Origin of the sequence: Sphingomonas immobilis (assembly GCF_030580995.1) — a bacterium.
GTDB classification, from domain to species: Bacteria; Pseudomonadota; Alphaproteobacteria; order Sphingomonadales; family Sphingomonadaceae; genus Sphingomonas; species Sphingomonas immobilis.
In genome coordinates, this window is the sequence record NZ_JAUQSZ010000005.1 from 223,375 (window position 1) to 274,340 (window position 50,966).

Annotated in this window: 54 protein-coding genes (1 of these 54 running past the window's edge); 19 read left to right on the top strand and 35 right to left on the bottom strand. The window is 66.8% G+C overall.

Translation table 11 applies throughout. The features are described 5' to 3' along the window. Positions 1-586: the 3' portion of an alkaline phosphatase family protein gene (locus tag Q5H94_RS09480; protein WP_304561015.1), read on the top strand. The gene continues 653 nt to the left of window position 1, outside the view; the window shows 586 of its 1,239 coding nt (coding positions 654-1,239); its start codon lies beyond the left edge, outside the window; it ends in the stop codon at positions 584-586. A gap of 3 nt (positions 587-589) precedes the next feature. Here Q5H94_RS09480 and Q5H94_RS09485 read toward each other — a convergent pair whose 3' ends face one another. From Q5H94_RS09485 to petA, 6 genes are all read right to left on the bottom strand, one after another. Beyond that, the gene (locus Q5H94_RS09485; RefSeq protein ID WP_304561016.1) at positions 590-964 is read right to left on the bottom strand and encodes a hypothetical protein; all 375 of its coding nucleotides are present in this window, start codon (positions 962-964) and stop codon (positions 590-592) included. Positions 965-1,409: 445 nt separating this feature from the next. Next, positions 1,410-1,934, bottom strand: a complete 525-nt coding sequence (locus Q5H94_RS09490; protein ID WP_304561017.1) for a hypothetical protein — start codon at positions 1,932-1,934, stop codon at positions 1,410-1,412. Between the two features lie 196 nt (positions 1,935-2,130). Next, positions 2,131-2,667, bottom strand: coding sequence for an adenine phosphoribosyltransferase (locus Q5H94_RS09495; protein WP_304561018.1), 537 nt, complete (start codon positions 2,665-2,667; stop codon positions 2,131-2,133). A gap of 104 nt (positions 2,668-2,771) precedes the next feature. Further along, positions 2,772-3,623 (bottom strand): cytochrome c1, encoded by an 852-nt coding sequence (locus Q5H94_RS09500; RefSeq protein WP_304561019.1) that lies wholly within the window; start codon positions 3,621-3,623, stop codon positions 2,772-2,774. A 14-nt stretch (positions 3,624-3,637) separates the two neighbouring features. Then, positions 3,638-4,912: a cytochrome b gene (locus tag Q5H94_RS09505; RefSeq protein WP_304561020.1), complete on the bottom strand. Its 1,275-nt coding sequence runs from the start codon at positions 4,910-4,912 to the stop codon at positions 3,638-3,640. A gap of 11 nt (positions 4,913-4,923) precedes the next feature. Continuing rightward, entirely contained in the window at positions 4,924-5,508 is a 585-nt protein-coding gene (petA, locus tag Q5H94_RS09510; protein ID WP_304561021.1) for a ubiquinol-cytochrome c reductase iron-sulfur subunit, read from the bottom strand. Between the two features lie 186 nt (positions 5,509-5,694). Here petA and Q5H94_RS09515 point away from each other — a divergent pair, with 186 nt between their 5' ends. The 3 genes from Q5H94_RS09515 to Q5H94_RS09525 all read left to right on the top strand — a co-directional run bounded on the left by Q5H94_RS09515 (position 5,695) and on the right by Q5H94_RS09525 (position 7,635). Beyond that, positions 5,695-6,144, top strand: a complete 450-nt coding sequence (locus tag Q5H94_RS09515) for a tRNA (cytidine(34)-2'-O)-methyltransferase (protein WP_304561022.1) — start codon at positions 5,695-5,697, stop codon at positions 6,142-6,144. Between the two features lie 50 nt (positions 6,145-6,194). Then, positions 6,195-7,037, top strand: a complete 843-nt coding sequence (gene hemF, locus Q5H94_RS09520; protein WP_304561023.1) for an oxygen-dependent coproporphyrinogen oxidase — start codon at positions 6,195-6,197, stop codon at positions 7,035-7,037. 61 nt (positions 7,038-7,098) lie between these two features. Continuing rightward, on the top strand, positions 7,099-7,635 hold the full coding sequence (locus Q5H94_RS09525; RefSeq protein WP_304561072.1) for a GNAT family N-acetyltransferase: 537 nt from the start codon (positions 7,099-7,101) through the stop codon (positions 7,633-7,635). Here Q5H94_RS09525 and Q5H94_RS09530 read toward each other — a convergent pair. Together Q5H94_RS09530 and Q5H94_RS09535 are read right to left on the bottom strand one after the other, a co-directional pair. After that, positions 7,605-8,357: a hypothetical protein gene (locus Q5H94_RS09530; RefSeq protein ID WP_304561024.1), complete on the bottom strand. Its 753-nt coding sequence runs from the start codon at positions 8,355-8,357 to the stop codon at positions 7,605-7,607. The genes Q5H94_RS09525 and Q5H94_RS09530 overlap by 31 nt on opposite strands. Next, complete coding sequence (locus Q5H94_RS09535; protein WP_304561025.1) at positions 8,354-9,112, bottom strand: hypothetical protein; 759 nt, start codon at positions 9,110-9,112, stop codon at positions 8,354-8,356. Before Q5H94_RS09535 ends, Q5H94_RS09530 begins: the two co-directional genes overlap by 4 nt. A gap of 94 nt (positions 9,113-9,206) precedes the next feature. On the opposite strand from Q5H94_RS09535, the gene lipB reads away from it, so the two are divergent. The 3 genes from lipB to Q5H94_RS09550 all read left to right on the top strand — a co-directional run bounded on the left by lipB (position 9,207) and on the right by Q5H94_RS09550 (position 11,045). Further along, complete coding sequence (gene lipB, locus Q5H94_RS09540; protein ID WP_431312152.1) at positions 9,207-9,863, top strand: lipoyl(octanoyl) transferase LipB; 657 nt, start codon at positions 9,207-9,209, stop codon at positions 9,861-9,863. A 107-nt stretch (positions 9,864-9,970) separates the two neighbouring features. Next, positions 9,971-10,195: a hypothetical protein gene (locus Q5H94_RS09545; protein ID WP_304561027.1), complete on the top strand. Its 225-nt coding sequence runs from the start codon at positions 9,971-9,973 to the stop codon at positions 10,193-10,195. 205 nt (positions 10,196-10,400) lie between these two features. Then, positions 10,401-11,045, top strand: coding sequence for a hypothetical protein (locus Q5H94_RS09550; protein ID WP_304561073.1), 645 nt, complete (start codon positions 10,401-10,403; stop codon positions 11,043-11,045). Positions 11,046-11,051: 6 nt separating this feature from the next. Here Q5H94_RS09550 and queE read toward each other — a convergent pair whose 3' ends face one another. Both queE and queC read right to left on the bottom strand, forming a co-directional pair. Continuing rightward, a complete protein-coding gene (gene queE, locus Q5H94_RS09555) occupies positions 11,052-11,684 on the bottom strand; it encodes a 7-carboxy-7-deazaguanine synthase (protein ID WP_304561028.1) in 633 nt (210 codons plus the stop codon). Beyond that, the gene (gene queC / locus Q5H94_RS09560; protein WP_304561029.1) at positions 11,684-12,367 is read right to left on the bottom strand and encodes a 7-cyano-7-deazaguanine synthase QueC; all 684 of its coding nucleotides are present in this window, start codon (positions 12,365-12,367) and stop codon (positions 11,684-11,686) included. Before queC ends, queE begins: the two co-directional genes overlap by 1 nt. 132 nt (positions 12,368-12,499) lie before the next feature. Here queC and Q5H94_RS09565 point away from each other — a divergent pair, with 132 nt between their 5' ends. Then, positions 12,500-13,357: a dienelactone hydrolase family protein gene (locus Q5H94_RS09565; protein ID WP_304561030.1), complete on the top strand. Its 858-nt coding sequence runs from the start codon at positions 12,500-12,502 to the stop codon at positions 13,355-13,357. Positions 13,358-13,495: 138 nt separating this feature from the next. Here the strand turns inward: Q5H94_RS09565 and Q5H94_RS09570 are convergent, their stop codons facing one another. The 6 genes from Q5H94_RS09570 to Q5H94_RS09595 form a co-directional block, all read right to left on the bottom strand. Then, positions 13,496-13,924 carry a DUF3617 domain-containing protein gene (locus tag Q5H94_RS09570; RefSeq protein WP_304561031.1) on the bottom strand — a complete coding sequence of 143 codons (429 nt, stop codon included), beginning with the start codon at positions 13,922-13,924 and terminating at the stop codon, positions 13,496-13,498. Between the two features lie 85 nt (positions 13,925-14,009). Beyond that, positions 14,010-14,933, bottom strand: a complete 924-nt coding sequence (hslO, locus tag Q5H94_RS09575; RefSeq protein ID WP_304561032.1) for an Hsp33 family molecular chaperone HslO — start codon at positions 14,931-14,933, stop codon at positions 14,010-14,012. A gap of 134 nt (positions 14,934-15,067) precedes the next feature. Next, positions 15,068-15,985, bottom strand: a complete 918-nt coding sequence (argF, locus tag Q5H94_RS09580) for an ornithine carbamoyltransferase (protein ID WP_304561033.1) — start codon at positions 15,983-15,985, stop codon at positions 15,068-15,070. A 162-nt stretch (positions 15,986-16,147) separates the two neighbouring features. Beyond that, positions 16,148-17,338 (bottom strand): aspartate aminotransferase family protein, encoded by a 1,191-nt coding sequence (locus Q5H94_RS09585; RefSeq protein ID WP_304561034.1) that lies wholly within the window; start codon positions 17,336-17,338, stop codon positions 16,148-16,150. Between the two features lie 119 nt (positions 17,339-17,457). Then, positions 17,458-17,763, bottom strand: coding sequence for a hypothetical protein (locus Q5H94_RS09590; protein WP_304561035.1), 306 nt, complete (start codon positions 17,761-17,763; stop codon positions 17,458-17,460). Between the two features lie 3 nt (positions 17,764-17,766). Next, entirely contained in the window at positions 17,767-18,621 is an 855-nt protein-coding gene (locus Q5H94_RS09595) for an ABC transporter permease (RefSeq protein ID WP_304561036.1), read from the bottom strand. A 64-nt stretch (positions 18,622-18,685) separates the two neighbouring features. Here Q5H94_RS09595 and Q5H94_RS09600 point away from each other — a divergent pair, with 64 nt between their 5' ends. Beyond that, a complete protein-coding gene (locus Q5H94_RS09600) occupies positions 18,686-19,408 on the top strand; it encodes a GcrA family cell cycle regulator (protein ID WP_304561037.1) in 723 nt (240 codons plus the stop codon). Between the two features lie 44 nt (positions 19,409-19,452). Here the strand turns inward: Q5H94_RS09600 and Q5H94_RS09605 are convergent, their stop codons facing one another. After that, a complete protein-coding gene (locus Q5H94_RS09605) occupies positions 19,453-20,307 on the bottom strand; it encodes an outer membrane protein (RefSeq protein WP_304561038.1) in 855 nt (284 codons plus the stop codon). 206 nt (positions 20,308-20,513) lie between these two features. Between Q5H94_RS09605 and parE the strand changes: the two genes are divergently transcribed. From parE to Q5H94_RS09625, 4 genes are all read left to right on the top strand, one after another. Continuing rightward, positions 20,514-22,499, top strand: coding sequence for a DNA topoisomerase IV subunit B (gene parE, locus Q5H94_RS09610; RefSeq protein ID WP_304561039.1), 1,986 nt, complete (start codon positions 20,514-20,516; stop codon positions 22,497-22,499). A gap of 32 nt (positions 22,500-22,531) precedes the next feature. Further along, positions 22,532-24,088, top strand: a complete 1,557-nt coding sequence (locus Q5H94_RS09615) for a winged helix-turn-helix domain-containing protein (RefSeq protein ID WP_304561040.1) — start codon at positions 22,532-22,534, stop codon at positions 24,086-24,088. Between the two features lie 141 nt (positions 24,089-24,229). Next, positions 24,230-24,814: a division/cell wall cluster transcriptional repressor MraZ gene (locus Q5H94_RS09620; protein WP_304561041.1), complete on the top strand. Its 585-nt coding sequence runs from the start codon at positions 24,230-24,232 to the stop codon at positions 24,812-24,814. 7 nt (positions 24,815-24,821) lie between these two features. Continuing rightward, positions 24,822-25,187 (top strand): hypothetical protein, encoded by a 366-nt coding sequence (locus Q5H94_RS09625; protein WP_304561042.1) that lies wholly within the window; start codon positions 24,822-24,824, stop codon positions 25,185-25,187. Positions 25,188-25,282: 95 nt separating this feature from the next. On the opposite strand, the gene Q5H94_RS09630 is transcribed toward Q5H94_RS09625, so the two are convergent. From Q5H94_RS09630 to Q5H94_RS09690, 13 genes are all read right to left on the bottom strand, one after another. Further along, entirely contained in the window at positions 25,283-26,125 is an 843-nt protein-coding gene (locus Q5H94_RS09630; protein WP_304561043.1) for a TIGR00266 family protein, read from the bottom strand. A gap of 79 nt (positions 26,126-26,204) precedes the next feature. Further along, positions 26,205-27,254, bottom strand: a complete 1,050-nt coding sequence (leuB, locus tag Q5H94_RS09635; RefSeq protein ID WP_304561044.1) for a 3-isopropylmalate dehydrogenase — start codon at positions 27,252-27,254, stop codon at positions 26,205-26,207. Between the two features lie 138 nt (positions 27,255-27,392). Then, the gene (recO, locus tag Q5H94_RS09640; RefSeq protein WP_304561045.1) at positions 27,393-28,124 is read right to left on the bottom strand and encodes a DNA repair protein RecO; all 732 of its coding nucleotides are present in this window, start codon (positions 28,122-28,124) and stop codon (positions 27,393-27,395) included. Positions 28,125-28,131: 7 nt separating this feature from the next. Further along, positions 28,132-30,939 carry a DUF3857 domain-containing protein gene (locus Q5H94_RS09645; RefSeq protein WP_304561046.1) on the bottom strand — a complete coding sequence of 936 codons (2,808 nt, stop codon included), beginning with the start codon at positions 30,937-30,939 and terminating at the stop codon, positions 28,132-28,134. Between the two features lie 74 nt (positions 30,940-31,013). Continuing rightward, positions 31,014-32,930: an excinuclease ABC subunit UvrC gene (gene uvrC / locus Q5H94_RS09650; protein WP_304561047.1), complete on the bottom strand. Its 1,917-nt coding sequence runs from the start codon at positions 32,928-32,930 to the stop codon at positions 31,014-31,016. A 129-nt stretch (positions 32,931-33,059) separates the two neighbouring features. Then, a complete protein-coding gene (locus Q5H94_RS09655; protein ID WP_304561048.1) occupies positions 33,060-33,617 on the bottom strand; it encodes a F0F1 ATP synthase subunit B family protein in 558 nt (185 codons plus the stop codon). Next, entirely contained in the window at positions 33,610-34,104 is a 495-nt protein-coding gene (locus Q5H94_RS09660) for a F0F1 ATP synthase subunit B family protein (protein WP_304561049.1), read from the bottom strand. Before Q5H94_RS09660 ends, Q5H94_RS09655 begins: the two co-directional genes overlap by 8 nt. A gap of 8 nt (positions 34,105-34,112) precedes the next feature. After that, complete coding sequence (locus Q5H94_RS09665) at positions 34,113-34,328, bottom strand: F0F1 ATP synthase subunit C (protein WP_304561074.1); 216 nt, start codon at positions 34,326-34,328, stop codon at positions 34,113-34,115. Positions 34,329-34,391: 63 nt separating this feature from the next. Continuing rightward, positions 34,392-35,168 carry a F0F1 ATP synthase subunit A gene (locus Q5H94_RS09670; protein ID WP_304561050.1) on the bottom strand — a complete coding sequence of 259 codons (777 nt, stop codon included), beginning with the start codon at positions 35,166-35,168 and terminating at the stop codon, positions 34,392-34,394. Further along, positions 35,165-35,458 (bottom strand): AtpZ/AtpI family protein, encoded by a 294-nt coding sequence (locus Q5H94_RS09675; protein ID WP_341850102.1) that lies wholly within the window; start codon positions 35,456-35,458, stop codon positions 35,165-35,167. Before Q5H94_RS09675 ends, Q5H94_RS09670 begins: the two co-directional genes overlap by 4 nt. A 161-nt stretch (positions 35,459-35,619) precedes the next feature. After that, a complete protein-coding gene (locus Q5H94_RS09680) occupies positions 35,620-35,988 on the bottom strand; it encodes a YdbL family probable chaperone protein (RefSeq protein WP_304561051.1) in 369 nt (122 codons plus the stop codon). Between the two features lies 1 nt (position 35,989). Next, positions 35,990-36,172 (bottom strand): YnbE family lipoprotein, encoded by a 183-nt coding sequence (locus Q5H94_RS09685; RefSeq protein WP_304561052.1) that lies wholly within the window; start codon positions 36,170-36,172, stop codon positions 35,990-35,992. A gap of 47 nt (positions 36,173-36,219) precedes the next feature. Continuing rightward, positions 36,220-39,378, bottom strand: coding sequence for a YdbH domain-containing protein (locus Q5H94_RS09690; RefSeq protein WP_304561053.1), 3,159 nt, complete (start codon positions 39,376-39,378; stop codon positions 36,220-36,222). Positions 39,379-39,468: 90 nt separating this feature from the next. Here Q5H94_RS09690 and radC point away from each other — a divergent pair, with 90 nt between their 5' ends. Beyond that, a complete protein-coding gene (gene radC, locus Q5H94_RS09695; protein WP_304561054.1) occupies positions 39,469-40,167 on the top strand; it encodes a RadC family protein in 699 nt (232 codons plus the stop codon). On the opposite strand, the gene Q5H94_RS09700 is transcribed toward radC, so the two are convergent. Beyond that, positions 40,164-40,463: a DUF1905 domain-containing protein gene (locus Q5H94_RS09700; protein WP_304561055.1), complete on the bottom strand. Its 300-nt coding sequence runs from the start codon at positions 40,461-40,463 to the stop codon at positions 40,164-40,166. The two genes, radC and Q5H94_RS09700, sit on opposite strands and share 4 nt — an antisense overlap. Before the next feature lie 92 nt (positions 40,464-40,555). Further along, on the bottom strand, positions 40,556-41,074 hold the full coding sequence (locus Q5H94_RS09705; protein ID WP_304561056.1) for an EF-hand domain-containing protein: 519 nt from the start codon (positions 41,072-41,074) through the stop codon (positions 40,556-40,558). A 196-nt stretch (positions 41,075-41,270) separates the two neighbouring features. Between Q5H94_RS09705 and purB the strand changes: the two genes are divergently transcribed. Continuing rightward, a complete protein-coding gene (purB, locus tag Q5H94_RS09710) occupies positions 41,271-42,581 on the top strand; it encodes an adenylosuccinate lyase (RefSeq protein WP_304561057.1) in 1,311 nt (436 codons plus the stop codon). A gap of 696 nt (positions 42,582-43,277) precedes the next feature. Here purB and dnaJ read toward each other — a convergent pair. Further along, complete coding sequence (gene dnaJ / locus Q5H94_RS09715) at positions 43,278-44,402, bottom strand: molecular chaperone DnaJ (protein WP_304561058.1); 1,125 nt, start codon at positions 44,400-44,402, stop codon at positions 43,278-43,280. Positions 44,403-44,544: 142 nt separating this feature from the next. Next, positions 44,545-46,440: a molecular chaperone DnaK gene (gene dnaK / locus Q5H94_RS09720; RefSeq protein ID WP_304561059.1), complete on the bottom strand. Its 1,896-nt coding sequence runs from the start codon at positions 46,438-46,440 to the stop codon at positions 44,545-44,547. 164 nt (positions 46,441-46,604) lie between these two features. Between dnaK and Q5H94_RS09725 the strand changes: the two genes are divergently transcribed. The 4 genes from Q5H94_RS09725 to Q5H94_RS09740 all read left to right on the top strand — a co-directional run bounded on the left by Q5H94_RS09725 (position 46,605) and on the right by Q5H94_RS09740 (position 50,438). Next, positions 46,605-47,045, top strand: coding sequence for a copper chaperone PCu(A)C (locus Q5H94_RS09725; protein ID WP_304561060.1), 441 nt, complete (start codon positions 46,605-46,607; stop codon positions 47,043-47,045). Beyond that, a complete protein-coding gene (locus Q5H94_RS09730) occupies positions 47,045-47,521 on the top strand; it encodes a vgr related protein (protein ID WP_304561061.1) in 477 nt (158 codons plus the stop codon). Before Q5H94_RS09725 ends, Q5H94_RS09730 begins: the two co-directional genes overlap by 1 nt. A 188-nt stretch (positions 47,522-47,709) precedes the next feature. Then, positions 47,710-49,872, top strand: a complete 2,163-nt coding sequence (locus Q5H94_RS09735; protein ID WP_304561062.1) for a TonB-dependent receptor — start codon at positions 47,710-47,712, stop codon at positions 49,870-49,872. A gap of 14 nt (positions 49,873-49,886) precedes the next feature. Further along, positions 49,887-50,438 carry a DNA-3-methyladenine glycosylase I gene (locus Q5H94_RS09740; protein ID WP_304561063.1) on the top strand — a complete coding sequence of 184 codons (552 nt, stop codon included), beginning with the start codon at positions 49,887-49,889 and terminating at the stop codon, positions 50,436-50,438. Between the two features lie 21 nt (positions 50,439-50,459). Here the strand turns inward: Q5H94_RS09740 and Q5H94_RS09745 are convergent. Further along, on the bottom strand, positions 50,460-50,966 hold a 507-nt coding region (locus Q5H94_RS09745; protein WP_304561064.1), incomplete at its 5' end, for an AAA family ATPase.

Sequence of the window (50,966 nt, forward strand, 5' to 3'; positions counted from 1 at the left end):
CGCGGCGGTGCGGCATATCGACGCGCTGATCGGGGGCTTGCGCGATACGCTTTCCGGGCTTGGTCAGCCGGTCAATTTCGTCATCGTCTCCGATCACGGCATGCGCGATGTCGAGCCCGACAAGGCGGTGCTGCTGCAGAAGATCCTGCCGAGCGAGAGCTACGATCTCGTCTTCTACGGCCCGCTTGCCGCGATCGCGCCGAAGCCGGGGCATGAGGAGGCGGTCGCGCGGGCGCTGACCGCGCCCAATCCGCTGATGACGTGCTGGCGCAAGGCCGACGTGCCCGCCGCCTTCGCCTATGGCAGGAGCCCGCGCGTCGCGCCGATCATCTGCCAGGGCATTCGCGGCGGCGACGTGCTGCCGGGCGCGCCGACCAACAAGGGCGAGCACGGATACGACATCGACGACCCGGAGATGACGGCGCTATTCCTCGTCAACGGCCCGGCGTTTCGTCGCGACGCGCGCATCCCGGTAAAGTTCGACAATGTCGATCTGTACCCGATGCTCGCGCGGCTGGTGGGCGTCGCGCCGCTGCCGAATGACGGCAACGCCGCAACGCTCGCGCCGCTGCTGGCCGCGCGCTAGACCCTAGCGACGGCGGCCGCCGCCACGGCCCTGCCAGCGCTGGCCGCCCTGCACGCCGTAATCCTTCCACATCGGGCGGATCTCGCGGTGAGCGTTGTTCCAGTTCTGCGAGCGGCCCTGCCAGTAGCGCTGCTGATCGCCGTTCCAGCGGCGGCGGCTGTTGTCGCGGCCGTAGACGTAATAGCCGCTGCCCGGATAATAATAATCGCCCTGCCAGCCCCAGTACGGATCGGCGCTGAAGCCGCCGTAATAGGGATCCCAATTGTCGCTGGCATAACCGACGCCGTAGCCGCCGCCATAGCCGTCATCGACACAGGCAGTGAGGCCGAGGCCCGCCGACGCGACGAGGCCGGCGATGAGGATTTTCTTGGCGAACATGGTGCGACTCCAACTGAAGGCGCGTCGCCGGGGGAGGATTCGCGTGACGGCGCGTCGTGCAGGGAGAACGATGAAGCGAGGCTGGGGTTCCGGGCGAAGGTAACACCTGGTTGTCACGATTGACACCTGAATGGAAACTGTCCGGGTCGATCGTTTCCGATTTTGGACAGATCCGGTGCGGAAAGTCACACTAAGGTCACACTGATCGGGGGGTGTTCGGCGCCCCCGTGTTGGACGGGTGTGCGCGGAAGTTTACAAAGTTTACGCTACGTCTGCGCCTGTTGCCCCTTTCCGACGGCCGCGCGGCGCGGGCGCGAGAAGGGTTTTCGCGAGAATGGCGAGCGGCGGGTCCGACAGTTCAAAGAGCGATGGTGCGATATCGCAGATCGGTTGGGTGTAGGACAGCGGGAATGTCCGGGTTGGGTGGAAAGCGGCCATTATGAAGCTACCGAAAGACTAAGTAGAGAACCGGCCCTAGAATCACCGCAAATCCGACGCACCCCCAAAGCGATATGCGCGTGCCGAAGCGATCGCCGTAAGGGTCATGCTCTTGCCAGAACTCGCGTTCGATGGCCCACACCGTTGCCACCAAATCCCTGAATGTCGTAGTCGCATCTGGAGTGCTGCCAGTCGCTTTCAGATACCGGAGTAGCAAACCGCTCAACTCGTCTGGCCTATCAGACTCGCCGGTCGGTTCGATTACAACGTGATCGCCGTCAGCTTTGATCCGGTAGGATTCGCCGTTCGGGCCATACGCTGCTGGGTAGACGCCATTCCGCACATCTATTGCTTCAAGGTGGCTTTCTGCTGCCGCGACTGACGGATATACCAATAGCGGTTCGTCTGCCGCTACGAAAAGAGCGCCGGGCGGAACCGCTGCCGAAGCGTAGTCGAAGTCTGTCGTGTCGGTCGCCATTGCGCCCTTGTTCCAGCCGAACGTAATATCCGCAACTGGGGCGGCAGCAGCCATCAGCATACCCCCCGCTGAATGTCCGCTATGGGTCGCTTAGCAGACATTCGGTACACAAGGAGTTTGGGCGGTAGCGAACACGCCGCGGCGAAGCCGCGTCGTCGGACGGGTTCGGGGCTTCGCCCCGACCCGCCGGCCGTGCCGGGCGCTGCGCGGCTTGCCGCGCACCGGCTCGCGGGGCGCTCGCCTGCGCCCGTCAGTGCCCCTCGAAACTCAGCAACGCATCCACCGCGATCCCCTCGCCGCGCAGCGCGTCCGCGCCGCCGAGGTCGGGGAGGTCGACGAGGAACTGCGCCTGTTCCAGCACCGCGCCGGCCTTGCGCAGCAGGCGGACCGCCGCGCGGGCGGTGCCGCCGGTGGCGATGAGGTCGTCGACCAGCAGCACGCGCTGGCCGGGGACGAGGGCGTCTTCATGCATGGTAATGCGGTCGGTGCCGTATTCGAGCGCATAATCCTCGGCGATCGTCACGCCGGGCAGCTTGCCGTCCTTGCGGATCAGCAGCACGCCGGCGTTCAGCGGCGCGGCGAGCGCTGCGGCGAAGAGGAAGCCGCGTGCCTCGATGCCCGCAACCAGATCGACCGGCCCGCGCGTCGCCACCGCCATCCGCGCGATCGTGGTCTGGAAACCCGCCGCGTCGAGCAGCAGCGTGGTGATGTCGCGGAACTGGATGCCGGGCTTGGGAAAGTCCGGGATCGTGCGGATGAGGGCCTTGAGGTCGTCGTTATCGGCCATTGCCAACTCCGTCGCCCCGGCGGAGGCCGGGGCCGCTGGGCGCGGGGCAACCGGCCAGTCCCATATCATAGCGGCCCCGGCCTCCGCCGGGGCGACGGTACATCTCAGTGCTTCAGGTCGCGCCAGACGTTCTGATACGCGCCCCAGGCGAGGAAGCAGAAGATCAGCAGGAAGCCGAGCACCGCGAGGCCCGCGCCGTGGCGTGCATCGAGATTGGGTTCGGCGGTCCACGTCAGGAACGCGGCCACGTCCTTCGCCATCTGGTCGACCGTCGGCTTGGTGCCGTCGAGATATTCGACCTGACCGGCCGACGTCAGCGGCGGCGGCATGGCGATGTTGAGGTTCGCGAAATACTGGTTGTAGTGCAGGCCCTTGGGCGTCGCCGCATCCGGGAACTTGGCGAGCAGTTCCTTGGGCTGCGGCACGTAGCCGTGGCCGACCAGCGAATAGATGTAGTCGGGGCCGTCGTGACGCGCCTTGGTCATCAGCGAGAGATCGGGCGGCACGGCGTTGTTGTTGGCGGCGCGCGCGGCAACATCGTTGGCATAGACCAGCGGGAAGTGATCCGCAGGCGTGTTCTTGCGCGTCGCGGGCTCGCCCGTTTCCGGGTTGACGCTGGGCTGTTCGACGACCCAGGCGGCGGCGATCGCCTTTACCTGACCCTCGTCATAGCCGATTTCCTTCAGATCGCGGAAGGCGACGTGGCGCAGCGAGTGGCAGGCCGCGCAGACTTCCTTGTAGACCTGGAAGCCGCGCTGCACCTGGCGCAGATCGAACTTGCCGAGCAGGCCCGACGACGGAAGGCCGGCATCGAGCAGCGGATGCTCCTCATGCACGAAATGCTCGGCGGTCGGCGGGGCGGGATCGGTGATGACGCCCACGATGCTGCTGAACAGCCCGAGCGACACGACGAACACGAAAGCGAGGCCGACAAGAGCGGAAATCCAGCGAATCATTCTCGTATTGCCCCTTATTCGGCCGGAACCGGATGAGCGCCATGCTTGGCCAGCACCGCTTCGGTGATCGAATTCGGCAGCGGGCGCGGGCGCTCCATGCGCGACACCATCGGCACGATGATCAGGAAGTGTGCGAAGTAATAGGCCGCCGCGATCTGCCCGATGATGACGTTGCGCGCGATCGGCTCTGCGCCGCCGACATACCCGAGTGCGAACACGTCGAGGATCAGGATCCAGAAGAAGATCCGGTAGGTCGGACGGTATTTGGCGCTGCGCACCGGCGAGCTGTCGAGCCACGGCAGGAAGAACATCAGCAGGATCGAGCCGAACATCGCCAGCACGCCCCACAGCTTCGCCGGCAGGATGAAGTCGACGGTGAAGGACTTCAGGATCGCGTAGAAGGGCAGGAAATACCATTCGGGCACGATGTGCGCGGGCGTCGAGAGCGGGTTGGCCGGAATGTAGTTATCCGGGTGGCCGAGATAGTTCGGCGCGAAGAAGATCAGCGCCGCGAACACCAGGAAGAACACGGCGACGCCGAGGCCGTCCTTGGCGGTGTAATACGGGTGGAACGGCACCGTATCCTGCTCGCCCTTCACTTCCACGCCGGTCGGGTTCGACGAGCCGGGGATGTGCAATGCCCAGATGTGCAGCACGATGACGGCCGCGATCACGAACGGCAGCAGATAGTGGAGCGAGAAGAAGCGGTTGAGCGCCGCATCGTCCGGCGCGAAGCCGCCGAGCAGCCACACGCGGATCGTCTCGCCGACGATCGGGATCGCCGAGAAGAAGCCGGTGATGACCTGCGCGCCCCAGAAGCTCATCTGGCCCCACGGAAGCACGTAGCCCATGAACGCGGTCGCCATCATCAGCAGGAAGATGACGACGCCGAGCAGCCACACCATCTCGCGCGGGGCCTTGTACGATCCGTAATAGAGACCGCGGGCGATGTGGGTGTAGACGACGATGAAGAACATCGATGCGCCGTTCGCATGGGCGTAGCGCAGGAACCAGCCGGCGTTGACGTCGCGCATGATGTGCTCGACCGAATCGAACGCGATCGCGCCGTTCGCCGCGAAGTGCATGGCGAGCACGATGCCGGTGACGATCTGGCAGGCGAGCGCCGCGCCGGCGAGGACGCCAAAGTTCCAGAAGTAATTCAGGTTGCGCGGCACCGGATAGCCGCCGCCGACGGCGCTATAGACGAAGCGCGGGAGCGGCAGGCGCTCGTCCACCCACTTCGTCAGTGCGTATTTCGGCTCGTAATGCTTGGCCCAGGGAAAGCTCATTTAATCGATCCTCAGCCGACGGTGACCGTCGTGTCCGACGTGAAGTTGTAAGGCGGCACTTCCAGGTTCTTGGGCGCCGGGCCTTTGCGGATGCGGGCTGCGGTATCGTACTGCGAGCCGTGGCACGGGCAGAAATAGCCGCCGTACTGGCCGCGATTCTCACCCTCGGCGGCGCCGAGCGGGATACAGCCGAGATGCGTGCAGACGCCGAGCGTGATCAGCCAGTTCTTGTGGCCCGCCTTGGTCCGCTGCTCCAGCGTCTGCGGGTCACGCAGCGTGCCGACGTCGACCAGGTCGGCCTCGTCCATTTCCTTCTGCGTCAGGTTGCGCACGAACAGCGGCTGCTTGCGGAAGGTCGTCTTGATCGCCTGGCCCGGCGCGATCTTCGACAGATCGAGCTCGGTCGTCGACTGCGCGAGCACGTCGGCCGACGGGCTCATCTGGTTGACGAGCGGCAGCACGATGACGGCGCCACCGACGCCGGCCCATGCGACCGCGGCGATATTGATGAAATCGCGGCGGCGGGGATCGGACACCGCCTCATGAAACGGTGCCGGGTCTTCCCCGGGTGGCACGGCGGTATCAACGTTTGCCATTCACAAGCCCTTGCAGTTCGCCCCTTGCCCAAAGGGGGAGCGACACCATGTTCTTCACTGAGGATGACGTTCGCGAGATCGCCCCGCCAGCCCCGGCCCCTTTCCGTCCCCACGGAGGGTTGCGGGCCTGATAGACGTGCAACCGCGCCTTTGCCAACTGCATTTTAGCCCTGTTATTGCACTGCGGTGCGTATCGCCCTTCATCAGCCCGAAATCGCAGGCAACGTCGGCACCATCCTGCGGCTGGCGGCGTGCGTCGGCGTGGCCGTCGATCTGATCGAACCGATGGGTTTTCCGTGGAGCGACAAGGCGCTGGCGCGCTCCGCGATGGACTATGGCGAGGCGGCGGAGGTGCGCCGCCATGCCGACTGGCATGCGTTCCGCGCCGACGTGCCGGGGCGGCTGGTGCTGCTGACGACGCGCGGCGGCGTGCGGCTCGATGCGGCGACGTTCGAGAGCGGCGACGTGCTGCTGTTCGGATCGGAGGGCAGCGGCGTACCGCAGGCCGTACACGACGCGGCCGATCTGCGGGTGCGGATTCCGCTGCGCACCGGAATGCGATCGCTCAATCTCGCGGTGGCGGCGGGAATCGCGCTGGGCGAGGCGCTGCGCCAGACGGGCGGGTGGCCGGAGTAGGACAATCCGTCCCACTCGACTCCGCGCGCCGGCATGGGCAAAGCGCAGCCATGCAACCGCTCGACGATCAACAAGCCGCCGCCCGCGCCTGGTTCGAACAGCTTCGCGACCTGATCTGCGCCGAGTTCGAGGCGATCGAGGCCGAAGCAGGATCGGACGCGCGTTTCGAATACACGCCCTGGGACCGCGCCGATCCGTCCGGCGAGCATGGCGGCGGGGGGTTACGCGGCACGATGAAGGGCAAGGTGTTCGAGAAGGTCGGCGTCAACGTCTCGACCGTGGGCGGCGTGCTCGACAGCGAGTTCGGCAAGACCATCAACGGCGCGGCCGAGGATCCGCATTTCTGCGCGACCGGCATCAGCCTCGTCGCGCACATGGCCAATCCGCACGTGCCCGCCGTTCACATGAACACGCGCTTCCTGACGACGACGAAGCGCTGGTTCGGCGGCGGCGCCGATCTCAATCCGCCGTTGCCGGTCGCGGCGGATACGGAGGATTTCCATGCGGAGATGCGGGCGGCGTGCGACGCGCACGATTCGGCGCACTACCCGCGCTTCAAGGCGTGGGCGGACGATTATTTCTACATCCCGCACCGGAAAGTGCATCGCGGCGTCGGCGGGATTTTCTACGATCACCTGGAGGGCGATTTCGCACAGAATTTCGCGTTCACGCAGGATGTTGGGCGGGCGTTCCTAAGTGTCTATCCGAAGATCGTGCGGCGGCGGATGCACGACGCCTTCGCGCCCGAGGACGTGGCCGTGCAGCGCGAATGGCGCGGTCGCTATGCCGAGTTCAACCTCGTCTACGATCGCGGCACGGCGTTCGGGCTCAAGACCGGCGGCAATATCGACGCGATCCTGATGAGCCTGCCGCCCGTGGCGACGTGGGCTTGATGTGGGGGGCCTGACGTTGGTCGCCCCCGGCGAGGTCGCGGCGATCGTGACCACGCTGGAGATGCGGGAGCGCCCTGCCCTGCCGCCGATCCCCGATTCGCCGCTGCGGCTGGTGCGCCGCGAGCGGCCCGACGCGGAGGCGTACCGCGCGCTGTTCCGGCGCGTCGGCGAGCCGTGGCTGTGGTTCTCCCGGCTGGTGCTCGACGAGGCCACATTGCTGGCGATCGTCCACGATCCGCAGGTACAGGTGTTCGCGGTGATCGATGCGGCGGGCGAGGATGCCGGGATGCTCGAACTCGATTTCCGCCATTCGGGCGCGTGCGAGCTGAGCTATTTCGGGCTCGCCCCCGGTTTCGAGGGCAAGGGCAACGGGCGCTGGCTGATGGCGGAGGCGCTCACCCGCGCCTGGGCGGCGGGCATTACGCGGGTGTGGGTTCACACCTGCTCGCTCGATCACCCTTCCGCGCTCGGCTTCTACCGGCGGCACGGCTTCACGCCCATCGGCCGCGCGGTCGAGACATTCGCCGATCCGCGCCTGCACGGCGTGCTGCCGCGCGAGGCCGCGCCTCAGGTGCCCCTCTTGATCCCGCGCAACTGATAGTAGAGCGCGATCCGCACGAGGATCGCCGCCAGCAGCGCCGCCGTCGCCGAGGCCGCCGCCAGCGCATCGAGCACAGCCTTCACCACCGGGTTTGCATCGGGCGCGCCGCCGAGGATCGTGCCGAGCGCGAGGAACGGCGCGCTGGCGAATTGCCCGGCGAGGATCATGATGCCGGTGATCGCCATCATCAGCAGGCCGTTGCCGCGCGTCATTTCGAACGAGCGCCGGATCGCCTCGATCGCGCCGACCGGCCGCTCCGCCACCAGCTCCGGCGTGGCGAGCAGCCAGCGGCCGAACAGGTAGAGCGCGGGCAGCACCATCGCGAGCCCGATCACCGGGATGGCGATCGCCATCGCCGGTGCCGACACCAGAATCGCGACGAGGAAGAAGCGCGGCAGGAGCCGGAGCGAATCCGCCAGCGCCTTGCCGAGCGTCGGTCGGTCGCCGCTGAGATAGGCCATCTGCAGCACCAGAGTGCCGTAGAGCGCGATCACCTGTACCGCCGCCAGCCAGGGCCCGTTCGCAGAGAACCATGTGACGAAGGCATCACGCGCCGCCGCTTCGTCCGAGCTCGCGTCGATCTGCATCGCCGGCACCAGCAGCAGCGCCGCGAATTGCGGGAGAAAGATCAGCGGGCCGACGATGCGCAGCAGCAGATCGCGATCGGCGCTCCACATCGACCAGGCATCGGCGAGTGCGGTGTTGATGTTGATTTTCATGACAATTCGACAATCATCTCGCGCATATCGCGCACCGCAAGGAACAACCGCGCGGTGAAGGCGGTCGCGAACACGCTGAAGCCCGTCTGCACCAGCGCGACAAGGATCGTCGCAAGCGCGGTGATGCCGAGCGGGACGATCACCGCGCGCACCAGCATCGCCGCCACCTGCGTGACGATCAGGTAGAGCAGGAGGAGCCCAACCAGCTTCCACGTCATGCCCTGCGTCAACCGCAGCGAGCGGAGGAGCGCGCCGAAACCGGCCCGCTCAGCGACCAGCGCAGGGGTGAACAGCAGCAGCCGCGCCGCAATCAGCAGCGCGAGCGGGCATACGAGCAGGCAATAGCCGACCACCGCCGTCGCTGCCGCGCCGTTGTCATCGCGCATCGTGTTCAGGAACGCCCAGGCGAGCAGGACCAGCGGGCCGAACAGCGCAACGAACCCCAACGCCGCGACCGCGAGCGCCACCGGCAGGCGCGCGGCGGTGGTGCGGATCGCGCCGCCCGCCCCCGCCGCCGGATCGATCGCCAGCGCCGTGACCGCGAGATTGCCGCCGACCGTGACCAATGCGAGCGCGAGCGCGCCCAGCCCCATCATCCAGTCGCCCGGCGTGTCCTGTCCGCTCATCGACGTCAGCAATATACCGAGCGCCGCCAGCGGCACGAAGATGCCGCCCGCCGCGATCGGCAGGACGTTCGCATAGTCGGTTTTCAGAAAGCCGGTCGTACGATCCCAGACCGATCCCAGATTCACCATCGCCTGCTTCGGTCTCCAGTCCCGGCCGCGTTAGCGCAAGCACGCCGGCGTTGCCAGTGACGCGCAGCTTGATTTGCCGAACGCCCGCGCCCAATTGCCGCGGGTGAGCGAGACGATCGAATGGCGCGTGACGCCGGGCCTTACCGACTATGAAAGCGCCATCGCCGAGATGGAGGCGCGCGCCGCCGCCGTGACAGCGGGCGATGCGGGGGAACTTGTCTGGCTGCTCGAACACCCGCCCGTCTATACCGGCGGCACCAGCGCCGATCCGGCCGAACTGCTCGATCCGCGCTTTCCGGTGGTCAAGACCGGGCGCGGCGGGCGCTTCACCTATCACGGGCCGGGACAGCGGATCGGCTATCTCGTGCTCGATCTCGATGCGCGCGGGCATGACATCCGTCACTTCATCTGCAGCCTGGAGGGGTGGCTGATCGCGGCGCTCGGCGAGATCGGCATCGCGGCGTTCCGCGCGCCGGGCCGGGTCGGGATCTGGACGCGGCTCGCCGATGGGCAGGAGGCCAAGATCGGCGCGATCGGCGTGCGCGTGCGGCGCTGGGTGACGATGCACGGCTTCGCGATCAATCTCTCCCCGGACCTTGCGCATTTCGGCGGGATCGTGCCGTGCGGCCTGCCCGACTTCGCGGTGACGAGCGCTGCCGCACTCGGCAAGCCAAGCGAGTTCGCCACGTTCGACGCGGCGCTTTCGGCCACGTTCCCGGCTTTTCTGGAGCGATTGACGGCCGCCGCCTGAGGCAAAACCCGCTTGAGAGAACAAGCGGTTCCGTCTAATGCCTACCTTGGTTTGGGTATTAAAGGCCGGAACGGCCAGCCCGGATCGACTATCTAGGGAGCTATTCAATGCGTGCATTCATTACCAAGGTCGCAGCCGGTTCGCTGATCGCCGTCGCCGCCGTTTCGCTTTCGGCTTGCGGTGGCAAGACCGAGACCGTCGACAACACCACGGTCACCGATCTGAACTCGACCGAGAGCACCGACACGATGTCGGACAACATGACCGCCGTCGACAGCACGATGAGCAACGACGGCGCGATGATGTCGAACGAGACGTCGAACGCGATGTAATCATCCGCAAGGATGACAGAGAGGGCCGTCCGGTGCGCCGGGCGGCCCTTTTGATTCCGGCCTTTTGATTCTGGCCCGAACCCGAGCCGGACTCGCTTCGGCGAAAAAGCCTTGGGCTGCGCGCAAAAACGCCGTAATCAGCGCCAAGGAGTTGGGGACGAGACAAATAATGAGTATCTTGCGTATCTTAGCCGCGTCGCCTTTGATGACGCTCCTCGCGCTGGCGCAGCCCGCCTCCGCGCAGTTCTTTTTCAAGTCGCACGACATGACGGGCCCGGCGGTGACGGGGACCGAGGGCGAATTCAGCACCGCGTTCCCCAAGGCGACCGCCGACGAGGTGCGTGCGGCGCTGGTGTGGCGCGTGCGGTCGGCGCTCAACGTGGCGGCTCTGCAATGCCAGTTCGAACCGACGCTGATGTCGGTGCAGAATTACAATGCCGTGCTGTTCAACCACGAGGCCGAGTTCAAGAAGAACTATGCCGTGCTCGGCAAATATTTCGTCCGCGTCAGCAAGACGCCCAGGATCGGGCAGGACGCGCTCGACCGCTTCGGGACGCGGACCTACTCCAGCTATACCGCTGTCAACGCGCAGCGCGGTTTCTGCCAGACGGCGAGCAAGATCGCCGAGCGGGCGGCTTATGCGCCGCGCGGCACCTTCGTCGACATCGCGCTCGACCAGTTCCGCACGCTCAACAACAGCCTCGTCTACTGGAGCGAGGAGCGTTTTCCGGGGCGCCCGCGCATGGCCTCCGTCGCGTACGTGCCGAACCTCGATCCGCGTTGCTGGGACCGGCGCGGCTGGCTCGCCAAGAAATGCGGCGCTTTCTACGGCCCACTCGCCAGCAACTGAGCCTGCTCAGCGCATCCCCAGATATTTGTGAGTCTGGAGGCTGAGGCGCCATTTCGGGCGGGTCATCGCGACGTCGATGGCGGCGGCCTGATTGGCGTCCGCCGTGGCGCTGTCCATCGGCTGGATCAGGAAATGGGCGAAGTCCCACGCCTCCAGCGTGTCGAGATCGCTCCCCGCCTGCGGCCAGACCAGCTTGAGCTCGTCGCCGGTGCGCTGGACGACGTCGCTTCCCGCCTTGGGGCTGACGCAGACCCAGTCGATGCCGGGATGGACGGGCAAGGTGCCGTTGGTCTCGATGGCGATGCGGAAACCGCTCGCGTGGAGGGCGTCGACCAGCGCGTCGTCGACCTGCAGCATCGGTTCCCCGCCGGTCAGCACGACGAAGCGCGCCTCCGCCCCCTCACCCCAGAAGCCGGACACCGCCGCGACCAGCGCGTCCGCGTCGGCGAACTTACCGCCGCCCGCGCCGTCCGTGCCGACGAAATCGGTGTCGCAGAAGCGGCAGATCGCGGCCTCGCGGTCCTGCTCGCGGCCCGACCACAGGTTGCAGCCGGCGAAGCGCACGAACACCGCGCGACGACCGGCGTTGACCCCCTCGCCCTGTAGCGTGAGGAACATCTCTTTCACGGCGTAAGACATCAGACGGCGTAGGCGGTCGGATCGGGCAGCGCCGCTTCCTCGAAGCCCTTCTTGCGCAGGCGGCAGCTGTCGCACAGCCCGCAATGCAGGCCGCCCGGCGCGGGATCGTAGCACGACCAGCTCAGCCCGGCGTCGAGCCCGAGCCGGTCCGCCTCGCGGACGATGTCGGCCTTGGTCATGAACTGCAGCGGTGCCTGGACGCGGAACCCCTCGCCCTCGACGCCCGCCTTGGTGGCGAGCTCGGCGAGCTTCACGAAGCCTTCGATGAATTCCGGGCGGCAATCGGGATAGCCTGAATAATCGAGCGCGTTGACGCCGATATAGAGGTCACGCGCGCCCGCGGCTTCCGCCCAGCCGAGCGCGAGGCTGAGGAAGATCGTATTGCGCGCGGGCACGTAGGTGACGGGGATGCCCTCCCCCACGCCGCCCTTCGGCACGTCGATATCGGCGGTCAGCGCGGAGCCGCCGAAACCCGAGAGATCGAGCGGCAGGACGATGTGCCGCTCCGCCTTCAACATGCTGGCGATGCGGCGCGCGGCGGCGAGTTCGAGCTGGTGGCGCTGGTTATAGTCGACCGAGAGCGCGAGCAGCTTGTGCCCGTCCTCCCGCGCGCGTGCCGCCGCGACCATGGAATCGAGGCCGCCCGAAAGAAGGGCGACCGCATACGTGCTGCCGTCTGTCATGATGCGAGCGAGTGTAGGGTGCCGGTGCGGGCGGCGCAATGGAGGCGACGGAAACGCCGCAGCGGCTTTTTGCGGTTGGCAAGCGTCATGGCTGCGGCGACACTGCGGCGAACGATCGAATGGAGAAGCCTGATGTGCGACGAATTCACCGGCACCGCTGACGAGACCACCGGCAGCCTGACGCGGCGCCAGTTCGCGACCGCCGGCACCGCCGCCGCGATCGCCGCCTATGCGACGCCCGCGCTCGCCGCCGGTTCGCTGAGCGAGAACATGGTCGACGTGACGACGCCTGACGGAAAATGCGACGCCTTCTTCGTCCATCCCGCCAAGGGCAAGCACCCCGGTGTCATCATGTGGCCCGATGCGCTCGGCCTGCGCGATGCCAACAAGGCGATGGCGCGGCGGCTGGCCGGCGACGGCTATTCGGTGCTGATCGTGAACCCCTATTACCGGCTGCTGCGCGGGGCGGTCGGGCTCGATTTCTCGGCCTTCAGGACGCCGGAGGGCCGCCAGAAGATCACGCCGTTGATGGGCTCGCTCACGCCTGCGGATATCGCCAAGGATGCCGCCGCCTTCGTCGCCTTTCTCGACGCGCAGCCCTCCGTCGATACCAAGCGCGGGATCGGCGCGCAGGGCTATTGCTTCAGCGGCGCCTTCGCGATCCGCGCGGCGGCGACCGTGCCGGAGCGGATCAAGGCGGTGGCGACCTTCCACGGCGGCGGCCTCGTCAACGACAAGCCCGAGAGTCCGCATCTGTCGATCGCCAAGACCAAGGCCAGCTTCCTGATCGCGATCGCAAAGGACGACGATGCCAAGCAGCCCGACGCGAAGGATGTGCTGAAGGCGACGGCAGCGGCGGCGGGGCGTCCCGCCGAGATCGAGGTCTACAAGGGCGACCATAGCTGGACCGTCCCCGACGCGCCCGTCTACGACAAGGCCGAGGGCGACCGCGCGTGGGCGCGGCTGTTGGCGCTGTACGCGAAGCTCTGAACAAAAAAAGGCCGCCCGTTTCTGGGCGGCCATGAAAGTCGTGCCCATACGGGCCTAGGGAAAAAGCATGCTCGAAAGCATACTTCGCATCCCTAAACGCAGCGGACTGACGAAAGACTTAACGGCAGGCCGAAATATTCAGCGCAGCGCCGCCTTGCGCGGGTCGCAGTCGCCGACGCGGCGGCCCTGCATGTCGATGTCGAAGGGCGCGCGGTTGACGATGCCCTGCGTTTCCAGATCGAACGAGCGCGGCGTCGCGATTTTCACGACGGTGCGGCCGTGGCCGCTGCCGGGGCACGTGTAATGCACCGTGGCGCTGTCGGGCGTATCGTCGATGACGAAGCGCGAGCAGTTGGCGTCGGGATGTTCGAGCTGGATCAGCACCGCCGCATTGGCGATGCACAAGGATTTCGGCGGGGCCGACGAACCGACCTCCTTGAGCTGATACAGGCCGGGCTCGATCCGCGACAGCGCGACCAGCGGCGCCGAGGCCGGAGCCGCCGCCGTGAGCGCGCCAATCAGCACCGACGCGCCGAGGCACGTTCTGACAACCGGAAACCTACGCATTCCGCTCAATCCCCAAACTCGCGGGCAAACCCCGCGAATCCCCCACCGACAATGTGGAAGGTCGATGAGGGAGTTTCAACAGGATTCACGAAAGCGAACGTTCTCCGATTGGTACAGGAAACTTCTGCGCACAAAAGGCGCAATCGACCGTAATCATGCCCGAGTCGTCGGCCATTTCACGCTGGTCCTCGATCGGGAATTTGGCGAGGACCGAGGCGATATAGTCGGGGGAGCAGCGGCAGCCGCGCACGATCGACTGTGCCGGCAGGATGCGGACTTCGGATTCTTCGTTGAACAGCCGCCACACCAGGGTCTCCAACGGCAGGCTCTCATCGGCGAGCTCGTCCGCGCCCATCGTCCCGCCCAGCACGGCGACATGCTCCCACTCGGCATGATCGTCGCGGACGTGCAGGCGCTCGCGCCCCTCCTCGCCCTCGGGCAGATGCTGGAGGAAGAGGCCGCCGGTGATGCGCGGGTTGTGCGGGTTCGCGCCGAGGCGGATCAGCGTCGGGATCTGTTCCGACTGCACGAAATATTGCGCAGCGACCTCGGCCAGCGAATCGCCGTCGAGCGGGACGATGCCCTGATAGCGCTCGCCCGTCGCCGCCTGATCGAAGGTGATGGCGAGATAGCCGGTGCCGAACAGCGCGAACAGGCTGGGGTCGCTCGGCGCATCGGCGAGGCGGTCGGCGTCGAACTGCACATAGCCGCGCAGCTCGCCGCCGCGATAGTCGCACACCAGCAGGCTGACGATGCCGCTTTCGGTCTGCGCCTGCAGCGTGAGCTGGCCGCCGGTGTCTTTGGTGCCGTCCTTGAGCGTGGAGCCGATCAGCGCGGTCAGCGTCAGCGCCTCCGCCAGCAGCGCCTCGATCGGCGGCGGATAATCGTGCGCGGTCAGAATACGGTCGAGCACCGGCCCGAGCCGCACCATGCGCCCGCGCGCATGGCGCTCCGGGATGGTGAAGCCGAGGGCGAGATCGAGGTCGGGGGTGCGGATGGGGTCGTTCATCGAAGTCTTTCGTCACCCCAGCGAAAGCTGGGGCCTCTTGCGGCGAGGGCGCGCCATTCACCGCGAGATCCCAGCTTTCGCTGGGATGACGGATTTTGGCTTGGCACCTTATTTGGGAGCCGAAGCCTCCCCGATCAACCGATCTGCCCGAAGCACCAGCGCAGCACCGATTTCTGCGCGTGCAGGCGGTTCTCCGCCTCGGGCCAGATCAGCGACTGGGGCCCGTCGATCACCGCCGCCTCGACCTCCTCGCCGCGGTGGGCGGGGAGGCAGTGGAGGAACTTGGCATCGGCCTTGGCGCGCGCCATCAGCGCCTCCGTCACCTGGAAGGGCATCATCGCGGCGAGCTTGGTCTCGGCATGGGCCTGGCCCATCGAGATCCAGGTATCGGTGACGACGACGTCGGCGCCATCCACCGCCTCCTGCGGGGTGCCGACGATGCGCGCGCGACCCTGGCCCCGCATGACGTCGCTCTCGGACGGCATGAACCCCTGCGGGCAGGCGGCGACGACATCGAACTGCATCAGCCCGGCCGCCTCGATGATTGAGGCGAGGACGTTGTTGCCGTCGCCGAGCCACGCGACCTTGAGGCCGGGCAGCGCCTTCCCGCTTTCGAGGATGGTCAGCAGATCGGCCATGATCTGGCACGGATGCGAATTGTCGGTGAGGCCGTTGATGACGGGCACGGTCGCGTAATGCGCCATCTCCTCCAGCTTCGCGTGATCGTCGGTGCGCAGCATGATCGCGTCGCAATAGCCCGAGATGATGCGCGCCGTGTCGGCGACGGTCTCACCGCGGCCGAGCTGGGTGGTGCCGCCGTCGAGCACGATCGAGGTGCCGCCGAGCTGGCGGATCGCCATGTCGAAGCTGACGCGCGTGCGGGTCGAGTTCTTCTCGAACACCATCGCGAGGGTGTGGCCGGCGAGCGGGGCGTCGGCATCGGCCTTGCCCTTCGGCCAGCCCTGGCGGGCGGCCTTGCGGTCTAGAGCGTCGGCCAGCATCGCGGCGATACCGTCCGGGCCTGCGTCGGAAAGGTCGAGGAAGTGGCGCATCCTAATTCCTCCCCCGCAGGGGGAGGGGGACCATTTGCCTCTTCCGGCAAATGGTGGAGGGGGGAGCCACGGACGGGATCGCTTGTGGCGTCCCCGTCCACCACCCGCTGAAGAAGCGGGCGGTCCCCCTCCCCGTACCGGGGAGGAATGAAGAAGCCGCCATCACGCCGGCACAGGCGCGAAGCTCCGCGCGCCTTCGCTCATCTTCTGGACGAATTCGGTGATGTGGCTTTCCTCGATCACCAGTGGCGGCAGGATGCGCACGACGTTCTCGCCCGCCGAGACCGTCAGCAGGCCGTGATTGTCGCGCAGATGCCCGACGAACGCGCGCGCATCGGCGCTGTCCGCCAGCTTGATACCGAGCATCAGGCCCTTGCCCCGCGTTTCCACGAACATGTCGTGATTGGGGATCATCTGCTCGAGCGCGCCGCGCAGGCGCTCGCCGGTCTTGGTGACGCCTTCGAGGAAGCCGTCGCCGAGGATCACGTCGAGCACCGCCTCGCCCGCCGCCATCGCCAGCGGGTTGCCGCCATAGGTCGAGCCGTGCGTGCCGATCACCATGCCCTTGGCGGCTTCCTCGGTCGCGAGGCACGCGCCGAGCGGGAAGCCGCCGCCGATGCCCTTCGCCACCGCCATGATGTCCGGCTCGATGCCGTAATGCTCGTAGGCCCACATCTTGCCGGTGCGGCCGTAGCCGCATTGCACTTCGTCTAGCACCAGCAGCAGGCCGTGTTCGTCGCACGCCTTGCGCAGGCCCTGGATGAAGGCCTCGCTGCCCGCCGTCACGCCGCCCTCGCCCTGCACCGTCTCCAGCAGGAAGCCGGCGGTGTGATCGTCGATCAGCGCGAGCGCCGCGTCGAGATCGTTGTAGGGCGCGTATTTGAAGCCCGGCAGCAAAGGCTCGAACCCGTCGCGCATCTTGGCCTGATTGGTCGCCGAGATCGTGCCGAGCGAGCGGCCGTGGAACGCCTGGTTGAAGGTGATGAGATCATGCCGCTGCGGATTGCCGCTGGCATAGTGATAGCGGCGTGCGGTCTTGATCGCGCATTCCACCGCCTCGACGCCCGAATTGGTGAAGAACACCGTGTCGGCGAAGCTCGCGTCGACCAGCCGCTGCGCGAAATGCTCGCCCTGCGGGCTGCCGTAGAGGTTGGAGACGTGCATCAGCGTCGCCGCCTGATCGGCGATCGCCTTGACCAGCTTCGGGTGGCCGTGGCCGAGCGCGTTGACCGCGATGCCCGCCGCGAAATCGAGATAGCGCTCGCCGCGCTCGCCGATCAGGTAGCAGCCCTCCCCTCGCACCGGGCGCACGCCGCAGCGCGGGTACACGGGCATGAGCGGGGTGATCGGCATCGCGGAGGACTCCTGAAACGAAAAAAGCGGCCCGTGCTGGGCCGCCGGAGGAGGCATTTACTTGGGATGCGGGGGTGGGGTCAACACCGTGTGCGAGGCCGAGCGCGCGACGCGATCTGCTAGCCGTCTAGCGGCAACTCATCCGCATAGACCACTATCGCATGTCCCTCCCGTACCGCATCTTCAGCGGCTGTTCGCAGGGTGGGATCGGCAATCGCAGACGGACCGGAATCCAGTACCTTCTCCCTGCTCACCTCGACAAAGCGCCATCCCTTGCCTTCTGCGCCCGAAATCGCGGCGGAGCGAGCAGCAACGGTATTCGAACCGCTTCCGAAAAGCATGAGAGCATGTCTCGCCCCTTCACGAAATTTTGCGTTATTGGTCGCGACTCCTTTCGCAAGGAACATGAACAGCGAAGCCGTCATGATCTAACTCTTCAGCCGCCACCCGCGCGCCAGCAAGACGTAGCACGCCACGAACAGCACCACATCGACCGCCAGCACGACGATGCTGCCGATCAGCACCGGCGAGTCGGCGGTGCCGAGGAAGCCGTAGCGGAAGCCCGAGATCAGGTAGAAGAACGGGTTCGCGTGGCTGAATGCGCGGAAGGCGGGGGCGAGCTTGTCGACCGAATAGAAGGTGCCCGACAGCAGCGACAGCGGCACGACGACGAAGTTCGTCACCGCCGCCGCCTGATCGAACTTGTTCGCCCAAATGGACGTCAGCACGCCGAGCAGCGACAGGAACAGCGTGCCGAGCAGCCCGAACCACAGCACCGCCCAGGGGTGCGACGGGATCACGCCGGTGCCGAGATAGACCAGCATCGCCAGCCAGCAGACCAGCCCGACGATGAACGCCCGCGTCATCGCGCCGCCGAGCAGGCCGATCAGCAATTCCATCGTCGACAGCGGTGGCATCAGATAATCGACGATCGTGCCCTGCAGCTTGCCCGCGAGCAGCGAGAAGCTGGCATTGGCGAAGGCCGGGCCCATCATGCCCTGGCTGATGATCAGCCCCGGCGCGATGAACAGCGCGAACGGCACCTCGACCCCGCCGACCAGAACCGGGCGCTTCGCCCCGGTCGCGACCGTAAAGACCACCAGGAAAAGCAGCGTCGTGATGGCGGGTGCCCAGATCGTCTGCAGGTGGACCTTGAAGAAACGCCGCACCTCCTTGATATAGAGCGTCTGCAATCCGCCCCAGTTGACGTCCTTGATGACGGGAACGCCCGGGGCGCTGCGCACCGCCGACTGGATTTCACCGGATGGGGGCTGGCTGCTCATGGCGCGATCGGTTAAGCGCTGCGGCCGTCGCCCGCAACCCGGCACGCTGAGAAAGAACGATTGAATGGCCTGGACGGACGAACGGATCGAAACGCTTCGGAAAATGTGGGAAGACGGCCAGACCGCCAGCCAGATCGCGGAAGCGCTGGGGCAGGTCAGCCGCAACGCCGTGATCGGCAAGGCGCATCGCCTCGGCCTGCAGTCGCGCCCGTCGCCGGTGAAGCCCAACGATGCCGAGGCCAAGGCGAAGCCGGTCCCGGTGGCCGTCGAGCCCAAGCCCGCCGCCGCGGCTCCCCCGCCCCCGCCCGCCCCGAAAGTCGAGGCGGCTCCGCCCGCGCCGCCCAAGGTCGCGGCACCCGTGGTCGAGGACGAGCCCGAGGATATCGAGGACGAGATCGAAGAGGATGACGGCGCAGATGAAGGTGGGGTCGTTCCGGCGCCGAAGCCGCAGCCGATCCTGCGCTCGATCGGGCCCGGCGGCTTCCTGCGTCAGGCGCCCGGCGAGCAGCAAGCGCCCAGCACGCCTGCCCCGCCGCGCCGCCTCGTCCCCGCCAAGCCGAGCGCCGACATGGCGGGCAAGACGACGCTGCTCGATCTCAGCGACAAGATCTGCAAATGGCCGCTCGGCCATCCCGGTGAGCCCGACTTCCATTTCTGCGGCAGGCCGGTGAATCCGGGCTTCCCCTATTGCGTCGATCATTGCGGCCACGCCTATCAGGCGCAGCTTCCCCGCCGTGACCGCCGCCCACCGCCGCCGCTGCCGTTCGGCGGCCCGCGCGTCCGTTAACACGATAGGGCCCGGCACGATGTGCCGGGCCCTTTCTCGTTGCGTCAGAAGCGGAACTGCGCGGTCGCGCGCACGCTGTGCCAGCGAAACTTGTCGTCGCTGCGGCGGAAATCCGTCCCCGTCGTGTTGGGCGGGAGGATGAAGGGGTTGGTCGCAGGCGCCGTCCCCGCGCCGACGCGCACGCGGTAGTCGCCGTCCTGATACTGGTTATAGAGATATTCGAGCCCGATCGAGAAGTGCTTCGAAATCTTCTGCTCGATGCCGCCACCGCCGACGAGACCCCACGCGCCGTTGTCACCGCGCGCGGTGAAGGAATTGGCGGCGTTGGTGGTGGTGAAGCTGGAATTGATACGGGCATAGGCACCGCCGCCGGTCGCGTAGAACAGCGTCTTGTCGAACGCATAGCCCGCGCGCAGGCGGAGGTTCGCGTTGAAATCGACCTTGCGGCTCATCACGTAATTGGCAGGCGTCGTGCTGAACGCGGAGACGCTGTCGCGGACCTGACTCTTGCCGAACTCGCCGAGCGCGCCGATCACGAAATGGCCGTACTGCTTGTCGAAGCCGACGCGCGCCGAATAGCTGATATTGTCCTTATCGTTGGTACATCCGGTCAGCCGGCCGGTGCTGGTCGCGGCACCGTTGCAGAAACCCGCGCCCGGCTGCGCGGCACTCGGCGCGAAAGCATTGGCGCCAGTCGCGGTCGCAACCGTGTCGCCGAAGGTGCCGTCAAGGTTGCGATCGAACAAAATAGTCGATCCGACATCATTGGGCTGCGCATCAAAGCCGATCGTGCCGCCGGCATAGAAACCGTCGAAATGTTTCTCGATTGTTTCTTGCGCCATCGCAGGGGTCGCAAAGACAAAGGCGGCGGTGGCTAAAAACAAAGATTGGATACGCATAAAAACTCCCTGGCTGCTTCTTCAGCAGACCAGAGACGTTTGAACCGGATGTTTTGACGCACGGACGTGAAAATTTTGTCATGTTCGTGATGTTCTTGCCACGGAATACCCATTTTTGGGCACCGCGAAATCCGCTGCGCGCGCGGCCGCCAGGGCAAAACAAGATTGCGCTTGGCCGGGGGATTCCGCTGCTTCTATACCGGGCCATGTCCGACGACGATCTCTTCGCTTCGAGCCCCAAGACCACCAGCGACTACGACGCCTCCTCGATCGAGGTGTTGGAGGGGCTGGAGCCGGTCCGCCGCCGACCGGGCATGTACATCGGCGGGACGGACGAGCGCGCGCTGCATCACCTCGCCGCCGAAGTGCTCGACAATTCGATGGATGAGGCGGTGGCGGGCCATGCCAACCGCATCGAGGTGACGCTGGAGGCGGGCAACCGGCTGACCATCGTCGACAACGGGCGCGGCATGCCGGTCGATCCGCACCCGAAGTTTCCGGGCAAGTCGGCGCTCGAGGTGATCCTGTCGATGCTCCATTCGGGCGGCAAGTTCGAGGGCAAGGCCTATGCGACCTCGGGCGGGCTGCACGGCGTCGGCATCAGCGTCGTCAACGCGCTGTCGAAAGACACGGTGATCGAGGTCGTGCGCAACAAGACGCTGTACCGCCAGTCGTTCTCGCGCGGGCAGACGCTCGGGCCGCTGGAAGCGTTGGGGCCGATGCCGAACCGGCGCGGCACGTCGGTCACCTTCACGCCCGACGACGAGATCTTCGGGCCGGAGATGCACTTCAAGCCCGCGCGGCTCTACAAGCTGGCGCGTTCCAAGGCGTATCTGTTCGCGGGCGTCGAGATCCGCTGGAAATGCGATCCCGGCATCATCACCGACGATACGCCGGCGGAAGCGGTGTTCCAGTTCCCCGGCGGCCTCGCCGATCACCTGCGCGACCAGCTCGGCGGGCGCGAGTGTGCGACGGCGGATTTCTTTTCCGGGCGGCAGGATTTTCCCGGCGAGAACCAGGGCCGTGTCGAATGGGCGGTGGCCTGGCCGTTGTGGAGCGACGGCAGCTACAGCTGGTATTGCAACACCATTCCGACCCCCGACGGCGGCACGCATGAGGCCGGCCTGCGAACCGCATTGGTGAAGGGCGTGCGCGCCTTCGGCGAGCTGGTCGGGCAGAAAAAAGCCAAGGACATCACGTCCGAGGACGTGATGACGGGCAGCGAGCTGATGCTGTCGGTCTTCATCCGCGAGCCGCAGTTCCAGAGCCAGACCAAGGACCGCCTCACCTCGCCCGAGGCGGCGACCCTGGTCGAACGCGCCGTGCGCGATCATGTCGACCATTTCCTTTCGGACAATATGGAGCGCGGCAAGGCGCTGCTCGGCTATATCCTCGAGCGGATGGACGAACGCCTGCGCCGCAAGGCCGAGCGCGAGGTCAAGCGCAAGACCGCGACCAGCGCGCGGAAGCTGCGCCTGCCCGGCAAGCTGACTGATTGCGCGGCGGACAGCCCCGAGGGCACCGAGATTTTCATCGTCGAGGGTGATTCCGCCGGCGGCTCCGCCAAGCAGGCGCGCGACCGCAAGACGCAGGCGATCCTGCCCATCCGCGGCAAGATCCTCAACGTCGCCTCCGCCACGTCCGCGAAGATCCTCGCCAATCAGGAAATCGCCGATCTGGTTCAGGCGCTCGGCTGCGGCACGCGCAAGGACTGCCTGCCCGACAATCTCCGCTACGAACGCATCGTCATCATGACCGACGCCGACGTCGACGGCGCGCACATCGCGACTTTGCTGATGACGTTCTTCTTCCAGGAGATGCCGGAACTGGTGCGGCGCGGGCACCTCTATCTCGCGCAGCCGCCGCTCTACCGGCTGACGGCGGGCACCAGGAGCCTCTACGCGATGGACGATGCGGCCCGCGCGCGGATCGAGGCGAAGGAGTTCAAGGGCAAGAAGGTCGACGTCGCGCGCTTCAAGGGGCTCGGGGAGATGAACCCGATGCAGCTGCGCGAGACGACGATGGACCCCAAGACGCGCCAGATGCTGCGCATCACGCTGCCGCAAGAATATGAGGAGCGCGCGGGCGTTAAGGATCTCGTCGACCGGCTGATGGGCACCAACCCGGCCCACCGCTTCGCCTTCATCCAGGAAAATGCCGCGCGCATGGACGAAGCCGCGATCGACGCCTGACAAGCCCCTCTCCGCGTGGCAAGAATGCGCGCATGACGGGGGAAGATCGCATCGATCTGGCGCATCAGGCGCCGTTCGCGCTCGGTGCGCTGTCCGTCCTGCCGCCGACGCGCGAGGTCGTGCTGGGGACCACGCGCGAGGTGCTGGAGCCGCGGGTGATGCAGGTGCTGGTCGCGCTGGCGCGGGCGGACGGCGCGATCCTGTCGCGCGACGATCTCGGCCGCATGTGCTGGGAAAACCGCGTGGTCGGCGAGGATTCGATCAACCGCGTGATGTCGCGCCTGCGGCGCGTGGCGGAAGGGATCGGCAAAGGCAGCTTCCACGTCGAGACCGTCACCAAGGTCGGCTACCGCCTGATCCGTGAGGGCGGCGCGGTGCCCGTCGAGGCGGCCGTGGTGGGGTCCACCCCCGCCCCTGCTTCAAGTATCAACCGGCGTGGCCTGATCGCCGGCGGCCTCGCGGCGGGCGGCGTGCTGGCGGCGGGCGGCGGCACTGCCTGGTGGCTCAGCCGCCACAAGGCCGATCCGGCGGTCGCGACGCTGCTCCAGCAGGGCGGCGTTCAGATGATGCAGGCGAGCCCCGAAGGCGTCTCGCAAGCGATCGGCCTGTTTCGCCGCGCAACCCAGATCGATCCCGATTATGCCGACGCCTGGGGCATGCTCGCCAGCGCTTACTCGAACGCCGCGCACGGCCGCGCCGCCAGTCAGGTGCGCGAATTGCGCGACCGCACCCGCTCCGCCGCCGCCCGCGCGCTCGCGCTCGATCCGGCGAACCCCTATGCCAAACTCGCGCTCAGCGGACTGATGTCGCGAAGCGGCGGCTGGACGGGCGCGGAAAAGATCATGCGCGACGGGCTGGCGGCCCGGCCCGGCGACATCGGCATGTCGGTATCGCTGGGCTTCCTGCTCGCGTCCGTCGGCCGCAACCGCGAGGCCGCAGCGCTGCTCGACGGGTTGATGGCGCGAATACCGCCTGCGCCGGGCCCGCTGTTCATGCGCGCGCAATGCCTGTGGGCGGCCGATCGACTGGAGGATGCCGACCGCGCGATCGCCGAGATGTACGCGCTGTTCCCGATGCATTTCGCGGTGTGGTTCACGCGCTTCTACTATCTCACCTACGCCGGGCACCCGGACGAGGCGCTGGCGATGGCGAACGATGTCGGATCACGGCCGCCGGGCATCCCGGACGACAATTTCAACCAGGTGATCGCCTGCGCCCGCGCCGTGCAGAGCCGCTCCGCCGCCGATATCGACGCCGCGCTCGCCATCGTCGTGCCGGCGGCGCGCGCGGCGGCGGGCGCGTGCGAGAACGTGGTCGCCTTCGCCGCCTTCGTCGGCCGACCCGACATCGCCTTCATGCTGTGCGACGCCTATTATTTCGGCCGCGGGTTCGAGATCGGCGACGTGCGCTTTACGCGCCAGCAGGGCACCTACACGCGGCGCGGCGACCGCAATTCCCGCTTTCTCTTCGGTCCCGCTGCAGCGCCTTTGCGGAAGGACGCGCGCTTCGCGGCGCTGGTCGGGGAGATCGGCCTCGACAAGTATTGGCGCGATGCCGGGGTGCAGCCGGACTACCGCCGCACCGCGTGAGCAAGTGCGGTAAGCCTTTGGTCGTAAGCATTAACCCTATCGCAAAATCCCGTAAGCGTGAATCTCCCTAGGGTGTTTGTACGAAATTTCCCCGAATCATTAACCATGATGAAAGGATGACGTCAGCACGGGGGAAGCCCAATGAGTCGTCCATTCATCGGAAGTTCTATTTGCGAAATCAGCCGCAATGGCGATCTTTCGCTTTCCGATAGTTTTTGTATCGCGATCACTTCGCGTGATGCCAAAGAAAATCTCTACGTCGGCCTGCACGATTACATGAATTGCCTGGTCGTGTACGATGACGTCCTGCTCAACGACCGGCTCGACCGGCACGAGCGCCGCCGCGTTGCCGAGGGCGGCACCGCCCCGGCCGAGCAGCTCGACCGGCTCCGCAGCAATTTCGGCTTCGCCTCGGCTACCAAGCTCGACGGCAAGGGCCGCATCGCCATCGCCCCCTGGCTCCATGAGCGCGGCGGCGAGGCCCACCGCGCGCTCGTCGTCGGCATGGGCCACTCCATCGAGATCTGGGATCTCGACCATGTTCTCGCGCACGGCAGCCGTGACCTGCGCAACCTCGCCATCCGCCATCTCGAAATCATCACTGCCAAGTCGGCCAACAACAAGGGGGACCAATATGTCTTTTCTCTGCAATCTGTTCGGACATCGGGCCTCGACCACGACGCTGGAAAATCAGGGCTTCCTGTTCACCCGCTGCACACGCTGTAACCACGACATGCTGCGGACCGTCGGGTCCGAGACGACGTGGCGCTCGGTGCCGGCCGGTTTCCGCATCGATTGGGGCAAGGTCGACATGCGCAGCTTTCAGGATCCGTCGTGGATCGTGCGGAAATGGCGCGCGGTGACGGCGATGTTCACCACGCTCGATCTGCTGGTCTCGTCGCTCTGGTGGACCGTGGTGGACGTCATCAACGCCGTCCGCTGCACGATCAAGGATGCCTATGCGGCCGCGCGCCGGCGTCCTCAGGCACCCGATCCGCTGTGGAGCCTGCCGCCCGCTGGCATGAACCGTCACGCGGCGGCGATGGCGGCGGTCGCCAACGACTTCGGCTACGCCCGCAAGCCGCGGCTCGCCGCCTGATTTCGCGTTCCGGCGTCAGGCCGGACCGGCGCTCCGTTACCCCGCCCCTTGGGTCGCATTCTAGGGCGGGACGCGAGCGGAGCGCCGGCTTTTTTCTACCGATTACCGCCGATGATATCGCCGAGCCCGCCGAGCAGCGATCCCTCGCCGCGATTCTGCCCGCCCGTCGGGCCAGCCACCGCGATCACCCGCCCGGCAAGCCGCGCGAACGGCAGCGACTGGATCCACACCTTGCCCGGCCCGGTCAGCCGCGCGAAGAACACGCCCTCGCCGCCGAAGATCATGCTCTTCACGCCGCGCACCATCTCCAGATCGAAATCCACCGTCGAGGTGAAGGCCGCGACGCAGCCGGTATCGACATGGAGTTGCTCGCCGGGGCCGAGCTCGCGCTCGATCACCGTGCCGCCCATCTGCACGAACACCCAGCCGTCGCCGTCCAGCTTCTGCATGATGAAGCCCTCACCGCCGAACAGCCCGGTCATCACGCGCCGCTGGAAAGCGATGCCGATCGACACGCCCTTGGCGGCGGCGAGGAACGCGTCCTTCTGGCAGATCAGGGTGCCGCCGACGTCGCTCAGCTTGATCGGCAGGATCGCGCCCGGCGTCGGCGCGCCGAACGCGACGCGCGCCTTGCCCGATCCGTTGTGCGTGAAGACGGTGGTGAACAGGCTCTCGCCGGTCACCAGCCGTTTGCCCGCGCCGAGCAGCGCGCCCATGAAGCCCTGCCCCTGATTGGCCGAACCGTCGCCGAACACCGTCGTCATGCCGATGCTCGCGTCTTTCCAGACGAAGGCGCCGGCTTCCGCCACCGCGCTCTCGCCGGGGTCGAGTTCGATCTCGACGAACTGGAGCTCCTGCCCCTTGATCTCGAAGTCGATGTCGTCGGAGACGCCCGACTGGCGGCGATGTTCGTACGTCTGGTCCCACGGTCCCGGCACTGACTGTCCTCCTATAGGTGGTGTAGCCTTATAATACGCATCACACGGGGCGGAAGATTGGATCGATGCGACGTACCCCTCAAAGCGCCGCCAGCACCGCGTCTCCCATCGCCGCCGTCGTCATCGTCCCGCCCAGATCGGCCGTGCGCGCGCCGCCTTTCAGCGCAGCGGACACCGCCGCCTCGACCCGCGCCGCTTCGTCGTGGAGGTCGAGCGAGTGGCGCAGCAGCATCGCCGCCGACAGGATCGTCGCGCACGGGTTGGCCTTGCCCTGCCCGGCAATATCGGGCGCGGAGCCGTGGATCGGTTCGTACAAGCCGTTGTCGCCGCTCCACGCGCGCAGCGACGCGCTCGGCAGCATCCCGATCGAGCCCGCGCACATGCTCGCCTGATCGGAAAGGATGTCGCCGAACAGATTGCCCGTCACGATCACGTCGAACTGGCCGGGGTTGCGCACGAGCTGCATCGCCGCGTTGTCGACATACATGTGCGTCAGCGCGACTTCGGGATAATCCTTCGACAACTCGATCACCACGTCGCGCCAGAGCTGCGAGGTTTCCAGCACGTTGGCCTTGTCGACCGAGCAGAGCTTGTTTTTGCGCCGCTTCGCCATTTCGAAGCCGACGACGGCAATGCGCCGAACCTCCTCCTCGTTGTACGACATGACGTCATAGCCTTCGCGCTTGCCGTCGGCGGTCGTGCGCAGGCCTTTTTCGCCGAAATAGACGTCGCCGGTCAGCTCGCGCAGGATCACCATGTCGATCTCGCGTGCGACTTCGGGGCGCAGCGCGGAGGCGTCCTCGAGGCCGGGGAACAGCGTGGCGGGGCGCAGATTGGCGAACAGGCCGAGCTGCTTGCGCAGGCCAAGGATCGCCTGCTCGGGGCGCAGCGCCCGGTCGAGCGCGTCGCCGCGCGGATCGCCGACCGCGCCAAACAGGATCGCATCGGCGCGCTTCGCCAGCTCCCACGTCGCGGGCGGCAGCGGATGCCCGGCGGCGACATAGCCGGCATAGCCGATCGCCCCCTCCTCGAAAGTGATATCGAGGTTCAGGGCTTCGAGAATCCGTCGCGCCTCCGCGGTAACTTCGGGGCCGATGCCGTCGCCGGCGAGGATCGCGATCGTCTTCATGAGGATTCCTGTCATTGTCCCAACCTCCGTTCGCCCTGAGCTTGTCGACGGGCTGCTCTTCTTGGCACGAAGAAAGGACAGGGCTTCGACAGGCTCAGCCCGAACGGGCTTGGAAAGGCTTTGGCGGGCGTCAGGCGCTCACGCAACCGCCCTTTTGATGCGATCCACCAGCCGCACGCGCGCATCGAGCACCTCCGCCCGGCGATCGGTCAGCACGTCGCGCTCCAGGAAATGGCCGGTGATGCGCAACGCGGCGAGGATGTCCTCCCACCCCGCCTCGCCGCCCGCGCGCAGGAACGGCGGCAGCGGCATCAGCCGCTCCTCGTAACCATAAGCCGCACCCCTGCTCACCGCACCGCCGCTCTTGGGGCTGACGAAGGCGAGATCGTCGCTCCCCCCGGTGACGACGCAGGCCTCCAGATCGAGCCCGAAGCCAAGTTCCGCCAGCAGCAGCAGTTCGTAGCGCGCCAGCGCCACCGCCCAGCCGCGCGCCGCCGGTGCCGCCGCGATCGCGGCGATCACGCCGGAGAGCGCCGCGTGAAGTCGCGGATAGGGCAAAGCCTCGGGCAAGGCGGTCGCGGTCAGCGCAGTCACCCATTCGATCGCCGCTGCCGCCAGCGGCTCGGCATAGAGTGGCGCGCGGCTCAGCACGAGTTCCACCGAAAGCTGCGCGAGCTGATCGTCGGTCCGCGCGCGCCATTCCGCCATCACCACATTGCCGGGCTGGAGGATAGGCCGCAGCCGCCGTGAGCGCCCGCCGCGCACGTAGCCGGGCTGCAACCCGTCGTCGGGCGTCAACGCCCGCACGATCGCGCCATGCTCGCCGTGCGCGCGGACGGCGAGGATCAGCGCTTCGGCGGAGAGGTGCATCGGCGCGTCAGGGTTTGATCCCGAATTTGGCGTAATCGCTGTCGATGGTCGGCTGCATCAGCCGCGCCGCCGCCAGCTCTTCCTGGCCGGTCTTGGCATCACCCATCTGCTTGTGGATCACGCCGCGCAGGAACCAGCTGCTCGCCTGACCGGGATCGCGATCGATCGCGGCGTTGAGATCGGCGAGCGCATCGTCGAAGCGTGTCATGCGGAAGAACACCATCGCGCGACTGTCGAGTGCCGCAGAGCCCGAATCGCCCAGTTCGATCGCGCGCGAACAATCCTTCAGCGCGGTGTCGAGCCCGACGTTGAGCGTGCCCTTCACCCAGCAACGCGCATTGAGCAGATCGGCGTTGCCGGGGCTCGCCGCAATCGCGCCGTCGATCGTGCTGATCGCGCGATCCTTGTCGCCGCTTTCGGACAAGATCGTCGCCTTGGTGGAGAGGAAGGCGTTCTTCTCCTTGCCGCCCTCCGCGATGCGATCGTCGAGCAGTTCCAGCGCCGCATCGAGATGCCCGCGATCCGCCTCGAGCTGCGCGAGCTGCGTGGCGGCGGCGGACGATCCGGGATCGATCTTGCGCGCCTCGGCGATATCGGCCGCCGCCTTGTCGCGGTCGCCAAGTTCGGCGAGCAGGCGCGCGCGCTTCAGGTACGTGCCGGCGTCGGGATCGATCGCGATCGCCTTGGTCAGATCGTCGATCGCCTCGCGTCGCAGATACAGCTTCTCGTGGAACCAGGCGAGATCGGTCAGCGGATCGGCCTTGTCGGGCCGCGCGGTGATATCCTGGCGGTAGAGCGCCAGCAGCGCGTCGAAGCGCTTGGCTTTCTTGCCGGTCTCCACGACCTGCCACAGCGCCGGATAGCCGGCCGGGGCATTTTCGCGCAGCAGGTGCGTCTTGGCGCGCGACACCCGCGCGCGCTCGGCGGCGATATCGGCCGGGGCGATCTCCATGCGCGTGCCCTGCGCCTTGTTCTCGATCGTGAGGACACCGCCTGCGACGCTCGTCGTGCGCTCGATCCGCACGCCGGCGAGCGTGTCCGACAGCTTCTCGGCACCGTCGAGCGTGAAGCCCGCGCCCCCCTTTGTCATAGAATCGGGCAGGATGATCGTCGTGCGCAGCTGCAGATTGCCGTCGTTGCCCGCCATCACCGGAATGTCGCGCCACGCGGCGCGCGCGCGGTCCGGCTCGAAGGCCAGCTTCGCCAGCGTCTTGTCGAGGATGACGCGGTAGCGTTCCTCCTCCTTGTTCCAGTCGGGATAGGCGATGCCGGTCGCCGCGACGGTCATCTCGCCGGTCGTCTCGTCATATTTGAGCGACCGCGTGACGACCTTGCCCTCGCCGTAGAAGCTGGAGAGCAAGGTGGTGGCGAACTTGTCGATGTCCTCCTTACCAGCCTGTTGCGAGGCGGCGTGGATCATCTGCGCGATCGGCCCGCGATAGACGGCGGTGATCTTCATCGGTGCGGGCATGCCCACCCCCGCCGATTCGTCCAGCGCGAGGTCGACGCGCGCGTCGGCGCGGGCGGCGGGATGGAACGGGATCCTGATCGGCTCGGCCCCGGCAGCGCGCACCGGCAGCACCCAGCCGAACGGCGGCGTGTCGTGGATGTCGACCAGCCGCGCGCCGCTGCTCGTCCCGTCGAGCCACAGCACGTCCGCGCCGATCGTCGCGCGCACCAGCACATGATCGAACGCCGCCGGCAACGGCAGGCGGCCCGGCACCATGTCGCCGAGCTGGCTGCTCGCCAGCACCGGCTCCGCCTCGACGCCGAGCGCGCGCAGCAGCGCGACCAGCAGCAGCGTCTTGGCCTTGCAGTCGCCATAGCGCAGCGACCAGGTCTGCGCGGGCGACTGGGGCATGTAGTTGCCGCCGTCCATGCCCTGGAACAGATAGCGGATCTTGCCCTGCACGAGTTCGAGCGCGAGCTCGGTGCGCTTCAGCGGATCGCTCTCGGCCGCCTTGATCTTCGCGACCTCGGCGGCGAGCGGGCTGCCGTCCGCGATCAGCCCGTCGGTCTTGTAGAGCGGCGCCATGATCTTCGAGATCGACGCCCAGTCGGCGAAGCTCGACGCTTCGATCAGGCGCGGGCCGCGATAGCGCACCGGCGCATCGCCGGGCATTTCCGGCTGCTTCGCCAGCGGCATCCTGAACTCGAGCTGGTGATAGCCGCCCGCATCGGTGATCTGCGGCACCGCGCCGGTCGCATTGGTCTTCCACGCGATCTTTTCGCCCTGCGGCCACAGCAGGCGGACGCGCGCGAACTGGACGCGGACCGGATCGGCCAGCACGCCGTTGAGCGTCTGCACGTTGCCGCCGAGCGCCGCATCCTTCTGCGTGACCGAGGCGACGACATGCAGCACGTCGCCGACGCGCAAGCCCTCGACCGGCATCGTCGCCGTCAGGAGACCATTGAGTTGACGCTGTTCGAGACCCTCCTCACGCCGCAGCACCGACAGCTTCGCGCCGCTCGCGAGCAGATCGATATGTTCGGCCCCGCGGATGATCTCCAGCTTGTGGACGATCAGGTCGCCCTTGTCGGGCAGCCATGGGAATTTGAGCGTGCCGATCGCGTCGAGCACCTGCTGCGACGCCGCGCGGGTGGCGGCATCGGTGTAGTTCCACACCTCGCCGTTCTTCAGCCGCTGCTGCGTGTCGAGCTGGAGGATGACGGGCGCATCGTCCTTGATCGCGGTGGCGTCGATCGGCGGCGCGGGCTTCACCCAGTCGGGCACCGGCTGGTACAGCGGCTTGTCGCCGGCGTGAGCGGCGGCGGCCGTGGACAGCAGCGCGGCGAACAGCAGCTTGCGGATCATCATTTCCCCCATTTTCGCGGCGGATCGTAGCGCAGCCTCAGCCCTTCACAAGCGTGGATCGGGTGCAGGACCGATCATTTCGCGTGGTAGAAATCGTGTACCTGCCGCGCCACCGCCGCGCTCACCCCCGGCGCCTTCTGCAGATCCTCCAGGCTCGCGCCGCGCACCGCGCGCGCGGTGCCGAAGTGCATCAGCAGCGCCTTCTTGCGCGCCGGCCCGATGCCCGGCACCTCGTCGAGCGGGCTCGCGCCGATCGCCTTCGCGCGCTTCGCCCGGTGCGCGCCGATCGCGAAACGATGGACCTCGTCGCGCAACCGCTGGAGGTAGAATAGCACCGGCGCGTTGACGGGAAGCTGGAACTCGCGCCCGTCGAGCAGGTGGAACACTTCGCGCCCGTCGCGGCCGTGATGTGGGCCCTTGGCTATGCCGACGAGGCAGACGTCCTCGATCCCCATCTCCTCCAGCACGCCCTTCACCGCGTTGAGCTGCCCCTTGCCGCCGTCGATCAGCACGAGATCGGGCCATTCGCCCGCATCGCGATCGGGATCCTCGGCGGCGGCGCGGGCGAAGCGGCGCTGGAACACCTCGCGCATCATCGCATAATCGTCGTCGGTCGCCGCGGTCTTGATGTTGAACTTGCGGTACTGGCCCTTGCGGAAGCCCTCCGGCCCAGCGACCACCATTGCGCCGAGCGCGTTGGTGCCCTGGATGTGGCTGTTGTCGTAGATCTCGATGCGGTCGGGCGGCTCGGGCAGGTTGAACAGATCGGCGACCTCCTGCAGCAGCTTCGCCTGCGTCGTGCTCTCGGCGAGGCGGCGGTCGAGCGCTTCTTCGGCGTTGCGCTTGGCCTGATCGAGCAGGCGTCGGCGCGTGCCCCGTTGCGGCACCGACAGATCGACCTTGCGACCGGCCTGCACCGTCATCACGTCGGCCAGCAACGCGGCCTCGGGCAGCTCGCGATCGACGAACACGGTGCGCGCGGGCGGCACCTCCTCGTAGAATTGCGTCAGGAAGCTCGTCAGCACCTCGTCCTCGGGAACGTCGGCGGTGTGCGCGGGGAAGAAGCTGCGGTGGCCCCAGTTCTGGCCGCCGCGGATGAAGAACGCCTGGATGCCGATCACGCCGTTCTTGCACGCCATCGCGAAGATATCGGCGTCGCCCACCCCTTCCGCGTTGATCGCCTGGCTACCCTGGATGAAGGTGAGCGCACGCAGCCGGTCGCGGATCACCGCCGCCAGCTCGAAGTCCATATTCTCCGCCGCCGCCTGCATCTGCGCGCCGAGTTTGGCTTGCACCTGCGTGGATTTGCCCGCGAGGAACGCCTTGGCGTCGGCGACCAGCTCCGCATAAGCATTTTGCTCGATCCGCCCGACGCACGGCGCCGAGCAACGCTTGATCTGGTAGAGCAGGCACGGCCGGTCGCGTGCGCGGAAAAAGCTGTCTGTGCAGCTCCTTAGCAGGAACAGCTTCTGCAGCGCATTAAGCGTGTTGTTGACCGATCCGGCGCTGGCGAAGGGGCCGTAATAGTCGCCCTTGATCTTCCGCGCGCCTCTGTGTTTCTGGATACGGGCATAGTCATGATCCTGCCGCAGCAGGATGAACGGAAACGATTTATCGTCTCTGAGCAGGACGTTGTAGGCGGGCCGATACCGCTTGATGAGCTGCGCCTCGAGCAGCAGCGCCTCAGCCTCGTTGTTGGTCGTCACGATCGTCATCGACCGCGTCTGCGCGACCATGCGCTGTAGCCGCTTCGGCAGGCGATCGACCTGCGTGTAATTGGTCACGCGGTTCTTTAGCGCGCGCGCCTTGCCGACGTACAGCACCTCTCCGCGCGCATCGAGCATGCGGTAGACGCCCGGCCGCGTCGGCAACGTCTTGAGCACATTGCGGATCGCCGCGACGCCCATCTCCAGATCGGGCGCATCCGAGCCGCGGACGGTGTAGGTCGATTTCTCTTCGTTGAAACGATCGGGGGAATTGGGGGAGGACATGGCAGGGATTTAGGCGCTGCGGAGTCGCTGCGCTACCCGTCTCCCCGGAAGCACAAAGCAAAACGCCCGGAGCCGCTAGGCCCCGGGCGTTTGATGCGACGTGAAGCAGCCCCTTACCGGGGCGACTGTTCAGTTCAGCCGACCCAACCCGGCGATCGTGCGATCGACCAGCGCCTTGTCGGCGTCCGCGCCGTGCTTCTCGGCGAGGATCGCGGCGGCCGCGCGGGTGGCGGCGTCGGCTGCCAGCGCACGGACTTCGGCGATCGCGGTGCGCTCGGCGGCGGCGATCTTGTCCTCGGCCATCTTCTGGCGGCGCGCGACGAGATCGGCGCTGTCGGCTTCCGCCTTGGCAAGCATCGCCTTGGCCTCAGCCTCCGCATGCGCGACGATCGCGGCGGCGTCGCCTTCGCTCGCGGCGTTGCGCGCTTTGGCCTGCGCCAGCTCGGCCTCGGCTTCCGCGCGCAGCTTGGCGGCTTCGTCGAGCTGGGTCTTGATCTGCGCGATCTTCGCGTCGAGCATGCCCGCGATCATCTTGGGCACCTTGGCGTACAGGATGATGCCGACCACGACGAGCATCGACAGAGCGACGAACATCGGCGGCGTCAGGACGCCGAACGCCGCCATCTCATGATGCAGCTCGGTCACGCCCGTCTGCGCCGCCATCGATGCGGGATGAGCTTCAGCCATGCGCCAGTTCCGCCTTCACTTTGCCTTCGACCGTGGCGCGGTCGACCGACACGCCCGACAGCTTGGCGACGATCTGCTCGACCGCCTCGACCGTCGTGCTTTCGATTTCCGCCACGGCGGTGGACTTGGCGGCGGCAACCGCGCCGGTCGCCTCCGCCAGCCGTGCCGCCGCCGCCGCGTCGCCCGCCTTCAACGCGGTCTCCGCATTGGCGGTGGCCGATGCCTTGGCCTCGGCCAGCGCCTTCAGCGCCGCCGAACGTGCGGTATCGAGACCCGCCTGATAGCGTTGCTCGCTGGCGAGCGCCGTCTGCCGTGCCGCCTCGGCGGCGGCGATGTCGCCCGAGATGCGAGCGTTACGGTCTTCGACCGTCCGCTCGATCTTGGGCACCATCGCCTTGCCGATCCCGAAATAGATCAGCGCGAACACGATCGCGAGCCAGAACAGCTGCGAGGCGTAGATCTCGCCGATCTGGGAAATCTGCGGCATTTCGGGGGTTAGCCCTTGACGACGAAGAGGATGAGGATCGCGACGACGAACGCGATCAGGCCGAGAAGCTCGGATGCCGCGAAGCCGATGAACAGGCGGCCCTGCTGGCCGTCTGCAGCGCCCGGATTGCGCAGCGCGCCTTCGAGGAACGAGCCGAACACGTTGCCCACGCCGAGTGCGGCGAGGCCGATGCCGATCGCTGCGAGGCCGGCACCGATGTACATTGCACCAAGATCAGTCATGATAAGCTCCCTTAGAATTCGTAACGTAAGTGATTGAAATGTAACTTAGTGCAGATGCACCGCGTCGTGGAGATAGAGCGAGGTCAGCAGCGCGAACACGTAAGCCTGGATCGCGCAGACCAGCAGTTCGAGCGCCGAGACGCCGACGATCATCACGAAGCTGAGGATCGAGACGCCGTAGCCGATGCCGCCCGCATTCAGGCCCTGCACCACGAAGCTCGCGAACACTTCGAGCAGGATGTGCCCGGCGGTCATCGCGACGAACAGTCGCAGGCCGAGCGAGAACGGACGCACCAGGAACGAGACGAGCTCGACCGGGATGATCACCGGCATCAGCCAGCCCGGCGCACCGTGCGGCACGAATAGCGAGAAGAACTTCAGGCCGTGCTTCGCAAGGCCGACGAACATCACGATCCCGAACGAGAAGAACGCCAGCACCGCCGTTACCGTGATGTGGCTAGTCACCGCGAAGGTGTGCAGGCCCGGCACGATCGCCAGCGGCAGCACGCCGACCAGGTTCGAGAAGAGGATGAAGAAGAACAGCGAGAAGATGTACGGCGCATATTTCTTGCCGCCCTTGCCGATGTTCACGCGCGCCATGTCGTCGATGAAGGTGACCATCATCTCGACCAGCACCTGCCAACGGCCGGGAATGAGCTGGCGCTTGAGGCCGCCGCTCACCAGCACGGCGAGCAACACGCCGACCACGACCATGAACAAAGCGGAATTGGTGAAGGACAGATCGAACCCACCGATGTGGATCGGCCGCACCAAAGGTGCGACGTGGAACTGCTCCATCGGGTCGATCTTGCCGGCGCTCATTCGGCGCGCTCCTTCGAAATACGGTAGATGTTGCGGAAGGCGACGATGACGCTCAGCACGATGAGAATCAGCATCGCCCAGGGCTTGGTGCCGGCCCAGTAATCGATCGCATAGCCGATCACGCCGCCGCCGAGCGGGGCGCCGATCAGCTCCATCAGCACGCGCGAGCCCTGCGCATAGCCCTTGGGTTGCGGCTTCACCGGGGTTTTCGCCGCACGCGCCTCGTCCGCCGCCTTCGCCTGCGCGATGCGGTCATCAAGGTCATCGTTGTGGCGAAGTTCGGCCAACACCCCGGCATCCTGATAAGAAAACGCCGCCGGGCTTGCGCACGGCGACGGGAAACAAGGGGTAATGCCCCCGTTGGGGTGCGTTTAGAAAAGGGGTGCGGCCAAGTCAACCGACTCGGATCCTGCACTTTTGGCCACTATAGTCGCGGCGGGCGAAGACCCCGTCAGACGCAGCGCGAATCACGCTCCGGCGCACCGCTCCCGCGCGTCGCCCAGCCGCCGCCCGGCGTCTTGTACTTTTCGCCCGGCGCGGTCTTGAGGATCAGGTTGCAGCCCGATGTGAAGGCGAACTGCTCGACCGTGGCACCCGCAGCGGCGCTCTCGGTATATTTGGCCTTGCGCTGGATATTGATGTTGCTGACCAGCGCGCGCAGCTCGGCCGAGCCCGCACCGACCACGCCGAGGTAGCCGTCGGGCTGCTCGCCCACCTGCCCGGCCGAGCGCGCCGCCTGATAGGCGGGATCGCGCTGCGCGACGGCGGGCGCTGCGATAAGCGCGGCGGCGATAAGTGCGGCGGAAACAAACGTCTTCATCTCAGAAAATCCCCGGATTCGACTGGATCAACGATTTCGCCTCGCCATCGAGACGATAGACGACCTCCTGCGTCACGTTGATGTTGAGATTGATCACGATCGGCTTGTCCGGCGCGGTGACGTTGACGCAGCCCGATGTCAGGCTGGCGAGCGCCGCGCAGGCGATGATGACTGGTCTCTTCATCCTGTGACTCGTCGGTGTCCTTACGATATTCGTCAATCCTGTTTCGGTCATGGCGCATTCTCGCTTGCGGGAGGCTGAACGGGTTTGGGGGCGGAGCCGCGTTTCTTTTTCTGCTCCTCGAGCAGCGCGGGCAGGTTTCGCTCGATCAGGCGGCGCGGGTCGTAGAAGGACTGCGCCGAATCGATGAGCTGGCGGAAGGGCGCCTTGATCGTCACATTGAAGACGAGCGGCAGCTTCTGCAGCCGGTCGAGCAGGAAGTTGCGCTTGGTTCCCTCGCCCTGCGCGACGCCGGCGAAGCGCACCTGCGTGATCATCTCGCCCGCCAGCGGCCCGTTCATCTCGATGCCGAGCCGCTTGTAGCGCAGCGACTTGAGCGACTGGAAGGCGAGGTTGCCCCAGAAGCCGACGTCCTTCTGGCTGACTTCGCCGACATAAGCGATCGTGCCGCCCTCCCCGCTCGTGACGGAAAGGTTGCCGTTTTCGATTCGCCCGCCGGTGCTGTCGAAGATCATCGGCAGCACGCCCGCGAAGGTGCCGGTCGCGTCGAGGTTCTTGAACTCGAACTGCTGGAGGAACAACCCGGCGTCCATGTTGGAGACACGGAAGGTCATGCGTCGCTCCACCGGCTGCGCGAAGTCGAGGACGGTCGGCTCCAGCACCAGCGCGCCGCCCGCGAACGGCCAGCGCCCATCCTCGATCTTCACGCGCGTGCCGGGCAGCAATTGCAGGCGGATCGTGCCGTCGCTGACCGGCACGCCGGGGTTTATCGTCTTGATCCGCACGATCTGGCCGGGCGCGCTCTGCAGGGTGAGCAGATCGGTGAAGCGGATCGTGCCGGATATGCCCGAGACGGTGCCGAACGCGGCGGCGAGATCGGTCGCGCCGGTGCCGAAGCTGCCGTCGCTGGTCACGCCGGCCTTGTCCCAGCGGATATGCCCCTCGCCCGAGACCGTGCCAACGACGGCGGCGATCACGCCGAAGGTGAGCGGCGTAATCTGGTCGGGCTGGAAATCCTTGCCGAAGCTGATGCCAGGCACGGTCAGATCGGCATGACCGGTCGCAGTGTTGAGATCGTGCAGGATCGCGACATCGGCAACCTTGGTCCGCGTCGCGGGCTCGGCCAGCATCCCCCTCACGCTGATGCGCCCGCCGGTGAGATCGAGCGCGACCGCATCGGCGGCAAGCGGCTTGAAGCGCGGCGCGTCGGTAACGGCATCGGCGACCGCGAGGGTGCCGGTAAGGCCGAGCCTGCCGGCCGCGAAGCGCCAGTCGCCCGCCGCCGCCGACAGCAGCAGCGGCACGTTGGCGATCTGTCCCCCGCCGCCGGACAAACGCCCGCCGAGGCCAGCCTTGCCCGCGCCGCCCTCGATCTTTGCGAAATCGAGCCGGGTCTGGCGATCGGCCGGACCGAGCCGAGCAGCTACGCCTGCCAGCGTGAAACCGCTGTCGCTCAGCCGCAGCGATCCGCCCGATGCCGCCAGCGAAAGCGGTGCGCCGCCCATCGTACCGGTCAGTTTCGCCGCCGCAAGACGCGCGCCGCCGCCGAGCCTGCCACCGAGCAAGGTCACGAGGCCCGCGCCTTGCGGGCATAGCGACAGGCGCGCGGGGTCGAGGTCGAGGCTCGACACGGCGACGCGGCGCACGCTCAGCGGTGTGCAGGACGGGTTGACGATCACCCGGTCGCGGCCATTCCAGTAGAGCGACAGCGGCGCGCGCAGTTCGTCGACGCGGCCACCCGCGAGTGGGCCGGAAAGCGTAGCGATGGTCTCGACATGCGTGTTGCCGCCGGGCGTCGCGCTGAAACGAACCGGCGCGAGCGCGATGCGCGCGCCGCCGGCCTGATAAGGCGCGATCGTGGCGACGCCCTGCGCCGCGCCGCCGGGCGCCTGCGCGAGCGTGACGCGCGCATCGGGCAGGCCACCGCCACCCATCATCACGGCGGTGTCGATCCGCACGCCGTCGTTCGGCCAGCCGTAATGCAGCCCCGATCCGCCGCCGACCGACAGATACGCGCCCGATGCGGCCCGCGCTTCGATGCGTGGCACTGCGATCATATTGCTGGTGCCGAGCGCCACCGAAAGATCGGTGCTCAGATCGGCCGCGCGCGCCGCCTTCGCCCCCGCATCGGCGATGGCTTGCACGATCGGCGCGAGCGGGGTGCCCGCCCCCGTCTCGCGATAGGCGGCGAGCGTGTGCAATGTCGCGGCAGACGCCGACACAGCGCGCGCCTCGATCCGCCCGTTGAGCTTCGCGCCGCCGTTCCAGAAACCGTATTGCCCGCGCAGCGTCAGCGCCTTGCCGCCCACGCCGCCCGCCGCGAAAGCGCCGCTGCCGAGTTGCGCGGTTCCGCCGGTGTATTTGGCCGTACCGTTGAAGCCGATCCTGCCGCCCAGCGCCGCCGCGCGCATGCCGTCGCGTTCCACCGACGCCACCGCGAGGCGGGCATTGCCCGCCCAGCTTTCGAGATGCTTGCCGAGGCGCAGGCTGAGCGTTACCGCGGGCGATGCGGCGGCAATACCGCCGCAAGCGATGGCGCGTGCGCGCACCGGGCCTTTCAATGTGGACGCGCCGCTCGCGACGGTTACGGAGAATGCCGCCTGCGCGTCGGCGATATCGCAGCCGGCCTGCTTCCATCGCCGCGTCACTACCGCCACGCGCCCGGCGAAGCCGTCGCTCAGCAGTCCGCTCCCGCTCAGCTTGACGCCGACCACGCCCTGCGGCGCCTCGATCCGCATCCGCCCGTCCTCGACGCCAAGGCGGATCGCGGGCAGCGCGAACGGCGCGCCGGTCGCTTTCGGCAGCAGCCGGTCGAGCGCGCCGAACGACAGCGCGCCGTTCACGAGCCGCGCGCGCGTCCGCACCCGCCCTGCCCGCACGCCGCGTACCTGCGCACCGCCGGTGCTGATCGCGGTATCGAGTTCGACCCAGTCGGCGACGAGATCGGGATGCGCGGGATCGCCCAGCACGACGTTGGTGAGGCGCTGCCGACTGAATCCGAGATCGGCGATCTCGTAGCGCCCCGGCACCTGCTGCCCCGCTAGAAAACGATCGGCATAGCCGCGCGCGATCTGCTTGCGTTGCGTCCACAGCGCGATCAGCGCGACGAGCAGCAACAGCGCCGCCACCAACAGGACGCGGCGCAGGCGCGCGAAGCCCCAGCGACTGCGATATTGCGCGTCCGGCTCGTCGATCCTGTCCGCCGTCACGCTGCGTCACTACTCCCGAAACCGGCCCACACTAGGTCACGCGCGCCGCAATTGCACGTCCGCCGCCCGGGCATTAAGCGATGGACCGCGATGAGCGTTCCGCAGCCCCCTTTTTCTGGCCCAGACCACAGCGGCCACCGCGCGCGCCTGCGCAAGCGCCTCGCCGAGCAGGGCGGCGACGGGCTGCTCGACCATGAGCTCATCGAATATCTGCTCGCGCTCGCCATTCCCCGTCGCGACACCAAGCCGCTGGCGAAGGCGCTGCTGGCGGAGTTCGGCGGCATCGGCGGGCTGCTGACCGCCGATGCCGAGGCGCTGTCGCGCGTCTCAGGCATGGGCGAGACGTCGATCGCGGCGATCAAGATCGCGCATGCCGCCGCGATCCGACTGGTCCGGGCCGAGGTCGCGGCCAAGCCGGTGCTCGCCAACTGGCAGGCGTTGCTCGACTATCTCCGTGCCGACATGGCGCATCGCACCAACGAATGCGTGCGCGTGCTGCATCTCAACGCACGCAACATGCTGATCCGCGACGAGAAGATGAGCGAGGGCACGATCGACGAAGCGGCGGTCTACGTGCGCGAGGTGATCCGCCGGGCGACCGATCTCGGCTCCGCCGCCATCATCCTCGTCCACAATCACCCGAGCGGAGACCCCGCCCCCAGCCGCGCCGATATCGAGATCACGCGCCGCGTCGGGCAAGCGGGCAAGCCGCTGGGCATCGCGCTGCACGATCACATCATCATCGGCGCGGAAGGCCATTCGAGCCTGCGCGCGATGGGACTGATCTAGATACTCATCTCGACCGTCGCCGCGTCGCCCGGCACCAATCCCGTCTGCTTGCGCACCGCCGCCTTGACCGGCAGCAGATAGCCGCCGTCGCGCGGGAACAGCGAGGTGCGGAATTCGACCCCGCCGATCTGCGCCGAGACCGGCACGCAACCCCAGCCATAGCTCGCCGTGCGCGCGGCATCGGCGACCGCGCCGACATGCTCTTCCGGGATCGGCACGAAATAGAAGGGCGCTGGCCCGCGCCATTCGATGACCGGCGCGACGAAGGCGATCGTGAGGATGGGGTCGAGGTCCACGCGCGAGACCTAGCAAGCAGCGCCTGCACGAGAAAGGCCGCCGGACCCTTTCGGATTCGGCGGCCAGCTCGCTGCGTGCGAACCGTGAGGCGTTACGACTGGCCCTGCGACAGGAAACCGGTCAGCTCGGTCTTGGACACCGACTTGCTCTTGTCCTTGTCGGCGGAGGCGAAGGCCTGGCCGACCCAGGTCTTGGTCGCCGGCGCGTCGGCCTTGGTCGACGGATCGCTGGCACTCTTCAGCGCGACCATCCAGGCGCCGAACTCGGCCTTGTCGAGCGTGCCGTCCTTGTTCTTGTCGTAGGTCGAGAATTCGTTGTCGACTACGGCCGCAACCTGCGTCGCTGCGGACGCGGGCTGGCCGGTGGTCTGCGCCGGGGCAGCCTGTGCTACCGCCGGATCGGCGGGCGCCTGCGCCGTGGGGGCAGGAGCCGCAGCAGCCGGAGCGGCGGCGCTGGGATCGACCGGAGTCGTCTGCACGGGCGCGGCCGGAGCAGTCGGCGCTGCGGCGGCGGGAGCAGCGGGCGTGGTCTGCGGATCGGCCGGCTTGTCCTGCGCAAATGCCGGGGCGGCAACGGTGATGGCGGTGGCAAGAAGAACATATTTCAGCATGAAGAATCTCCACTTTGTGTTCTGAACTATATTGAGGCTGCGGCGGCGGATGCTTTCGCGAACCTTCGGGAAAAGAACCGTTGGCTTGCCGAAATGGTCCCTGCGCGAAGCGTTTGGCGCGTCGGCTCGTCCCTGCTAACGCGCGGCTCATCGCGAGTCAGACGCGAATCCGCGACAATCCGCCCGAAGGAAACACATGGTCCCCCGTTATTCCCGCCCCGACATGGTTGCGATCTGGACGCCGGAGGCGCGCTTCCGCATCTGGTTCGAGATCGAGGCGCACGCCACCGACGCGCTGGCCGAGCTCGGCGTGGTGCCGAAATCGGCGGCCAAGGCGCTGTGGGACTGGTGGGCGACGAACCCGGCGATCGACGTCGCGGCGATCGACGCGATCGAGGCCGTCACCAAGCACGACGTCATCGCCTTCCTCACCTGGGTGGCGGAGCAGGTCGGCGACGAGGCGCGCTTCATGCACCAGGGCATGACCAGCTCGGACGTGCTCGACACCTGCCTCGCGGTGCAGCTCGCGCGCGCCTCCGATATCCTGCTGGCCGATCTCGACGCGCTGCTGGCGGCGATCAAGACGCGCGCGTTCGAGCACAAGATGACGCCGACGATCGGCCGCAGCCACGGCATCCATGCCGAGCCGGTGACGTTCGGTCTGAAGATGGCCGAGGCCTATGCCGAGTTCGCGCGCTGCAAGAAGCGGCTGATCGCGGCGCGCGAGGATATCGCCACCTGCGCGATCTCGGGCGCGGTCGGCACCTTCGCCAATATCGACCCGTCGGTGGAGGTGCATGTCGCCGAGAAGCTCGGCCTGTCGGTCGAGCCCGTATCGACGCAGGTCATCCCGCGTGACCGGCACGCGATGTTCTTCGCGACGCTGGGCGTGATCGCCTCGTCGATCGAGCGGCTTGCGGTCGAGGTGCGGCACCTGCAGCGCACCGAAGTGCTGGAGGCGGAGGAATATTTCTCGCCGGGTCAGAAGGGCAGCTCGGCGATGCCGCACAAGCGCAACCCGGTGCTGACCGAGAACCTCACCGGCCTCGCCCGCGTCGTGCGCGCGGCGGTGGTGCCGGCGCTGGAGAACGTCGCGCTGTGGCATGAGCGCGATATCTCGCACTCCTCCGTCGAGCGCTTCTTCGGGCCGGACGCGACGATCACGCTCGACTTCGCGCTGGCGCGGCTGACCGGGGTGATCGAGAAGCTGCTCGTGTATCCGGCGCGGATGGAGAAGAACCTCAACAAGATGGGTGGCCTCGTCCATTCGCAGCGCGTGCTGCTGGCGCTGACACAGGCGGGGGTGAGCCGCGAGGACAGCTACCGCCTCGTCCAGCGCAACGCGATGAAGGTTTGGGAATCGGACGGCGAGCTTTCGCTGCTCGAGCTGCTCAAGGCCGATGCGGAAGTGACGGCTGCGCTGTCGCCGGAGGAGATCGAGGACAAGTTCGATCTCGGCTATCACCTCAAGCACGTCGACACGATTTTCGCGCGAGTGTTCGACTAAAGTCTCAACTCATCGACAAAATGGCACGGTTCAGCGTGCAAATGCTGCAACTGCGAATGCGCGTAATAATATTGCGCAATCGAGCAACAAATTTCATATCGCCGGTGCCGGACTGATCCGGCATTCGGAGACCCAACCATGCGCATCATGCAGGGCCTCGCGAGCAGCCTTATGGCGTTCGCAGGCGTCGCGCTGGTGGTCGAGGTTCTCTACCTCTGATCCATCGGCCCACCCGCTCCTGCTAATCACAGGGGCGGAAAGGGCGGTGGAGGGTAGCGCCAGCGTCGCACGAAAGTGATAGTTCGCTTGACAGATTGACGCCTGAATCGAAACTTTCCGGGTCGATTGTTTCCGAAATTGATCCGATCTGCGGCGAACGCTTCCATATAGATCGACACGTTCTGATGCGCATACGCTTCAGGAAACGCCCGGCTGCTTGACGACCGACGATAAGAAAGAACGGTCATAGCGATAGCATGGGAGGGCAGATGTAGGACAGCGCGTTCGATTGGGTTGCTGCCGTCGACCATCCCAATCCGTCACCGCGGCCTTGTGCCGGGGTCCAAGGCTCCGCACGCTGCGGCAGGTGGTTCGAGCGGTATCGCCCGCCCGACGTTGGCCCCCGGAACAAGTCCGGGATGACGGTTACGCACGTGGATGGGACGTCAGCAATCAGCGCTGATCGCCAGTGAGTGCCTAGCCCCAGGCTTCCTTCATCTTCTGGAAGAAGCCGGTCGATTGCGGTGTCTCGGCGCCGGTCTCGGTCGCGCGCAGTTCCTCTAGCAGTTCGCGTTGCCGCGCGCTCAGCTTGGTCGGCGTCTCGACCTCGATCCGCACGACCAGATCGCCGCGTCCGCGCCCCTGCAGCACGGGCATGCCTGCACCGCGCTGGCGCAGTTCGCGGCCGTGTTGCGTGCCGGCCGGGATCTTGAGGACATGATCCTCGCCGTCCGGGCCCGGAATGACGATCTCGCCGCCCAGAGCCGCCGTCGTGAAGCTGATCGGCGCGCGCGCGAGCAGCGTCGTGCCCTCCCGCTCGAACAGCGGATGCCGGGAGACGTGCAGGAAGATGTAGAGGTCGCCCGCGGGCGCGCCGCGCAGGCCCGCCTCGCCCTCGCCGGTCAGGCGGATGCGCGTGCCCTCATCCACCCCAGGCGGGATGTTGACCGTGAGCGTCTTGGTCTTTTCGACGCGGCCCTCGCCGTGGCAGGCGTTGCACGGATCGGAGATGACCCGGCCCGCGCCGTGGCAGGTCGGGCAGGTGCGCTCGACCACGAAGAAGCCCTGCTGCGCGCGCACCTTGCCGTGGCCAGCGCAGGTGTTGCACGCCTTGGCGGAGGTGCCCTTCTTGGCGCCGGTGCCGTCGCAGGTGTCGCACGCCGCCGACACGTCGACCGTCACGTCGGTCGAGTGGCCGTGGAAGGCATCCTCGAGGCCGATTTCCATGTCGTAGCGCAGGTCCGCGCCGCGGCGCGGGCCAGCGCGGCCCCCGCCCTGCTGGCCGCCCATGAATTCGCCGAAGATGTTTTCGAAAATGTCGCTGAACGCGCCGAAATCCTGCGCGCCGCCACCGCCACCGCCGGGCCCGCCGTTACGGAAGGCGGCATGGCCGAAACGATCATAGGCCGCGCGCTTCTGCGGATCCTTGAGGCAATCATAAGCCTCGCTGATCGCCTTGAAGCGGCCCTCGGAATCCTTGCACCCGGCGTTGCGATCCGGGTGATATTTCATCGCGAGCTTGCGGTACGATGCCTTGATCGTGCCATCGTCCGCGGTGCGCTCGACTTCGAGCAGTTCGTAGAAATCGACTTCGGTGGTCATGTCCGGCCCTTAAGCCCTCTCCCCGATTGCGGAGAGAGGGTTTGGGAGAGGGGCAGTTCCAAACCGGACGTTCACGACTGCCCCTCTCCCGCCATCGCTTCGCTCGGCTACCCTCTCCCCGCAAGCGGGGAGAGGGCGACCATCATGCCTTGTTGTCGTCGACCTCGGAGAATTCGGCGTCGACCACGTCTTCCTTCGGAGCTTCCTCGGCCGAGGGCGAAGCCTCCGACTGCGCCTGCTTCTCGTAGATCGCCTGGCCGAGCTTCATCGCGACCTGCGCGAGCGCCGCCGCCTTTTCCTTCATCGCCTCGGCGTCGCCGCCCTCGATCGCCGTCTTGGTGTCGGCGATCGCGGTCTCGATCTCGCCCTTCAGCGCGGCGTCGACCTTGTCGCCATTCTCCGCGAGCTGGCGCTCCGTCGTGTGGACGAGGCTCTCAGCGTTGTTCTTCGCCTCGGCCGCCTCGCGGCGCTTCTTGTCCTCTTCGGCGAACTGCTCGGCATCGCGGACCATCTGTTCGATGTCGCGATCCGACAGACCGCCCGAAGCCTGGATGCGGATCTGCTGCTCCTTGCCGGTGCCCTTGTCGCGCGCCGAGACGTTGACGATGCCGTTGGCATCGATGTCGAACGTCACCTCGATCTGCGGCACGCCGCGCGGCGCCGGCGGGATTCCGACGAGGTCGAAATTGCCGAGCTGCTTGTTGTCGGCCGCCATCTCGCGCTCGCCCTGGAAAACGCGGATGGTGACGGCGTTCTGGTTGTCGTCCGCGGTCGAATAGGTCTGCGACTTCTTGGTCGGGATCGTCGTGTTACGATCGATCATGCGCGTGAACACGCCGCCCAGCGTCTCGATGCCGAGCGACAGCGGGGTCACGTCGAGCAGCAGCACGTCCTTGACGTCGCCCTGCAGCACGCCCGCCTGGATGGCGGCGCCCATCGCCACGACCTCATCGGGGTTGACGCCCGAATGGGGCTCCTTGCCGAAGAAGTCCTTCACGACCTGACGGACCTTGGGCATGCGCGTCATGCCGCCGACCAGCACCACTTCGGTGATGTCGGCCGCCTTCACGCCCGCATCGGCCAGTGCCTTCTTGCACGGATCGAGCGTGCGCTGGATCAGATCCTCGACCAGCCGCTCGAGATCGGCGCGAGTGATCGACTTGACGAGATGCTTCGGGCCGTTCTGGTCCGCCGTGATGAAGGGCAGGTTGACCTCGGTCGTCGCCGCCGACGACAGCTCGATCTTCGCCTTCTCGGCCGCTTCCTTCAGACGCTGGAGCGCCAGCTTGTCCTTGGTGAGATCGATGCCTTCGGCCTTCTTGAAGTCTTCCGACAGGAAGTTGAGCAGCTTGTTGTCGAAATCCTCACCGCCGAGGAAGGTGTCGCCGTTGGTGGCCTTCACCTCGAACACGCCGTCGCCGATCTCGAGGATCGAGATGTCGAACGTGCCGCCGCCGAGATCGTACACGGCGATGGTCTTGTTGGTGTCCTTGTCGAGGCCGTAGGCGAGCGCCGCCGCCGTCGGCTCGTTGATGATGCGCAGCACTTCGAGGCCCGCGATCTGGCCGGCGTCCTTGGTCGCCTGGCGCTGCGCGTCGTTGAAATAGGCCGGCACGGTGATGACGGCCTGCGTCACGGTCTCGCCGAGATACTGTTCGGCGGTTTCCTTCATCTTCTGGAGCGTGAAGGCCGAGATCTGCGACGGCGAATATTCCTTGCCGCCGGCGCCGACCCAGGCGTCGCCGTTGTTGCCGCGCACGATCTGGTACGGAACCAGCTCGGTGTCCTTCTTGGTGATGGGATCGTCGAAGCGGCGGCCGATCAGGCGCTTCACCGCGAAGATCGTGTTCTCAGGGTTGGTCACCGCCTGGCGCTTGGCCGGCTGGCCGACCAGCCGCTCGCCATCCTTGGCGAAGGCGACGATCGACGGCGTGGTGCGCGCGCCTTCCGCATTCTCGATCACCTTGGGCTTGCCGCCTTCCATCACGGAAACGCAGCTGTTGGTCGTGCCCAGATCGATACCGATTACTTTTGCCATTGGTCCTCTACGGCCCCCGTCAGTTCAAAGTTTGCCACAATCGCGGCGTGCCCCGCGTGGGAGAGCGCCGCTTTACTGCCGGGGATATAGGGGGGCTTTCGCTTGTCGCAAGATTTTCGACAGCCTAGAGCGAAGCATCCTTTCCCGAAGCGGGAGCGTGCCCCTTGCGCCTGTTGTTGTTGCTGATCGTATCGCTGGCAGGTCTGGATGGCTGCGGCCAGCCCAAGCAGGTCTATATCGACGATGCCTATATCCGCACCGCCGCTGCGCCGGGGCGGCCGGCGTCGGGCTATTTCACGCTTCATGGCGGCACGGCGGCGACGACGCTGATCTCGGTCCATACCGAGGTCGCGATCAAGACCGAGATGCACGAATCGATGACGCACGGCGGCATGGCGATGATGAAGCCGATCGATCACGTCGCGCTGCCCGCCGATGCGACGGTGGCGTTCAAGCCGGGCGGGAAGCATCTGATGATCTTCGATCTCAATCCGGGAATGAAGGTGGGCAAGACGATCACGCTCGTCTTCACCTTCTCCGACGGCACGCGGCTGGAGAAGGAGGCCGTACTGATCGCGCCGGGCGCGGCGGCGCCGTATAGCTGATGCCGCGAGAGGTTCGGGCGCTGACCGCGGGCGAGGCCGCGCTTGCGGCGACCGTGTTCGGCGACGCGATCGATTACGGCGCGGTGCGGATGGTGCGCGGCAAATGGGCGTTCTTCCAGCCGCGCGAGACGGTGATGGCGCCGTGCGGGCACATTCACTTTCACCCCAGGGGCCATACGTGGAGCGAGGATTTCGCCGCCGCCGACCTCTCCGCGCAGGGGCTGTTCGTGCATGAGATGACGCATGTGTGGCAGACGCAGACGCGCGGCCGCTGGTATCTGCCGACGCGGCGGCACCCCTTCTGCCGCTACGATTATGCGATCCGGCCCGGACAGCCGCTCAGGAGCTACGGCATCGAGCAGCAGGCCGAGATCGTCCGCCACACCTTCCTGCTGCGGCGCGGGAGCCGGGTGATCGGCGCGCCGGATCGGGCGGTGTACGAGACCATCCTGCCATTCGGCACCGCGCCGCGCTGAGTCGGCCCGCACCACCTCTTCACCCGCACGTCATCATCCCGTCATCGCCGGCCGCACTAGTGTTCGCACTTGCGGCAAAACGATGCGATCGCGCGACGAACAGGTGACAATATCTCATTTCACGCTAGTGACATTATAACATGAAGGCGTAGAAAGCGGCCTCGAGTTCAGGGAACAGACGAAAAATCATGAAATCATTTGCCTTCGGTATCAGCGCGCTCGCGCTTCTCTCCAGCGCGCCGGCCTTCGCGGAAGTCCCCTCCGATGCCGCCGCCAGCGATACGGCTGCCGATCAGGCCGCTCCCGCCGCCGGCACGCCGCAGGACGTCATCGTCACCGCCCCCTTCCGCACCAGCGAGAGCGACGTGCTGCAGGGCACCTCCGTTCTGAAGGGCGAGGAGCTCGCGCGGTCGCTGCGGCCCTCGATCGGCGAGACGCTGGCGCATCTGCCCGGCGTGTCGGCGACCTCGTTCGGGCCGACCGCGTCGCGCCCGATCCTGCGCGGCTTCCAGGGCGAGCGCATCCGCGTGCTGACCGACGGCATCGGCTCGATCGACGTGTCGAACACCTCGGTCGATCACGCCGTGGTGATCGATCCCCTGCTGGCCGAGCGGATCGAGGTGTTGCGCGGGCCTTCGGCGTTGCTGTTCGGATCGTCGGCGGTGGGCGGTGTCGTCAACGTCGTCGATACGCGCATTCCGCGCACCGTGCCCGAGAACGGCTACCGGCTGGCAGGCATCGCCACATACGGTTCGGCCGCCAACGAGCGTTCGTTCGAAGCGGCGGGCGATGTCGCGCTCGGCAAGCATATCGTGCTGCATGCCGACGGATCGTATCTGAAGTCGGACGATCTCAAGATCGGCGGCTATGCCCTCTCCCCTACCGCACGCGCCGCCGCGCTCAGCCAGGTCGGCCTGCCGCAGCCCGGTGCGGACGAGCCGATCGACTTCGCCGCGTCCGCCGCGATCAAGGGCACGCTCCCCAATTCCGCGGCGACCACGTGGACGGCGGGCGTCGGCGCGAGCTACATCACCGATGGCGGGATGCTCGGCGTGTCGTACAGCCATTACGACAGCTTCTACGGCGTACCGATCCGCTACGCGACCGAGGTCGGACAGGAGCAGGAAGCGCCGCGCCTCAGCATCGTGCAGAACCGTGTCGATCTGCGCGGCGAGGTGAAGACCTACGGCGGCTTCCTCGACAGTATCCGCATCCGCGTCGGCCATGCCGATTACCGCCATTTCGAGCTGGAGGAAGACGGCTCGGTCGGCACCGCCTTCTACAACAACGGCACCGAGGGCCGGCTCGAGCTGGTGCAGGCCAAGCGCGGCGTGTGGAGCGGGGCTTCGGGCGTGCAGTTCTTCAACCGCCTGTTCCGCGTCGTCGGCGACGAGGCGTTCCTGCCGCGCAACGAGACCAACCAGGTCGGCCTGTTCACCGTCCAGCAGCTCGATTTCGGCGCGCTGAAGGCGGAGGCCGGCGTGCGCTACGAGATGACCGATCTCGCCGCGCGCGCCGACGAGGGCGACCTGCGCTTCTTCACCGGCAAGCGCAGCTTCGGCGCGGTGTCGGGCTCGCTCGGCGCGAGCTACGGCATCACCGACAATATCCGCATCGGCCTCAACGGATCGCACACCGAGCGCGCGCCGTCCGCCGAGGAACTGTTCGCCAACGGCGCGCATGCCGGCACGCAGGCCTATGAACTCGGCGACCCCGATTTCCGCGTCGAGAAGAGCTGGGGGCTGGAGGCGACGCTCCACATCCACGGCGACCGCGTGAACTTCGACGCATCGGCCTACTACAACTGGTTCCAGAACTACATTTCGGAGAATCAGGTCGATCCGTCGGTCTGCGAGGCGGCGGCCGCGCCGTCGGGCCGCACCGTCGACCTGCCGTGCTTCCAGAGTCAGCAGGCCGATGCCCGCTATTACGGTTTCGAGGGGAGCCTGCAGGCGTATCTGTTCTCGGTCGGATCGACCAAGATCAACGCCGACGTCATCGGCGACTATGTCCACGCCACGATCGTCGACGAGGGCCCCGCCCCGCGCATCCCGCCGATGCGCGTGCTCGGCGGGATCGAGGCGCAGAACGATCTGTTCAGCGTGCGCGGCGAGGTCGAACATGCCTTCGACCAGACCCGCGTCGCCCAGTTCGAGACGCCGACCGACGGCTACACGATGGTCAACGCCAGCGTCGGCGTGTCGCCCTTCGGCAAGGACAGCAAGACGCGACTGACGCTGAGCGCGAACAACATCTTCGACGTGAACGCGCGCCGCCATTCGAGCTTTCTCAAGGATTTCGCCCCGCTCGCCGGGCGCGACATCCGGGTGTCGCTGCGCGTCGGAATCTAGGCTAAACGTCCGTCATGGACGACAGGCAGCGTTGCGCATGGGCGGGCTCCAACCCGCTCATGCAACACTATCACGACACCGAATGGGGCGTGCCGGAGCGGGATCCGCGCATGTTGTGGGAAACGCTGATGCTGGAGGGTTTCCAGGCCGGGCTGTCGTGGGAGATCATCCTGCGCAAGCGCGAGGGTTTTCGCGCCGCCTTCGCCGGGTTCGATCCGGTGAAGGTCGCCGCCTTCGGCGACGCGGATATCGAGCGGCTGATGGCCGACCCCGGCATCGTGCGGGCGCGCGCGAAGATCGTCGCGACCATCACCGGCGCGCGCCTCTTCAACGAGATGCAGGCAGCGGGCGAGGATTTCGCCGCCTATTGCTGGTCGTTCACCGGCGGCAAGCCGATCGCCGGCAGCACCGCGACCACGCAGAGCGACATGTCCGGCGCGATCTCTAAGGATCTGAAGAAACGCGGCTTCAAGTTCGTCGGCCCGACCATCGTCTACGCCTGGATGCAGGCCGTCGGCATCACCAACGACCATGAGAAGGGCTGCTTCCGGCGAACGGAGGCGTGATGCGCGCCGGAGAGCGACCGGCTAGAAGCCGATGCGCCCTCCGTGTTCCGGTTTGACGAGACTCTCGCACCGCAGCCGCTCGACGATCTCGAGCGCGTTCGTCGCAGGCGCGTGCCGCAATTGTCGCGCGACGACAGCGAAGTCGCCGGGCGTCAGGTTGCGCAATTCGCCCAACGCCGCCGGGGCCGCCACCCCGAAGAAGCGCACGAACGCCTGCGCGGCGCGCGCCTGTCCGAGCGGACGCAGATCGAGCTTGAACACGAAGCGTCGCAAGGTCGCCGGATCGAGGCTGCCGGGGTGATTGGTCGCGGCGACGACCGGCAGCGGGTGCCGGTCAAGCCAGGTCAGCAGTTCGTTGACCTGCCCCACCTCCCAACTGCTGGTCGCGCGCGTCCGGTCGAACAGCAGCGAATCGGCCTCGTCGAACAGCAACACGCTTTCCGCACGCCGCGCCTCGGCAAAGGCCTCGGCGATCTGCTTTTCGGTCTCACCGACCCATTTCGAAAGCAGATCCGACGCGCGCTTGAC

Coding starts and splice junctions, on each gene's coding strand:
- Q5H94_RS09485 (WP_304561016.1), bottom strand. CDS start 964: ATGTTCGCCAAGAAAATCCTCATCGCCGGCCTCGTCGCGTCGGCGGGC.
- Q5H94_RS09490 (WP_304561017.1), bottom strand. CDS start 1,934: ATGGCTGCTGCCGCCCCAGTTGCGGATATTACGTTCGGCTGGAACAAG.
- Q5H94_RS09495 (WP_304561018.1), bottom strand. CDS start 2,667: ATGGCCGATAACGACGACCTCAAGGCCCTCATCCGCACGATCCCGGAC.
- Q5H94_RS09500 (WP_304561019.1), bottom strand. CDS start 3,623: ATGATTCGCTGGATTTCCGCTCTTGTCGGCCTCGCTTTCGTGTTCGTC.
- Q5H94_RS09505 (WP_304561020.1), bottom strand. CDS start 4,912: ATGAGCTTTCCCTGGGCCAAGCATTACGAGCCGAAATACGCACTGACG.
- petA (WP_304561021.1), bottom strand. CDS start 5,508: ATGGCAAACGTTGATACCGCCGTGCCACCCGGGGAAGACCCGGCACCG.
- hemF (WP_304561023.1), top strand. CDS start 6,195: ATGCAACCGCTCGACGATCAACAAGCCGCCGCCCGCGCCTGGTTCGAA.
- Q5H94_RS09525 (WP_304561072.1), top strand. CDS start 7,099: ATGCGGGAGCGCCCTGCCCTGCCGCCGATCCCCGATTCGCCGCTGCGG.
- Q5H94_RS09530 (WP_304561024.1), bottom strand. CDS start 8,357: ATGAAAATCAACATCAACACCGCACTCGCCGATGCCTGGTCGATGTGG.
- Q5H94_RS09535 (WP_304561025.1), bottom strand. CDS start 9,112: ATGGTGAATCTGGGATCGGTCTGGGATCGTACGACCGGCTTTCTGAAA.
- Q5H94_RS09545 (WP_304561027.1), top strand. CDS start 9,971: ATGCGTGCATTCATTACCAAGGTCGCAGCCGGTTCGCTGATCGCCGTC.
- Q5H94_RS09550 (WP_304561073.1), top strand. CDS start 10,401: ATGACGCTCCTCGCGCTGGCGCAGCCCGCCTCCGCGCAGTTCTTTTTC.
- queE (WP_304561028.1), bottom strand. CDS start 11,684: ATGTCTTACGCCGTGAAAGAGATGTTCCTCACGCTACAGGGCGAGGGG.
- queC (WP_304561029.1), bottom strand. CDS start 12,367: ATGACAGACGGCAGCACGTATGCGGTCGCCCTTCTTTCGGGCGGCCTC.
- Q5H94_RS09565 (WP_304561030.1), top strand. CDS start 12,500: ATGTGCGACGAATTCACCGGCACCGCTGACGAGACCACCGGCAGCCTG.
- Q5H94_RS09570 (WP_304561031.1), bottom strand. CDS start 13,924: ATGCGTAGGTTTCCGGTTGTCAGAACGTGCCTCGGCGCGTCGGTGCTG.
- hslO (WP_304561032.1), bottom strand. CDS start 14,933: ATGAACGACCCCATCCGCACCCCCGACCTCGATCTCGCCCTCGGCTTC.
- argF (WP_304561033.1), bottom strand. CDS start 15,985: ATGCGCCACTTCCTCGACCTTTCCGACGCAGGCCCGGACGGTATCGCC.
- Q5H94_RS09585 (WP_304561034.1), bottom strand. CDS start 17,338: ATGCCGATCACCCCGCTCATGCCCGTGTACCCGCGCTGCGGCGTGCGC.
- Q5H94_RS09590 (WP_304561035.1), bottom strand. CDS start 17,763: ATGACGGCTTCGCTGTTCATGTTCCTTGCGAAAGGAGTCGCGACCAAT.
- Q5H94_RS09595 (WP_304561036.1), bottom strand. CDS start 18,621: ATGAGCAGCCAGCCCCCATCCGGTGAAATCCAGTCGGCGGTGCGCAGC.
- Q5H94_RS09600 (WP_304561037.1), top strand. CDS start 18,686: ATGGCCTGGACGGACGAACGGATCGAAACGCTTCGGAAAATGTGGGAA.
- Q5H94_RS09605 (WP_304561038.1), bottom strand. CDS start 20,307: ATGCGTATCCAATCTTTGTTTTTAGCCACCGCCGCCTTTGTCTTTGCG.
- parE (WP_304561039.1), top strand. CDS start 20,514: ATGTCCGACGACGATCTCTTCGCTTCGAGCCCCAAGACCACCAGCGAC.
- Q5H94_RS09615 (WP_304561040.1), top strand. CDS start 22,532: ATGACGGGGGAAGATCGCATCGATCTGGCGCATCAGGCGCCGTTCGCG.
- Q5H94_RS09620 (WP_304561041.1), top strand. CDS start 24,230: ATGAGTCGTCCATTCATCGGAAGTTCTATTTGCGAAATCAGCCGCAAT.
- Q5H94_RS09625 (WP_304561042.1), top strand. CDS start 24,822: ATGCTGCGGACCGTCGGGTCCGAGACGACGTGGCGCTCGGTGCCGGCC.
- leuB (WP_304561044.1), bottom strand. CDS start 27,254: ATGAAGACGATCGCGATCCTCGCCGGCGACGGCATCGGCCCCGAAGTT.
- recO (WP_304561045.1), bottom strand. CDS start 28,124: ATGCACCTCTCCGCCGAAGCGCTGATCCTCGCCGTCCGCGCGCACGGC.
- Q5H94_RS09645 (WP_304561046.1), bottom strand. CDS start 30,939: ATGATCCGCAAGCTGCTGTTCGCCGCGCTGCTGTCCACGGCCGCCGCC.
- uvrC (WP_304561047.1), bottom strand. CDS start 32,930: ATGTCCTCCCCCAATTCCCCCGATCGTTTCAACGAAGAGAAATCGACC.
- Q5H94_RS09655 (WP_304561048.1), bottom strand. CDS start 33,617: ATGGCTGAAGCTCATCCCGCATCGATGGCGGCGCAGACGGGCGTGACC.
- Q5H94_RS09660 (WP_304561049.1), bottom strand. CDS start 34,104: ATGCCGCAGATTTCCCAGATCGGCGAGATCTACGCCTCGCAGCTGTTC.
- Q5H94_RS09665 (WP_304561074.1), bottom strand. CDS start 34,328: ATGTACATCGGTGCCGGCCTCGCAGCGATCGGCATCGGCCTCGCCGCA.
- Q5H94_RS09670 (WP_304561050.1), bottom strand. CDS start 35,168: ATGAGCGCCGGCAAGATCGACCCGATGGAGCAGTTCCACGTCGCACCT.
- Q5H94_RS09680 (WP_304561051.1), bottom strand. CDS start 35,988: ATGAAGACGTTTGTTTCCGCCGCACTTATCGCCGCCGCGCTTATCGCA.
- Q5H94_RS09685 (WP_304561052.1), bottom strand. CDS start 36,172: ATGAAGAGACCAGTCATCATCGCCTGCGCGGCGCTCGCCAGCCTGACA.
- radC (WP_304561054.1), top strand. CDS start 39,469: ATGAGCGTTCCGCAGCCCCCTTTTTCTGGCCCAGACCACAGCGGCCAC.
- Q5H94_RS09705 (WP_304561056.1), bottom strand. CDS start 41,074: ATGCTGAAATATGTTCTTCTTGCCACCGCCATCACCGTTGCCGCCCCG.
- purB (WP_304561057.1), top strand. CDS start 41,271: ATGGTCCCCCGTTATTCCCGCCCCGACATGGTTGCGATCTGGACGCCG.
- dnaJ (WP_304561058.1), bottom strand. CDS start 44,402: ATGACCACCGAAGTCGATTTCTACGAACTGCTCGAAGTCGAGCGCACC.
- dnaK (WP_304561059.1), bottom strand. CDS start 46,440: ATGGCAAAAGTAATCGGTATCGATCTGGGCACGACCAACAGCTGCGTT.
- Q5H94_RS09730 (WP_304561061.1), top strand. CDS start 47,045: ATGCCGCGAGAGGTTCGGGCGCTGACCGCGGGCGAGGCCGCGCTTGCG.
- Q5H94_RS09735 (WP_304561062.1), top strand. CDS start 47,710: ATGAAATCATTTGCCTTCGGTATCAGCGCGCTCGCGCTTCTCTCCAGC.
- Q5H94_RS09740 (WP_304561063.1), top strand. CDS start 49,887: ATGGACGACAGGCAGCGTTGCGCATGGGCGGGCTCCAACCCGCTCATG.